Annotated in this window: 52 protein-coding genes and 1 pseudogene (2 of these 53 running past the window's edge); 21 read left to right on the forward strand and 32 right to left on the reverse strand. The window is 71.2% G+C overall.

Annotated features, from left to right (window positions below; genetic code table 11):
• On the forward strand, positions 1–362 hold the final stretch of the coding sequence (locus ACFWQG_RS01295; RefSeq protein ID WP_378505757.1) for a lipopolysaccharide biosynthesis protein. 973 nt of this gene lie to the left of the window's left edge; only the last 362 of its 1,335 coding nucleotides appear in the window; its start codon lies beyond the left edge, outside the window; its stop codon occupies positions 360–362.
• Here ACFWQG_RS01295 and ACFWQG_RS01300 read toward each other — a convergent pair.
• The 6 genes from ACFWQG_RS01300 to ACFWQG_RS01325 form a co-directional block, all read right to left on the reverse strand.
• On the reverse strand, positions 341–1,288 hold the full coding sequence (locus ACFWQG_RS01300; RefSeq protein ID WP_378505758.1) for a glycoside hydrolase family 16 protein: 948 nt from the start codon (positions 1,286–1,288) through the stop codon (positions 341–343). The genes ACFWQG_RS01295 and ACFWQG_RS01300 overlap by 22 nt on opposite strands.
• A complete protein-coding gene (locus tag ACFWQG_RS01305) occupies positions 1,285–1,482 on the reverse strand; it encodes a hypothetical protein (RefSeq protein WP_378505759.1) in 198 nt (65 codons plus the stop codon). Before ACFWQG_RS01305 ends, ACFWQG_RS01300 begins: the two co-directional genes overlap by 4 nt.
• Positions 1,479–3,719, reverse strand: a complete 2,241-nt coding sequence (locus tag ACFWQG_RS01310) for a hypothetical protein (RefSeq protein WP_378505760.1) — start codon at positions 3,717–3,719, stop codon at positions 1,479–1,481. Before ACFWQG_RS01310 ends, ACFWQG_RS01305 begins: the two co-directional genes overlap by 4 nt.
• Positions 3,716–5,713 (reverse strand): glycosyltransferase, encoded by a 1,998-nt coding sequence (locus tag ACFWQG_RS01315; protein WP_378505761.1) that lies wholly within the window; start codon positions 5,711–5,713, stop codon positions 3,716–3,718. Before ACFWQG_RS01315 ends, ACFWQG_RS01310 begins: the two co-directional genes overlap by 4 nt.
• Before the next feature lie 92 nt (positions 5,714–5,805).
• Complete coding sequence (locus ACFWQG_RS01320) at positions 5,806–7,053, reverse strand: hypothetical protein (RefSeq protein ID WP_378505762.1); 1,248 nt, start codon at positions 7,051–7,053, stop codon at positions 5,806–5,808.
• A gap of 7 nt (positions 7,054–7,060) precedes the next feature.
• Entirely contained in the window at positions 7,061–8,020 is a 960-nt protein-coding gene (locus tag ACFWQG_RS01325; protein WP_378505763.1) for an NAD-dependent epimerase/dehydratase family protein, read from the reverse strand.
• A 306-nt stretch (positions 8,021–8,326) separates the two neighbouring features.
• Here ACFWQG_RS01325 and ACFWQG_RS01330 point away from each other — a divergent pair, with 306 nt between their 5' ends.
• Positions 8,327–9,217 (forward strand): glycoside hydrolase family 16 protein, encoded by an 891-nt coding sequence (locus ACFWQG_RS01330; RefSeq protein WP_378505764.1) that lies wholly within the window; start codon positions 8,327–8,329, stop codon positions 9,215–9,217.
• Between the two features lie 25 nt (positions 9,218–9,242).
• Here the strand turns inward: ACFWQG_RS01330 and ACFWQG_RS01335 are convergent, their stop codons facing one another.
• The 3 genes from ACFWQG_RS01335 to ACFWQG_RS01345 form a co-directional block, all read right to left on the reverse strand.
• Positions 9,243–10,652, reverse strand: coding sequence for a class II fumarate hydratase (locus ACFWQG_RS01335; protein WP_378505765.1), 1,410 nt, complete (start codon positions 10,650–10,652; stop codon positions 9,243–9,245).
• A gap of 94 nt (positions 10,653–10,746) precedes the next feature.
• Positions 10,747–11,781, reverse strand: a complete 1,035-nt coding sequence (glpX, locus tag ACFWQG_RS01340) for a class II fructose-bisphosphatase (protein ID WP_378505766.1) — start codon at positions 11,779–11,781, stop codon at positions 10,747–10,749.
• Positions 11,782–11,895: 114 nt separating this feature from the next.
• Entirely contained in the window at positions 11,896–13,173 is a 1,278-nt protein-coding gene (locus ACFWQG_RS01345) for a hypothetical protein (protein ID WP_378505767.1), read from the reverse strand.
• Between the two features lie 97 nt (positions 13,174–13,270).
• Between ACFWQG_RS01345 and ACFWQG_RS01350 the strand changes: the two genes are divergently transcribed.
• Positions 13,271–13,840, forward strand: a complete 570-nt coding sequence (locus ACFWQG_RS01350; RefSeq protein WP_378505768.1) for a DUF4245 domain-containing protein — start codon at positions 13,271–13,273, stop codon at positions 13,838–13,840.
• Here ACFWQG_RS01350 and ACFWQG_RS01355 read toward each other — a convergent pair.
• Genes ACFWQG_RS01355 through ACFWQG_RS01365 form a run of 3 tightly spaced genes read right to left on the reverse strand, consistent with a single transcriptional unit; the run spans position 13,837 to position 15,916 of the window.
• A complete protein-coding gene (locus ACFWQG_RS01355; RefSeq protein WP_378505769.1) occupies positions 13,837–14,046 on the reverse strand; it encodes an exodeoxyribonuclease VII small subunit in 210 nt (69 codons plus the stop codon). The two genes, ACFWQG_RS01350 and ACFWQG_RS01355, sit on opposite strands and share 4 nt — an antisense overlap.
• Entirely contained in the window at positions 14,043–15,329 is a 1,287-nt protein-coding gene (xseA, locus tag ACFWQG_RS01360; protein WP_378505770.1) for an exodeoxyribonuclease VII large subunit, read from the reverse strand. Before xseA ends, ACFWQG_RS01355 begins: the two co-directional genes overlap by 4 nt.
• Complete coding sequence (locus tag ACFWQG_RS01365) at positions 15,326–15,916, reverse strand: lipid droplet-associated protein (RefSeq protein WP_378505771.1); 591 nt, start codon at positions 15,914–15,916, stop codon at positions 15,326–15,328. Before ACFWQG_RS01365 ends, xseA begins: the two co-directional genes overlap by 4 nt.
• 96 nt (positions 15,917–16,012) lie before the next feature.
• On the opposite strand from ACFWQG_RS01365, the gene ACFWQG_RS01370 reads away from it, so the two are divergent.
• Positions 16,013–17,017, forward strand: a complete 1,005-nt coding sequence (locus tag ACFWQG_RS01370; protein ID WP_378505772.1) for a 4-hydroxy-3-methylbut-2-enyl diphosphate reductase — start codon at positions 16,013–16,015, stop codon at positions 17,015–17,017.
• On the opposite strand, the gene ACFWQG_RS01375 is transcribed toward ACFWQG_RS01370, so the two are convergent.
• Positions 17,008–17,991 (reverse strand): DUF6542 domain-containing protein, encoded by a 984-nt coding sequence (locus ACFWQG_RS01375; protein WP_378505773.1) that lies wholly within the window; start codon positions 17,989–17,991, stop codon positions 17,008–17,010. The two genes, ACFWQG_RS01370 and ACFWQG_RS01375, sit on opposite strands and share 10 nt — an antisense overlap.
• A gap of 118 nt (positions 17,992–18,109) precedes the next feature.
• Between ACFWQG_RS01375 and ACFWQG_RS01380 the strand changes: the two genes are divergently transcribed.
• Together ACFWQG_RS01380 and ACFWQG_RS01385 are read left to right on the forward strand one after the other, a co-directional pair.
• Complete coding sequence (locus ACFWQG_RS01380) at positions 18,110–19,303, forward strand: exonuclease SbcCD subunit D (protein WP_378505774.1); 1,194 nt, start codon at positions 18,110–18,112, stop codon at positions 19,301–19,303.
• Entirely contained in the window at positions 19,300–22,278 is a 2,979-nt protein-coding gene (locus ACFWQG_RS01385; protein ID WP_378505775.1) for an AAA family ATPase, read from the forward strand. The genes ACFWQG_RS01380 and ACFWQG_RS01385 overlap by 4 nt, the downstream gene beginning before the upstream one ends.
• Positions 22,279–22,311: 33 nt before the next feature.
• Here ACFWQG_RS01385 and ACFWQG_RS01390 read toward each other — a convergent pair whose 3' ends face one another.
• The 6 genes from ACFWQG_RS01390 to ACFWQG_RS01415 all read right to left on the reverse strand — a co-directional run bounded on the left by ACFWQG_RS01390 (position 22,312) and on the right by ACFWQG_RS01415 (position 29,749).
• The gene (locus tag ACFWQG_RS01390; protein WP_378506037.1) at positions 22,312–23,511 is read right to left on the reverse strand and encodes an AI-2E family transporter; all 1,200 of its coding nucleotides are present in this window, start codon (positions 23,509–23,511) and stop codon (positions 22,312–22,314) included.
• 46 nt (positions 23,512–23,557) lie between these two features.
• Positions 23,558–24,061: a methylated-DNA--[protein]-cysteine S-methyltransferase gene (locus ACFWQG_RS01395; RefSeq protein ID WP_378505776.1), complete on the reverse strand. Its 504-nt coding sequence runs from the start codon at positions 24,059–24,061 to the stop codon at positions 23,558–23,560.
• Positions 24,058–25,536, reverse strand: a complete 1,479-nt coding sequence (locus ACFWQG_RS01400) for a DNA-3-methyladenine glycosylase 2 family protein (RefSeq protein ID WP_378505777.1) — start codon at positions 25,534–25,536, stop codon at positions 24,058–24,060. Before ACFWQG_RS01400 ends, ACFWQG_RS01395 begins: the two co-directional genes overlap by 4 nt.
• Before the next feature lie 62 nt (positions 25,537–25,598).
• On the reverse strand, positions 25,599–25,781 hold the full coding sequence (locus ACFWQG_RS01405) for a YbdD/YjiX family protein (RefSeq protein WP_378505778.1): 183 nt from the start codon (positions 25,779–25,781) through the stop codon (positions 25,599–25,601).
• Entirely contained in the window at positions 25,781–28,081 is a 2,301-nt protein-coding gene (locus ACFWQG_RS01410; RefSeq protein ID WP_378505779.1) for a carbon starvation CstA family protein, read from the reverse strand. Before ACFWQG_RS01410 ends, ACFWQG_RS01405 begins: the two co-directional genes overlap by 1 nt.
• Before the next feature lie 90 nt (positions 28,082–28,171).
• On the reverse strand, positions 28,172–29,749 hold the full coding sequence (locus ACFWQG_RS01415; protein WP_378505780.1) for an FMN-binding glutamate synthase family protein: 1,578 nt from the start codon (positions 29,747–29,749) through the stop codon (positions 28,172–28,174).
• Positions 29,750–29,864: 115 nt separating this feature from the next.
• Between ACFWQG_RS01415 and ACFWQG_RS01420 the strand changes: the two genes are divergently transcribed.
• Positions 29,865–30,440 carry a class I SAM-dependent methyltransferase gene (locus ACFWQG_RS01420; protein WP_378505781.1) on the forward strand — a complete coding sequence of 192 codons (576 nt, stop codon included), beginning with the start codon at positions 29,865–29,867 and terminating at the stop codon, positions 30,438–30,440.
• A gap of 1 nt (position 30,441) precedes the next feature.
• Here the strand turns inward: ACFWQG_RS01420 and ACFWQG_RS01425 are convergent, their stop codons facing one another.
• Positions 30,442–30,645 carry a hypothetical protein gene (locus tag ACFWQG_RS01425; RefSeq protein WP_378505782.1) on the reverse strand — a complete coding sequence of 68 codons (204 nt, stop codon included), beginning with the start codon at positions 30,643–30,645 and terminating at the stop codon, positions 30,442–30,444.
• Between the two features lie 170 nt (positions 30,646–30,815).
• Between ACFWQG_RS01425 and ychF the strand changes: the two genes are divergently transcribed.
• Positions 30,816–31,895 carry a redox-regulated ATPase YchF gene (ychF, locus tag ACFWQG_RS01430; RefSeq protein ID WP_378505783.1) on the forward strand — a complete coding sequence of 360 codons (1,080 nt, stop codon included), beginning with the start codon at positions 30,816–30,818 and terminating at the stop codon, positions 31,893–31,895.
• An 86-nt stretch (positions 31,896–31,981) separates the two neighbouring features.
• On the opposite strand, the gene ACFWQG_RS01435 is transcribed toward ychF, so the two are convergent.
• The 3 genes from ACFWQG_RS01435 to ACFWQG_RS01445 form a co-directional block, all read right to left on the reverse strand.
• On the reverse strand, positions 31,982–34,345 hold the full coding sequence (locus ACFWQG_RS01435) for a sulfatase-like hydrolase/transferase (RefSeq protein WP_378505784.1): 2,364 nt from the start codon (positions 34,343–34,345) through the stop codon (positions 31,982–31,984).
• Between the two features lie 48 nt (positions 34,346–34,393).
• The gene (locus ACFWQG_RS01440) at positions 34,394–34,750 is read right to left on the reverse strand and encodes a hypothetical protein (protein WP_378505785.1); all 357 of its coding nucleotides are present in this window, start codon (positions 34,748–34,750) and stop codon (positions 34,394–34,396) included.
• 109 nt (positions 34,751–34,859) lie between these two features.
• The gene (locus tag ACFWQG_RS01445) at positions 34,860–35,780 is read right to left on the reverse strand and encodes an EamA family transporter (protein ID WP_378505786.1); all 921 of its coding nucleotides are present in this window, start codon (positions 35,778–35,780) and stop codon (positions 34,860–34,862) included.
• A gap of 78 nt (positions 35,781–35,858) precedes the next feature.
• On the opposite strand from ACFWQG_RS01445, the gene ACFWQG_RS01450 reads away from it, so the two are divergent.
• Complete coding sequence (locus ACFWQG_RS01450) at positions 35,859–36,758, forward strand: LysR family transcriptional regulator (protein ID WP_378505787.1); 900 nt, start codon at positions 35,859–35,861, stop codon at positions 36,756–36,758.
• On the opposite strand, the gene ACFWQG_RS01455 is transcribed toward ACFWQG_RS01450, so the two are convergent.
• Together ACFWQG_RS01455 and ACFWQG_RS01460 are read right to left on the reverse strand one after the other, a co-directional pair.
• Positions 36,715–37,689, reverse strand: a complete 975-nt coding sequence (locus tag ACFWQG_RS01455; RefSeq protein WP_378505788.1) for a pseudouridine synthase — start codon at positions 37,687–37,689, stop codon at positions 36,715–36,717. The two genes, ACFWQG_RS01450 and ACFWQG_RS01455, sit on opposite strands and share 44 nt — an antisense overlap.
• A gap of 96 nt (positions 37,690–37,785) precedes the next feature.
• Entirely contained in the window at positions 37,786–38,202 is a 417-nt protein-coding gene (locus ACFWQG_RS01460; protein ID WP_378506038.1) for a hypothetical protein, read from the reverse strand.
• A gap of 183 nt (positions 38,203–38,385) precedes the next feature.
• Between ACFWQG_RS01460 and ACFWQG_RS01465 the strand changes: the two genes are divergently transcribed.
• From ACFWQG_RS01465 to ACFWQG_RS01480, 4 genes and pseudogenes are all read left to right on the forward strand, one after another.
• Positions 38,386–38,832, forward strand: a complete 447-nt coding sequence (locus ACFWQG_RS01465) for a hypothetical protein (protein ID WP_378505789.1) — start codon at positions 38,386–38,388, stop codon at positions 38,830–38,832.
• A gap of 23 nt (positions 38,833–38,855) precedes the next feature.
• Complete coding sequence (locus tag ACFWQG_RS01470) at positions 38,856–40,187, forward strand: MFS transporter (protein ID WP_378505790.1); 1,332 nt, start codon at positions 38,856–38,858, stop codon at positions 40,185–40,187.
• An 88-nt stretch (positions 40,188–40,275) separates the two neighbouring features.
• A pseudogene (locus ACFWQG_RS01475) lies at positions 40,276–41,118 on the forward strand (ADP-ribosylglycohydrolase family protein); the annotation flags it as partial.
• A 66-nt stretch (positions 41,119–41,184) separates the two neighbouring features.
• Positions 41,185–41,736 carry an O-acetyl-ADP-ribose deacetylase gene (locus ACFWQG_RS01480; RefSeq protein ID WP_378506039.1) on the forward strand — a complete coding sequence of 184 codons (552 nt, stop codon included), beginning with the start codon at positions 41,185–41,187 and terminating at the stop codon, positions 41,734–41,736.
• On the opposite strand, the gene ACFWQG_RS01485 is transcribed toward ACFWQG_RS01480, so the two are convergent.
• Positions 41,737–42,357 carry a hypothetical protein gene (locus ACFWQG_RS01485; RefSeq protein ID WP_378505791.1) on the reverse strand — a complete coding sequence of 207 codons (621 nt, stop codon included), beginning with the start codon at positions 42,355–42,357 and terminating at the stop codon, positions 41,737–41,739. It abuts the gene before it with no gap.
• Positions 42,358–42,584: 227 nt separating this feature from the next.
• Between ACFWQG_RS01485 and htpG the strand changes: the two genes are divergently transcribed.
• From htpG to ACFWQG_RS01510, 5 genes are all read left to right on the forward strand, one after another.
• On the forward strand, positions 42,585–44,519 hold the full coding sequence (htpG, locus tag ACFWQG_RS01490) for a molecular chaperone HtpG (protein WP_378505792.1): 1,935 nt from the start codon (positions 42,585–42,587) through the stop codon (positions 44,517–44,519).
• 73 nt (positions 44,520–44,592) lie between these two features.
• A complete protein-coding gene (locus tag ACFWQG_RS01495; RefSeq protein WP_378505793.1) occupies positions 44,593–45,930 on the forward strand; it encodes a WS/DGAT domain-containing protein in 1,338 nt (445 codons plus the stop codon).
• 419 nt (positions 45,931–46,349) lie between these two features.
• Entirely contained in the window at positions 46,350–47,243 is an 894-nt protein-coding gene (locus tag ACFWQG_RS01500) for an IS5 family transposase (protein ID WP_378506040.1), read from the forward strand.
• A 357-nt stretch (positions 47,244–47,600) separates the two neighbouring features.
• Positions 47,601–48,671 carry a NucA/NucB deoxyribonuclease domain-containing protein gene (locus ACFWQG_RS01505; RefSeq protein WP_378505794.1) on the forward strand — a complete coding sequence of 357 codons (1,071 nt, stop codon included), beginning with the start codon at positions 47,601–47,603 and terminating at the stop codon, positions 48,669–48,671.
• 42 nt (positions 48,672–48,713) lie between these two features.
• Positions 48,714–49,454 carry a hypothetical protein gene (locus ACFWQG_RS01510; RefSeq protein ID WP_378505795.1) on the forward strand — a complete coding sequence of 247 codons (741 nt, stop codon included), beginning with the start codon at positions 48,714–48,716 and terminating at the stop codon, positions 49,452–49,454.
• Between the two features lie 45 nt (positions 49,455–49,499).
• Here the strand turns inward: ACFWQG_RS01510 and ACFWQG_RS01515 are convergent, their stop codons facing one another.
• From ACFWQG_RS01515 to ACFWQG_RS01525, 3 genes are all read right to left on the reverse strand, one after another.
• Positions 49,500–50,303 carry a DUF6924 domain-containing protein gene (locus ACFWQG_RS01515; RefSeq protein ID WP_378505796.1) on the reverse strand — a complete coding sequence of 268 codons (804 nt, stop codon included), beginning with the start codon at positions 50,301–50,303 and terminating at the stop codon, positions 49,500–49,502.
• Between the two features lie 147 nt (positions 50,304–50,450).
• Positions 50,451–51,581: a winged helix DNA-binding domain-containing protein gene (locus ACFWQG_RS01520; protein ID WP_378505797.1), complete on the reverse strand. Its 1,131-nt coding sequence runs from the start codon at positions 51,579–51,581 to the stop codon at positions 50,451–50,453.
• A 52-nt stretch (positions 51,582–51,633) separates the two neighbouring features.
• Positions 51,634–52,527, reverse strand: a complete 894-nt coding sequence (locus ACFWQG_RS01525) for a sigma-70 family RNA polymerase sigma factor (protein WP_378505798.1) — start codon at positions 52,525–52,527, stop codon at positions 51,634–51,636.
• Positions 52,528–52,646: 119 nt separating this feature from the next.
• On the opposite strand from ACFWQG_RS01525, the gene ACFWQG_RS01530 reads away from it, so the two are divergent.
• The gene (locus ACFWQG_RS01530) at positions 52,647–53,102 is read left to right on the forward strand and encodes a carboxymuconolactone decarboxylase family protein (protein ID WP_378505799.1); all 456 of its coding nucleotides are present in this window, start codon (positions 52,647–52,649) and stop codon (positions 53,100–53,102) included.
• 68 nt (positions 53,103–53,170) lie between these two features.
• Here ACFWQG_RS01530 and ACFWQG_RS01535 read toward each other — a convergent pair whose 3' ends face one another.
• Positions 53,171–54,868: a fumarate hydratase gene (locus tag ACFWQG_RS01535; protein ID WP_378505800.1), complete on the reverse strand. Its 1,698-nt coding sequence runs from the start codon at positions 54,866–54,868 to the stop codon at positions 53,171–53,173.
• 120 nt (positions 54,869–54,988) lie between these two features.
• On the opposite strand from ACFWQG_RS01535, the gene ACFWQG_RS01540 reads away from it, so the two are divergent.
• Positions 54,989–55,744, forward strand: a complete 756-nt coding sequence (locus tag ACFWQG_RS01540) for a CPBP family intramembrane glutamic endopeptidase (RefSeq protein WP_378505801.1) — start codon at positions 54,989–54,991, stop codon at positions 55,742–55,744.
• Between the two features lie 9 nt (positions 55,745–55,753).
• On the opposite strand, the gene ACFWQG_RS01545 is transcribed toward ACFWQG_RS01540, so the two are convergent.
• Positions 55,754–56,113 carry a PLD nuclease N-terminal domain-containing protein gene (locus tag ACFWQG_RS01545; protein ID WP_378505802.1) on the reverse strand — a complete coding sequence of 120 codons (360 nt, stop codon included), beginning with the start codon at positions 56,111–56,113 and terminating at the stop codon, positions 55,754–55,756.
• A 163-nt stretch (positions 56,114–56,276) separates the two neighbouring features.
• Complete coding sequence (locus tag ACFWQG_RS01550) at positions 56,277–56,492, reverse strand: maltose regulon activator MalT (protein WP_378505803.1); 216 nt, start codon at positions 56,490–56,492, stop codon at positions 56,277–56,279.
• 209 nt (positions 56,493–56,701) lie between these two features.
• Between ACFWQG_RS01550 and ACFWQG_RS01555 the strand changes: the two genes are divergently transcribed.
• Positions 56,702–56,936: the start of a DUF1906 domain-containing protein gene (locus ACFWQG_RS01555; protein WP_378505804.1), read on the forward strand. Its footprint extends 491 nt past the window's final position; only the first 235 of its 726 coding nucleotides appear in the window; it begins with the start codon at positions 56,702–56,704; its stop codon lies beyond the right edge, outside the window.

Raw genomic sequence — 56,936 nt, forward strand, 5'->3', positions numbered from 1 at the left:
TGTTCGCGATCCTCGGCCCGGTCCTCCTCGACGTCGTCGGAGCCGAGTACGCCGAGACCGGAACACCGCTGCTGCGGCTCGCCGCCGTTGCGGTGCTGCCCGCGTCGATCGCGTTCGCGTACACCGCGATCGCCAGGGTCCGGCGCAGGCTGACCCTGGCCATCATGGTCCAGATTGGCAACGCGGCCCTGATCCTCGGGCTGAGCGTCGCGCTGATCGGCGACCACGGGCTTGCCGCGATGGGGCTGGCGTACCTCGTCGCCGAATCCGCGTCGGCCGCGGTACTCGCGGTGCCCCTGCTGCGGGCGCTGCGGTCACTGGACCGGGATGCCGTCGGTGCTCAGCCGTCCTCGGACATCTGAACCACGTCCGGGTCGGGATCGAACGCGCCGCGCTCCTGCATCCACTCCAGATCGGACATCACCGGCTCGTACACCGTCACCCAGTCCACCTGCACCGCAACCCGGTCCGGGCGAAGGGGATCGGTCTCCGAGCACGGTTCGATGCCCCAGTCGGCCCTCCGCTCGCAGGCGCCCGCCTCCGCCTGCAGCCCCAGCCACATCGGTTCGTCCGGCACCATCGTCTCCGAATGCGCCTCCGCCCAGACCTTTCCGTCGAGCAGGTAGCGGATGATGCCGGGCCCCCATTCCACACCGACCGTGTGCCACTCGGAGAAGTCGCCGGTGACGATCGCGTGGGACTTCCGGTTCCCGTCGTCGCCGACCCAGTGCAGGAAGGCGTCCAGCTGGGTCCGCTCGCCGCTGGCGGACTCGGCGAAATCGATCTCCGGGGGCCACTGCTCGCGCTGTGGCCACAACAGCATGTGGTACGAGATGTCGTCGCTGCGGTCGGCCCGCATCCGGATCTCCCAGCGGCCGTACTGCTGGGTCACCGGGAAGTTCGAGACGCCGCCGCTGACCCACCCGTCGCCGCTGCGCTCCGACAGCAGGTTCAGTGCACCGCCGTAGACCTGCACCATCTTTCCGTCCCACCAGCCGTGCGGATTGCCGCCGGGTTGGCCGCTGTAGGTGCTCCACTGCCTGCCGAGTTCGCAGCGGTCGAACTCGTCGGTGAAGATCTGCTTCCAGCCGGGCAGGTCGCCGACCGGGACCGGTGTGCCGCCGGGGATCTGGCCCTGCCCGCAGTCGACCTCGGCGACCGCGGCGCTCCCCGGGCCGTCCGGCGTCGGGGCTTGCACGGTCGTCGGGTCGTCGGTCGGGATCGTGCAGGCGGCGCAGGTGGCAACGGCCAGTGCCGCCGCGACCACCCGGAGGGGGCGACGGGTCATACGGCCATCGCGATCAGCCGGGCGAACGTCAGCACCGCCGCCGTCACCACGCAGGACGCGAGCAGCAGCGAGATCACCTGGGCGGGTGGGCGTCTGCCGATGCCACCGGTGTCCGGCACCTCACGTTCGCGCAGCAGCACCCCCGCCACCAGCAGGGCGGCGGCGAGCAGGAAGAACAGGACGGTCAGGTTCATGAGGTCTCGAATTCGATGACGGGGGAGTCGACGCGGCGCAGGATGGTGATGCTCTCGCGCTCGAGCATCGGCAGGTACCGACCCCCGGAGAGGATGGCCCGCACCTGGTCGTCGAGATACCGCTGCGACATGCCGTACTGCAACCGCAGCATGCCGGTGCCCTGAGTCGTGAGGTACAGGTATGACGGGTCCCGGGTCCTCGCGCAGTTGGCGAGGTCGTCGAGGCACGGGTAGCTGTCGATGAACATCATCCGCGGGCCACGCGGGTCCAGGGTGCGGCGGACACCGCTGCTGTGCGGGGCGTGCGACCACGACATGATCGTGGTGTCCGGGGGGACGGCGGCGATGAACTCGTCGGTGATCGCGACCTGTTCGGTCGTCGACGCTTCGAACGCCGTGTTCAGGCCGCGGTTGGTGGTCAGCAGCACGCCGAGCACCACGAGGATGACGGTTCCCGCGACCAGCGCCACCGGGCGGGCGCCCCTGGCGCGCACCGCCGATCGGCGGCGGATCAGGGTAATACCGCGGGCAACGGCGATTGCCGCGAACGGCGCGAGGACCGGCGACGCGTAGACGAAGCAGCGGATGATCATCTCGCCGCCGTAACTCTGCAGCAGCACCAGGGTGAACGGGGCAGCGCACAGCGCGCCCGCAACCAGCCAGGCCCGGCGGCCCCGGGCGAGCAGCCATCCGACGAACGCGACGCAGGCGAACAGGCCGGAGGCCGCCATCCGCAGGTACTGCATCTGCTGATAGTCGGGATCGCCGGAGATGCGGTCGCCGACACCGCGGTTCACGGAGTTACCGATCTGGCCGAGCTCGTCGAAGATCGACTGCAGGTGACCGGTCCAGAAGTCGGTGGCGCCGTAGCTGAACCAGGCGGCGAAGACGAGACCCGCGGCGAGCCACAGTGTCCGGTACCGGGTGAGGCCGAACAGCGAGAAGAAGGCGAGCGCGATGATCGCCAGGATCGGCGTGATCTGGTGGGTGACCGTGTTCGCCACGAGCACCAGCAGCAGCACGGCGCCGAGTGCCAGGGTGCGAACCGATCCGAAACCGGGGACCAGCCCCGGGGTGCGCCGCGGCGCGTCGATCAGGAACCGTCCGACCCCGGGACCGATGCCGGGAAGCGGGGCCCGGCGCAGCTGCCAGAGCAGGGTTGCGATGACGGTCGCGTAGAACACCATCGCGACCGCCTGCGGAGCGAAGTAGTCCTGCTGATACCAGTTGAACAGCTGGTAGAGGATCACCGCCAGCCAGGCCAGACGGGCCCGGCCGGTGATTGCGATCGCGATCGCGTACAGCGGGAAGGCGAGCAGGGCGCCCATGAACAGCGGCGCCCATGCCAGCAGCGCGGTCGCGTCGGGAAGGTCGGCGACCGTCACCAGATGCGCTCCGGCGGAGAAGAACCCGGCCCAGCTGAACCGGGCGTCGATCGCGTCGGGGAGCCGCTCACCCTGGGCAAGGGCCGCGATGAAGCCGCGGTGCACGAACGCGGTGGGCACCGTCGTCTGGCCGCTGGCGGCCGGGACGAGCATCGTCGTGTAGCCGATCAGCACCAGCGTCGCCGCGGACATCACGACCGGGTCGATACGCGGGCGGGTGAGCCCGGCCACGATGGTGCCGCACAGGACGACGAGCCCGAGCGCGTACACGACCCCGATCTGCGTGATGATCCCGTAGCGCCCGGCGTCGAGATAGTCCAGGGTCGCCGCCGCGACCGCGAACAGGACGATCGATGCGGTGAGCGCGACCAGGCTGGTCGTGCGGGCCCGACTCCAGGACCGCAGGTAGTGCAGTTCGCTGCGCGGGCAGGCGATGTCGGCGGGAACGGTGCGGCGCACCAGCACACAGGCAAGCAGGGATCCGGCCGCGAGCAGGGTCTGCACGGTCGCCGGATTCCACCACTGCGGGACCATCGTGAACTGGGCGGCGAGGATCGTCGTTGCCAGCGAGACCGACACGACCAGAGACGCGAACAGCGCCCGCCCGGGGATCCGCAGGGCCACCACCACGGGGAGGCCGGGGACCAGGGTGGCGCCGGCAAGCACGACCAGGATCCGGATCGGGGTGGGAACGAGGTCCGCGGACCCGGTGGCGACCAGCAGGTTCAACGCGAGCATGAGCGCCGCGACGACGGCGCCGAGGAGCAGCGCAGGCCGCGGCCGCCAGCCGTACCGGACCTCGGTTCGCCTGGCGGCGGTGAGGTGGTCGGTGGGCAGGTCCGTCGCGGTCATCGGGTCGCTCCGGTCCGCCGGGCCCCTAGGTGACTGCGGACGAACAGCACCGGTCCGGTCAGGTAGCCCCACGCCTCGAGGGCCCGCAGGTGCAGCGGCCAGTCGGACGGGACGTCGGCGTTCTTCGCGGAGGCGGGGGACAGCAGCATGTGGAGTCCCCGCGGGACACGCGACAGGATCGGCCACAGCTGCCCGGTGCCGACGAATTTCGTCAGCGACGCCGCCATCCCGGTGCCGTATCCGTAGCTCTGCGTGCGCAGGTCGGCCATGTTGTCGCGGTGGTAGTGCCGGACGACGGCGTCCGGGTTGTAGGCGATCGACCAGCCCCGCAGCAGGGTGGCGCGGAACGCGTCGAGGTCCTCGCCGCCGCGGGTGGGGGTTCCGGTGCCGAGGCGCTCATCGAATCCCCCGATGGACGTCAGCGCGCTCGACCGGAAGGCCATGTTGTTGCCCGACCCGCACTCGCCCGCGGTGTAGGGGAAGAAGGGCCCGTGGGCGCCGAAGTCGCCGAGCGCCGGGTCCGTTTCGTGGGTGCGTAGCGCCCACACGGTCGCGGACTCGCCCTTGTCGAAGACCTTCGCCTCCTCGAACCATTCCTGCATGCGGTTGGTTGCCTCGGTGCCGAGAACGCGCCCGGTCACCGCGCCGACCGCACCGCCGCGATCGGCCCGGAAGCTCGCGACGATGCCGGTGATCCAGCCGGGGTCGGGCAGGGCGTCGTCGTCGGTGAAGGCGACGATCCGGCCGCTCGCGTGGTGGTGCCCCAGGTTCCGGGCGGCCGACACCCCCGGCACCGGCTGGTCGACGATGCGCAGGCGCGGATCGTCGATCCCGTCCAGCGCGCGCGCAACGGCGCCGCGGTGTGGCCGGTTGTCGACGACGATCAGCTCGATGGTGTGGTGCTGCTGCGCGAGCACGGCCCGCACGGTGGTGCGCAGGGAGCCACGCCCGACGGTCGGGATCACGATCGTCACGAGTTCGTCCTCGTCGACCGCGGGATCCCCGGCGGCCAGGGGAAGCGCAGCGGCAGCGCGGTCGGACCCGGCAGTCCCCCGGCGCAGCATGCCCTCGGCGGTGCCGGCCACGGTCACGGCCAGGCCGAGGGTCAGCGTCAGGATGCGGGTCAGTGCGGACCGGTCCCGACCGGCCACCGTCCGCCGCAGGTACCGCAGCACCCCGGTGCCGAGGGTGCGCACCACGAAGCTGCGTTCCGCGGACAGTCCGGCGTCGGCCCCCACCATGCCGGTGAGCACCGCCTTCGAGCGGCCCTCGTGCCTGCAGCGGGAGACGAAGTAGCGCACCGTCGCCCGGTGGTCCGGCACGGCGTGGTCCACGGCGAAACCGGTGACCCGGACGATCCGGGTGCCCGGAAACTGCTGTCGCAGCTCGATTCCCATCAGGGTTTCCTCGCACCCTGCCGGCACGGCGCCGACCCGGCCGAGCCGGTCGGAGAAGCCGCCGATCTTCTGCAGTTCGGCGCGGCGGGCCGCCATTGCGGCACCGATCGGATTGCGGATCTCGGCGCCGTCCGCGGGCAGGCCGCGGTAGTCGCAGCCGACCACCCATCCGAACTCGTCGGGGAACCAGCCAGGCGGGTGGCCGGATTCCCAGTTCGCGTGCACCGCACCGCCGATCGCGACAACGGCGGGGTCGGTGAACGCGGTTCGCACGGCGTCGAGGGCGTGCGGACGGACCGAGGCGTCGTCGTCGAGGAAGACAACGATCTCGGCGGCGGCGAACTCCAGACCGGTGTTGCGTGCCCCGGACAGCCCGCGGCGGTGCCGGTTCGGGGTGAGGGTGACGTCGGACGGGCAGCGCTGCCGGAGGATCGAGAGCAATTCGGGGTTGTGGTCGACGACGACGATCACCTCGTCACCGTCCCGCAGTTGGGCGCGCGCCCGCTCGATGCCCGCGAGCAGCAGGTCGAGCCGGGCGGTGGTGAAGCAGCTGATGAGGATGGCGAGCCCGGGGTCGGGACGGGTTGTCGAGGCCAAGGCGAATCTCCGGGATCGTCATGGGGCGCGGCCACCCATCGTAGGGAAGGCTTGCCTATCTTACGGAACGGGGTTGCGGTCGCGGAATCGGGTCAGGTGAGCAGGGCGAGTGGATCGGTGACCGCCCGTGTCAGGCCTTCCTGGACCTGCGCGCGCGGGAAGACGTTGCCGTGGAACGAGGCCGACGCGATGACCGCGCCCTCGACGATCGCCCAGGTGACGGTGATGCCGTCGGGTCCGGTCGGATCGTTGTGCGCCGCGTAGAACGGCGCCGCGGTGTCCCGCCACGGAACGCGTCCGGTGCGGGGGACGACGCCAAGGCTGGAGAACAGCAGCCGGGCTCGGGGGTGGCGCGGGCGGTCCCACCGCGTGTCGGCCTGCCGTCCGGTGCGCAGGCCGACGCGGGTCCGGGCCGCGTTCAGTGCCAGGTTCGCCACCGGGCGACCCGACGCCGTCGCGCCCGCGCTGGCCCGGTGGATCCGGCGCGGGGTCGGTGCGCGGCCGAGGTCAAACTCCAGCCCGGACACGAAGTTGCCGAGCGGGACACGGCCCTTCGGTAGGTAGCGGCGGGCGTCGAGGGTCACGGTCACGACGTCGTCGATCTCGATGCCCGACGCGGCCAGCCCGCGGTGCAGCGCCGCCGCGATCACCGCGAACATCGACACGCTCGGGTCGTTGCCGTCCCGCCAGGCGCGCAGCCGCGCCACCGTCTCGGGCGGCATCGTCGCCGCGGCCCCCGAGCGGGCGGGGATCCACGGAATCGTCTCGGGCGGTGCCGATTCCGGGCGCCGGTGCAGTGCACTGCGCAACGCAAAGAGCCGTCGCGGGTCGGTCCCGTAGGTCCGCGCCGCTGCCGCCGCGATTCCGCTGCCGCGGCGACCCGACGGACGCCACACGTTCGGGTCGGTCGGGTCGATCGTCCCCAGGATCACGCCGTGCATCGCGAGCGCGAGGGCAACCTCGCCGAGGCCGTGACTGTGATCGGTGCGCAGGTAGTCGCCGGCGAGGATGATGCTCGTCGGACGCGGGCGATGGTCGTCGGGTTCGGGTGCGGGCGCGGCGGCGTCGGGCTCGGGGTCGTACAGGTCCATCGGTGAGCGCGGGGGCGCGACGCGCCGGACCGTGGGCCGGTGTGCGGCGGGGTCGAACGTCCACCGGTTCGACACCGGCGACGGGTGCAGACCCAGCCGGGCGTTGGGACCGACCGCGGCCATCGCGGCGAGGCGGTCGGCGACGACGTCGACCGGGGGCAGCTCGACGGGCCCGATGATCGCGGTGATCCGGGTGCGGCTGTGCATCACGTCCAGGTGGCCGACCCGGACGGTGGAACGGTCGGTCACGGACACCTCAGACGGCGACCGGTCGGCTCACGCCCAACTCGCGGAAATGGGCGACCGTGCGGGCGATGCCCTCGGCGAGCCCGACCGTGGGGTGCCAGCCGAGGATGCGGCACGCCTGGCCCGCGTCGAGCGCGGACCGCCGGACGTCGCCGGGACGCGCGGGTTTCCACAGGGGGTCCACCGTGGTGCCGGTGGCGCGGGCGACGAGGCGGTTGAGTTCCAGATCGCTCGTCTCCACGCCGGTGCCGATGTTGAACCGCAGACCCGACCCGGCGGACCCGGACGCGGCGACCATCGCCGAGACGACGTCGTCGACGTACACGTAGTCGCGGGTGTTGCCGCCATCGCCGAACAGGGTGGTCGGCCGGCCGGCGAGCATCTCGCGCGCGAAGATTGCCACCACTCCCGCCTCGCCGTACGGATCCTGACGCGGGCCGTAGACGTTGGCGGGGGCGATGTGGGAGCAGTCCAGGCCGTGCAGGACGCGGAAGCTGTCGAGGTAGTATTCGCCGCCGACCTTGCCCGCCGCGTACGGCGAGGCGGGCCGCACCGGAACCTGTTCGGAGACCGGGAGTGTCGCGGGGGCTCCGTAGATCGATCCGCCCGACGAGGTGAAGACGATCTTGCGGACCCCCGCGCGCACGGCCGCCGCGGCGACGCGGAGCGTGCCGATGACGTTGGTTTCGGCGTCCGCGACCGGGTCGGCGACGCTGCGCCGGACGTCGATCTGTGCGGCGAGGTGGAAGACCACCTCGGGCGCGAACGTCCCGAAGATGCGGTCGATGTCGTCGTGCCGGACGTCGAGGAGTTCGAGGTCGACGCCGTCGGCGGCGAGTGCGGCGGCGAGGTTGTGCTCCCGGCCGCGGCTCAGGTTGTCGACGACGAGTACCCGGTGGCCGTCACCGCGTAGCCGGTCGACCAGCGTCGACCCGATGAACCCGGCACCGCCGGTGACCACCACTCGCACAGGTTTGCCTTCCCTTACTTCTCCGATGTCGCTCGGGAGTCTAGGCGCACCGCGGCGACCGTGGGGGCGCCAGGGTCACCCGACTGCGCGGCCGCTCCCCGCATGTCTGGTCGCGCCTGCCCGGAAATTCGTAATGCACCGTGCTAGCGTCGGATTCGAGAACATTTCTCGGGCATCGCATGCGAACCACCCGCTCATCGCTCTTTGTCGTGAATGGGGAACCACATGGTTCGAAGTCGTGTGCGCGAAACCGGATCCATTCGAGAGGTCACCCGTACCCGTGCGCGGGCGTCGACATCGGGCCGGGTGACCCGGTGCCTGCTGTCCCTCGCCGTCGCCGCGGCGGCAGGCGCGGCCGTCGGCGTGCCGCAGGCGGGGGCCTTCCCCGGGTCCGTTGCCTCGCCGTCGCCCGGAACCGACGTCGCGACCCCCGCACCGACCGCGCCGTCGGGTGTTGCCGCACCCCGCGGTAATCGCCCTGGCTGGCGGCAGATTTTCGTCGACGACTTCACCAGGGACGCCGCGGTCGGAAGCTGGGCGAACGCCTGCGAGCCGGACCGCATCGTCTACACCGGGGCCGAGGGCCAGAAGTGGCGCACCTATCCCAGCTGCTATCTGGACACCTATCAGAAGCGGCCCTATCGACCGGACCAGGTGCTCAGCGTCGGGAACGGTGTGATGAATTTTCATCTGCGCCCGGTGAACGGGGTTCCGGCCGGTGCGAATCCGTCCCCGCTGATCGACGGGGCGAGCCAATATCAAACCTACGGCCGCTATTCCGCGCGATTCAAGGTCGATAATCCGAACCTGAACGAGTATTACGTCGCCTGGCTGCTGTGGCCGCAGTCCGAGCGGTGGCCGGCCGACGGCGAATTCGATTTCCCCGAGGGTGGCCTTGCCGGCACCGTCGGCGGCTTCCACCACTACTCCGGCGCCGGGTCGTGCGTCGGCGGGTGTCAGGACGTCGCCGCGGACATCGGCGCCCGGTTCACCGACTGGCACACGTACACGATCGAATGGTCGCCCGGCCGGATCCGCTACCTGCTCGACGACCGGGTGGTCCTCGACAGCACGGCCTGGGTGCCGTCGACGCCGATGCGCTGGCAGTTGCAGACCGAGACCAACGGCAACGGCACCAGCAACGGCAACCTGCTCGTCGACTGGGTGTCGGTGTGGGCGTACGACCCGGCCGCCTGACCGGAGCGGGTGGGCTGCCGGGGTGCTACCGCTGCGGCGGGACCTTCGCCATCGCGAGCACGTCGAGCCTGCGGTCCAGTTCCTCCTCGGACAGTCCGTCGCCGACCAGTCCGCGGTCGATGACCGTCTGCCGGATCGTCTTCCGCTCCCGCAGCGCCTCCTTCGCGACCGCGGCGGCCTCCTCATAGCCGATCGCCGAGTTCAGCGGCGTCACGATCGACGGGGACGACTCCGCGAGCCTACGCAGGTGCTCGGTGTTCGCGACCAGCCCCGCGACGCACCGGTCGGCGAACAGTCGGGACACGTTGGCCAGCAACCGGATCGACTCCAGAATGTTGCGGGCCATCACCGGGATGTACACGTTGAGCTCGAAGGCGCCGGCGGCGCCGCACCAGGCGACGGTCGCATCGTTGCCGACGACCTGCGCCGCGACCTGGGTGACCGCCTCCGGCAGAACCGGATTCACCTTGCCCGGCATGATCGAGCTGCCGGGCTGTAGATCCGGCAGGTGGAGTTCGCCGAGACCGGTCAGCGGACCCGAGCCCATCCAGCGGATGTCGTTGGCGATCTTCGTCAGCGACACCGCGATCGTGCGCAGCGCACCGGACGCCTCGACGAGGCCGTCCCGCGCCGCCTGCGCCTCGAAGCTGTTCCGGGCCGGGGACAGGGCGTCGATCCCGGTCGAGGTCACCAGCTGTGCAACGACCTTCGGGCCGAAGCCGTCCGGGGCATTGAGCCCGGTGCCGACGGCGGTGCCGCCGATCGGCAGCTCGCCGAGCCGGGGGAGAGCCGCAACGACCCGCTCGATGCCCGCCTCGACCTGGTGGGCATACCCGCCGAACTCCTGACCGAGGGTCACCGGGACCGCGTCCATCAGATGGGTGCGCCCCGACTTCACCACGGTCCGCCACTCGGTCGCCTTGTCCACCAGCGCCAGCCGGAGATGGTCGAGCGCCGGGATCAGCTCCCGGACCGCCGCCTCGGTCGCGGCAAGGTGGGTTGCGGTCGGGAAGGTGTCGTTCGATGACTGCGACATGTTGACGTGATCGTTCGGGTGGACGTCCACACCGTTCGCCAGGGCGATGGACGCGATCACCTCGTTCGCGTTCATGTTGGAGCTCGTCCCGGACCCGGTCTGGAACACGTCGATCGGGAACTGGTCGTCGTGGCGGCCGTCGGCGATCTCGGTCGCGGCGGCGACGATCGCGGCGGCCCGGCCGCCGTCGAGGAGCCCGAGGTCGTGGTTTACCTGCGCGCAGGCCGCCTTGAGCAGGCCGAGCGCCCGGATCTGCGCCCGCTCGAGACCGCGCCCCGAGATCGGGAAGTTCTCCACCGCGCGCTGGGTCTGGGCACGCCAGAGGGCGTCGACCGGAACCCGGACCTCGCCCATCGTGTCGTGCTCGATACGGAACCGCGGTTCGCTGTTCTCAGCCATGCCGCCAAGCTTGCCACCCAAGCGGCTCCGCCGCCTGTGAGTCCTTTTGGCCCCGGTAGGGGCCAAAAGGACTCACAGGCGCGCAGCGCCTACATCAGGGGAGGGGCGGGTTGGCGCCGTCGACGCCGTCGAAGTTGATCGACGAGAACTCGTGCAGCTTCTCGAGGCGGTGGTAGGCCTCGATCATCCGGACCGTGCCGGACTTCGACCGCATCACGATCGACTGCGTCGTCGCGCCGCCGCCGTAGTAGCGGACACCCTTGACCAGTTCGCCGTCGGTGACGCCGGTCGCGCAGAAGAAGATGTTCTCGCCGGTGACCAGTTCCTCGGTGCGCAGCACCCGGTCCAGGTCGTGGCCCGCGGCGATCGCCTTCGCGCGCTCCTCGTCGTCCTTCGGGGCCAGCCTGCCCTGCAGCGCGCCGCCCATGCAGCGCATTGCCGCTGCGGCGATGATGCCCTCGGGGGTGCCGCCGATGCCGAGCAGCATGTCGACCCCGGAATCCGGGCGGGCCGTTGCGATCGCGCCCGCGACGTCGCCGTCGGAGATCAGTCGGATCCGGGCACCGGTGTCCCGGATCTCGCGGATGATGTCGGCGTGCCGGGGACGGTCGAGGATCGTCACGGTGGTGTCGGAGACGGCGCGGTTCTTCGCCTTCGCGACCCGACGAATGTTCTCCGCGACGCCCGCCGCCAGGTCGATCACGTCGGCGGCCTCGGGGCCGACCGCGATCTTGTCCATGTAGAACACGGCCGACGGGTCGAACATGGCACCGCGCTCGGAGACCGCGAGCACCGCGATCGAGCCGGGCGCGCCCTTGCTCATCAGCGTGGTGCCGTCGATCGGGTCGACCGCGACGTCGCACAGCGGGCCGTCGCCGTTGCCGACCTCCTCGCCGTTGTACAGCATCGGGGCCTCGTCCTTCTCGCCCTCACCGATGACGACGACACCCTGCATCGAGACCGAGCTGACCATGTGGCGCATCGCGTCGACGGCGGCACCGTCGCCGCCCTCCTTGTCGCCCCGCCCGACCCAGCGGCCCGCGGCCATGGCCGCCGCCTCGGTCACCCGCACCAACTCGAGGGCGAGGTTGCGGTCCGGTGCCTCGCGGTGACTCGTGTTGGCCGTCATCGGCGGTGTCTCCTTGCTGGCGACGCGGGGGCCGCCCTGGTGTTCCGGCTGTGGCGCGAAGCAGATCGCGCCGCGCAATTATCTCATCCCGCGCCCGGATCGCCCCGCTCCGGTCTACGGCTCCCGGACCACCGACCATCCCGAGGTCAGGTCCCGAACCAGGGCGGGTGCGCGGGACACCATCCGCTGCCGGTCGGCGAACTCCGCGAACGGTTGCCCCAGCAGCGCGTCAACCTGCTCGGGTCGCTGCTCGGCCAGGCGCTGGTAGGCGGGCGCGGTGTCGTCGGCGATGTACCGCCACCGCGGGCCCCGGTCGGCCCAGTTGAAGTCGGGCAGCGGGGCCTGCACCCGGACGCCTGACCCGTCGGCCACCGTCGCGTGCGCGGTGAGCGGTGCGAAGACGCCCGGTGCTCGGGTGCCGGGAATCGACGGCTGCGCGGCGACGGTGGTCAGGTACGCGAGCACCCGGCCTGCGCCGTCCCGCCCGCGCGCGGTCGCGTCCCACTGGTCGGCGACGATCGTGTTCTGTTCACGGTCCGCCATCCGCAGCACCGCGTCCGCGCGCCCCGCGGGGGTGCCGGTCCGGATCGCGTCCCAGGCGGCCGCGGTGTTGTCGTCGAACAGCCCGGCCGCCCGCATCTCCTCGATCGCGGGGAATCCCCCGTTCAGGTACGCCTCGTGCATCGGCACCATGTCGAAGTAGATGTGCTTCTGCATCACCAGCAGCCGCCGCTGGTACCAGTCCAGGTCGTCGGCGGTGAGGGTGGGCGCGACGGTGGCGAGCGCCCGCACGTCCGCGGGCAGGCCGGCGGCGACGCCGACCGGCAGCGCGCCGACCGCAGCAGCGACCGCCTCGCCGATCCGGTGCACCGCCTCGACCGACAGCACGACCCGGCCCGTGTCGATGTCCAGGAAACCGGCGGTGAACGAGGCGCCTGCCATCCCGGCCATGCCCGCCCAGTTCAGTTCGTCGCGCTCCCGCTGGTACCTGCCGTAGTTCGCGTACACGCGGTTCACCAGGTCCGCGTTCGCCAGGAACCCGGTGCCGGGATCCCAGGCGCCGAGGTCGATGCCGGCGGCCTCGGCACCCCTGGCCAGCCAGTACTGGTGGAGCAGGGCCGCGTAGCGGGCGGGCGGAAGGCCGTCGGCTCGGGCCGCGTCGACCGCGGCATCGAGGGTTCGGGAGTCCGTGGGCAGTCTCGGATCCAGCCCGCCCGGCAACTCGGCGTCGGCGTTGGCCGGGACCAGATCGAGCAGGTCGTGGTAGCCGAGGTCGACCGCAGCGCGCGGGGCCGCGGCGGCGGGCAGCGCGGTCGCGGCGGCGGCGAGCGCCAGGCCGGCGCACGCCAGCACCAGACGATGCGGCCGGGGGAGTCGTCTGCGAAGGCTCATGGTCGGATAACCAATCACATGTATGTAACTTTGCGTAAGGGTTTCGTCGGTGGTCCCGATCGCCGCCACCGCGCGCTGTGCTGGGATACTCGACCACGTGGCTGGCAAGAAACCCCGGTATCTGCAGGACAATCGCGACATCATCTGGTCGCTGATTCCCCTCGCCCTGTTCGCGATCGTGATCGCGGCGGTCGCACAATCGTGTTCGTTCAGCCCTGGCGGCCCGACCGCCGGGCCGGTTCCGCAGTTCGACATCGACACCGCGTTGACGTTCGACGCCGCCGAACTGGGCTTCCCGGTCCGCAACCCCGCGGTGCCCGACTCCTGGCAGCCGAACTCCGGCAGCCGCGGCACGGTCAGCGGTGACGCGGGCGGCGACGTCAGCACCGTCGGCTACATCACCGACGCGGGCCGCTACGTGCAGCTCAGCCAGTCGAATGCCGCGGAGCAGGCCCTGGTGGAGTGGGTCGCGGGCGCACCACGGGCCGCGGCAGGCGCCGAGACCTTCGCGGGTACCTCCTGGGTGCAGTTCGCCGAGGAGGGCAGCGAACCGATCTGGGTGGCCGACCTCGCCGATGCCCGGGTCCTGATCACCGGCAGCGGCACCGCGGAGGAGTTCGGTGACCTGGCGACCGCGGTCGGCCAGGCCCAGCCGATCGATCCCTAGGAATCCTCGGTGTGCGCGAGGGCCTTCTCCACCCGGGCCCGCGCGCCCGCGAGGTGCTCCTCGCACCGGGTGGCGAGCGCCTCGCCGCGCTCCCACAGTGCCAGCGAGTGGTCGAGGTCGAGCCCACCCTGCTCGAGCAGCTTGACCACCTCCGCGAGCTGGTCGCGGGCGGCCTCATAGCCGAGTTCGGACACCGGTTCGTTCACTTCTGCTCTCCTGCCTTGTCCCTGCCCATCGTTGCCGCGATCACCGCGCCGTCCGCGACCCGCACCCGCAGCTGCGTCCCCGGCGGTGCGTCCTCGACCGACCTGAGCACCTCCGGATCCGATCCCGGCACCACCCGCTGCACCACCGCGTAGCCGCGGGCGAGGGTGGCGGCCGGGCCGAGGGTGGTCAACCGCGCCGCCATGTGCCCGAGGATGGTGCCCTGCCCGTCAACGAGCCACCGGATGTCCCGACGCGCCGCATCCCGGAGCCGGGTCACCTCCTCGGCCCGCCGATCCACGGCGGCCAGCGGGTCGGCCAGCACCGGCCTGCTGCGCAGGTCGGCGAGGGCGCGGGCCTCCCTCGCCACCCAGTTCCGCAGCGCGGCCGCGCCCCTGGCCCGGAACTCCGCGACCAGGGCCTGCTCGGCGGCCGCGTCGGGAACCACCCGCTTCGCCGCGTCGGTCGGTGTCGCCGCGCGCACGTCCGCGACCAGATCGCAGAGCGGGCTGTCCGGCTCGTGTCCGATCGCGCTGACCACCGGTGTGGTCGCTGCGGCGATCGCCCGGCACAGCGTTTCGTCGGAGAACGGCAGCAGGTCCTCGACGCTGCCGCCGCCGCGCGCGAGGACGATCACCTCGACGTCGGGGTCGGCGTCCAGTTCGGCGAGCGCGGCGACGATCTGCGCGGTCGCGGTCGGACCCTGGACGGCGGTGTTGCGGACGGCGAAGTTCACCGCGGGCCAGCGGGCCCCCGCGACGCTGAGCACATCCCGCTCGGCGGCGCTCGCCCGGCCGGTGATCAGCCCGATCGTGCGGGGCAGGAACGGCAGCGGGCGCTTGAGCCGCGGATCGAACAGGCCCTCCGCGGCGAGCAGGCCGCGGAGCCGTTCGATCCGGGCGAGCAGCTCCCCGATCCCGACGGGCCGGATCTCGGTCACCCGCAGCGAGACGGTGCCGCGCCCGGTGTAGAACGACAGTTTCCCGAACATCACCACGCGGGTGCCCTCGGTCAACGGGATCGGGCTGTCCCGGATCAGGTTCGGGGAGCAGGTCACCGACAGGGACATGTCCGCGGACGGGTCGCGGAGCACCAGGAACGCGGTCCTGGTGCCGGGCCGGACGTTGATCTGGGTGATCTGGCCCTCGACCCAGATGCTGCCGAGCCGGTCGATCCAGGCCGCGACCTTGGTCGACACCGATCGGACCGGCCATGGATTCTCCGCCGAGTTCGACGTCTGCGCGGACGGCCGGGCGGTCGACGGGGTGGGGCTGGCCGCGGTCACTTGGCGGTGGCGGAGGTGATCCGGTTGCCGAGCATCGTCTGGAACGGGGCCCGGCTCCGGGTGCCGTTCTCGTGGTCGAGCAGCGCGGTCAGTTCCTCCACGGACAGGGTCCGCAGCCGGGCCCGCAGCTGGGCGAGGGTGAGGTTGTCGTAGTCCAGGTAGTCGACGATCTCGGCGCGGTCGCCGTCCGCGGCCGCCGACGCGGCGCCGCCGGGCGCCGCATCGGCCGCTGGCGCGGGGGCCGGCTCCGCGGGCGACATCGAATACAGCTCGAACCGGCCCTGATTCGCAGGCGCGGACGGTGCGGGCCGCCCGGCGCCGTCGGACGCAGCGGCCGGTGCGGCGTCCTCGTCGAACGTCGCCCAGGTGGGCTGCTCCTCGGACTGCGGGAACAACCCGGCCAGCGCCTCGTCCCCCTTGATGGCGAGGGCGGTGACGGTCTGCTGCACCTGCATGCCCGTCTGCAGCATCGAGGAGATCGCGGTCATCGGCAGGGTGACCGCGGTGGTCGGAAGCTTCTGCACCTCTTCGACGAGGGTGACCGCGATGCCGGCAGCCACCCGGGCCGCGAATGGGGGACGGAACATGGTCCCAGGGTGCCCTACCGACGCGGCAATTGGTAGCCGGGCACGCCCCGCCCGGCTGGGCGGGTCGCGGCGGGCCGCCACCCGTACCCTGGAGGCATGTCATCTGCTGTCCCCCTGAATCTGGGAATCGCCGGCACCGGCACGTCGTCCACGGTGAGTGGCAAGCGGGTCCTGCTCGCCGAGCCGCGCGGCTACTGCGCGGGCGTCGATCGCGCGGTGGAAACGGTGGAGCGGTCGCTGGAGAAGCACGGCGCGCCGATCTACGTGCGCAAGGAGATCGTGCACAACCGGCACGTCGTCGACACCCTCTCCGAGCGCGGCGTGGTGTTCGTCGACGAGACCGACGAGGTGCCGGAGGGGTCGGTGCTGGTGTTCTCCGCGCACGGTGTCTCCCCGGCCGTGCACGAGGCGGCGGAGGCCCGCAGCCTGCACACCATCGACGCGACCTGCCCGCTGGTGACCAAGGTCCATCAGGAGGCGAAGCGGTTCGCCCGCGACGACTTCGACATCCTGCTGATCGGTCACGAGGGGCACGAGGAGGTCGAGGGCACCGCCGGTGAGGCGCCCGACCACGTGCAGTTGGTGGACGGCCCCGAGTCCGTGGACGCCGTCACGGTCCGGGACGAGAACAAGGTCATCTGGCTGTCCCAGACGACGCTGAGCGTCGACGAGACGATGGCGACGGTGGCCCGACTGCGGGAGAAGTTCCCGAAGCTGCAGGACCCGCCGAGCGACGACATCTGCTACGCCACCCAGAACCGGCAGGTCGCGGTCAAGGCGATGGCCCCGGAATGCGACCTCGTCATCGTCGTCGGGTCCCGGAACTCGTCGAACTCGGTGCGCCTCGTCGAGGTGGCGCTCGGTGCGGGGGCGACGGCGTCGTACCTGGTCGACTACGCCCGCGAGATCGACCCGACCTGGTTGGACGGGGTGCGCACGGTCGGCGTCACCTCCGGCGCGTCGGTGCCGGAAATCCTGGTCAGCGGCGTGCTCGACCTGCTCGCCGAGCACGGATTCGGTGACGTGCAGACGGTGACCACGGCGAACGAGACGCTGGTGTTCTCCCTGCCCCGCGAGCTGCGCAAGCCCGCTCAGCGGTAGCGGTACGGGGGGTCCTGCCTGGCGTCGTCCCGGTCCCGGTACCGCACCTGCGGGACCGGGTGCACGGGGACGTCCGGATCGGGTCGTTGGGCGCGGCGCTCGGCGTGCGGTGCCGGGCGCGGTCCCGGGAACGACGCGGTCGCCGGGGCGGTGTCGTGCCGGTATCCGGGTGCCCGGTCCGGCCTGACGTGCCGGTCCTGGTCGTGGGGTGGCACCCGGTCCCGGGGGCCCGCGTATGGCTGCGGGCGGTCGAAGGACTCGGTTCGTTCCTCCGAGGCCTCGTCGTGCCCGCCGCGGGCCGGGTAGCGGCCGGTCGGGAAGCTGCCCGTCGCATGGGCCGGGCGGACCGGATCCGCGGGCCGATCGGTGCCGCGACCCGGCCGTCGATCCCGTGTCGGGCGGGACCGCTGGTCCTCGGCGCGGTGCTCGTCGGGTTGACGGTCGTCGTCCACGTCGGCGGCGGGGCGGCGGTCCGGTGCCGTCCGCTTCGGCTCGGTCCGGCGCTCGCCGGTGCGTCGCGCAGGCCGGGCGACGACGCCGGCCGCCTGGTGCCGGATGTACATCCGGCCCGCCCCGACCGCGAGCACGACGAGCGTGGTCGTCAGCATCAGCGGGAACCGGTTGACCAGCGGGATCGCGACGTTGAACAGCAGATCCTTGATGCCGCCCCCGCCGGGGGTGAACTGCTGGTACGCGAGCGGCACCGCGACGACGAGGATCAGCGGGGGCTGGATCATCGCGGTGAACAGGCCGCGGTTGCGGACGGCGAGGACGGCGGCCAGGCAGCCGAGGAAGAAGAACACGGAGAAGGTCGCGGTCAGTTCGCTGCCGCGGACGGCGTCGATGACGATCCCGAGCAGGGCGGACGCGGCCGCGATCAGGACGGCGCCCCAGGCCGGCACGCCCGGGAGGGTGGGCAACGCCGATCGCTGCGCGAGCGGCACCCCGGATCGAGCGCGTTGGGTTGCAGACACGCCTAGACACTAGCGGCTCGTGGTCCGAACCCGGCGTCGGTGGGACCGCGTGTGGGAACGATCTCCGCCGCGACCCCGGCCGGGCGTCGATGTCGGTGCCCTCGTCTACGGTCGCCTCATGCGAATCCTGCACACCTCCGACTGGCACGTCGGCCGCACCTTCCACGGTGTGGACCTGCTGGCGGACCAGGCCGCGGCGCTCGCCGCGATCGCGGGGCTGGTTGCCGAGCACCGGGTGGAGGTGGTGGTGGTGCCCGGGGACGTCTATGACCGGGCCGTCCCCAGCGCGGACGCCGTCACGGTGTGCAACCGGGGATTCGAGGCAATCCGCGCCGCCGGTGCGGTGATCGTCGCGACGTCGGGGAACCACGACTCGCCCGCGCGGCTCGGTGCTGGCGCGGCGTTCGCGGCGGCCGGGGGTTTGCACCTGCTGACGCGGGTCGCCGACGTGGCGGCGCCGGTCCTGCTGAGCGACGAGCACGGGCCCGTCGCGTTCTACGGCATCCCCTACCTGGAACCGGAGACCACCCGCGCGGAGCTCGGGGTCCCGGCGGCGCGGACGCACGCCGACATCCTGGACGCGGCGATGGCCCGCGTCCGCGCGGATCTCGCTGCCCGCGCCGCGACCGGTGCCGCGGCCCGGTCGGTGGTGCTCGCGCACGCGTTCGTGGTCGGCGCGGAGGCGACGGGATCGGAGCGGTCGATCTCGGTCGGCGGGGTGGAGACGGTGTCCGCATCCGCGTTCGACGGGGTCGACTACGTCGCGTTGGGGCACCTGCACTCGCCGCAGACGTTGACGGACCGGGTGCGCTACTCCGGCTCGCCGCTGCCGTACTCGTTCGGGGAACGGTCGCACCGGAAGGCGGTGTGGATCGTCGACCTCGACGCCGACGGGCTCGCCGCGGTCGAGCGGCACGATCTTCCGGTGGTGCGCGGCCTGAGTCAGGTGACCGGCACCGTCGAGGACCTGCTCACCGACGACGCGTTCGCGGCGGCGACCGACGACTACGTCTCCGCCGTGCTCACCGACCGGGTGCGACCGGTCGATGCGATGCGGGTCCTGCGGGGACGGTTCCCGCACCTGGTCCACCTGGAATGGGTGAGACCGCAGGATGATTCGGACCTCAAGTACCGGGACAAGGTGCGCGGACGGACCGATCGGGAGATCGTTGCCAGCTTCCTGACCGACGTGCGCGCCGAGCCGACGCCCGGCGAGCTGCGCTGGGTGGAGCGGGCGCTCGGTGCCGCGGACCGGGAGGTCGACGGCCGGTCCTCCGGCGGCCACGACCGCGACGCGGAGTCCGTCGCGTGAGGCTGCACGACCTCGAGGTGACCGCATTCGGGCCGTTCGGGGACACCGTGACCGTCGACTTCGACGAACTCGGCGCGGACGGGCTGTTCCTGCTGCACGGGCAGACCGGCGCCGGCAAGACCACGATCCTCGACGCGGTCGCGTTCGCCCTGTACGGGCGGGTGCCCGGAGCCAGGCAGGAGGGCAAGCGACTGCTGTCCGATCACGCGGCACCGGGCACGCCGCCGCGGGTGGTGCTCGAGGCCACGATCGGCGGCAGGCGACTGCGGATCACCCGCAGCCCCGAATACCAGCGCCCGAAGCTGCGCGGCACCGGCACCACCAAGGAGAACGCCAAGGCCACCCTCGAGTGGCTCGACGGGCGCGGTGAGAACCTGACCCGTCTCGACGAGATCGGTGACGCGGTCGGCCGGCTGCTCGGGATGAGCGCGGACCAGTTCTTCCAGGTCGTCCTGCTCCCACAGGGCGACTTCGCGCGGTTCCTGCGGGCGGACACCGAGGAGCGGGGAGTGCTCCTGGAACGGCTGTTCGACACGGGCCGGTTCGCCACCGTCGAGGAGTGGTTCGCGGAGCGCAGACGCGAGGCGGAGGCGGCGGTGTCCGGCACCAAGACGACGGTCGACCGGATCGCGGCGCAGGTGTCGGCGGCGGCGGGCATCGAGGCGGGAGCCGACGCCGATCCGGTGGCGTGGGCGGGCAGGCTGGTCGACGAGTCGCGGGAGGCCGCGGACGCCGCCTCCACCGTGTTGGCGACCGCGCGGGCGACGGCGGAGCGAACCGAGCACGCCCTTGGCCGCGCCAGGGAGGTGCGGCAGTCGCAGGACCGCGCGGCCCGGGCCAAGGCCCGGCTCGCCGAGCTCGCTACCGGGCAGTCGGCGCGGGAGCTGCTCGCCGCGGAACGGGACCGGGCGGTCCGCGCGGTGCCGGTGGCGACCGCGGAGGAGCTCGCGGTGGCTGCCGCGGGCGTCGCGGGTCGGGAACGGGCCCGCACCGAGGACCTCGCCAGCGTCGTGCGGCGGGAGCCGGAGGGCGCGGCGCTGCTCGAGCGGGTCAGTTGGCCTGCGGCGCCGGACGACGCGCAGGTGTTGGCCGCGGCGGTGCGGGGCTGGAGTGCCGAGGTCGCACGGCTCGGTGAGCTGATCCGACGGGACGAACAGCGCCGATCGGCGCGGCGGGACCAGGACGCCGCACACGTCCGACGCGACGAACTGATCACGGCCACAGCCACTCTCGAGTCGAGGCGAGCCGAGATTCCCGCCGAGGTGGAGCGGGCCGACGCGGAGCTGATGCGGGCCCGTGCCGCCGCGGCGTCGCTGCCCGCCCTCACGACGCAGTGCGAGGCGACCCGGGAACGCCTCACCGCGGCACGGGAACTCGGCCGGGTGCGGGCCCGGCGCGCCGCGGCCGCCGACCGGCATCGGCGGGCCCGCGACACCCACCTGGATGCGCGTGAGGTGCTGGCGACGGTGCGCGAGCAGCGGATCGCGGGGATGGCCGCGGAACTGGCGGCCGGACTCGCGACCGCGGCGCCCTGCCCGGTGTGCGGCTCCGACGAGCATCCGACACCCGCCCGTCCGGCCGCGGATGCCGTGTCCAAGTCCGACGAGGACGACGCCCGCGTGGTCGAGCAGACCCGCGCCGGGGAACTCGAGGCCGCGACCGCCGCGCTGGCCGACCTGGATCGCACGGCGGGGGTGCTCGCCGACCGGGTCGGGGACGCCGACGCGGACGCGCTGGCCGCCGCAGCGACCGCGGCGGACGCGGCGCGGTCCGCGGCCGAGGCAACGGCGGCCACCCTGGCGACGGCGGAGGCGGCGGTGGCGCGGCTGCGCGCGGAGAGCGAGGACCTGGCGGCCCGGGCGCAGCGGCTGTCCGCCGATCTCGCGGCACTGGAACAGCGGATCGCGGACGGTGCGGCGCGGCTCGCCGAGCTGGACCGGGCCGTCGAGGACGCGATCGGCGGCGAGTCCGACCTGCAGGCCAGGCACGACCGCCTCGGGGCACTCGCCGACGCGGCCACCGCACTGCGAGACCAGCGTGCCGCCGCGGCGAGCGCCGCGGTCGCGGCGGCGGACGCGGCGGATCGGGCCGCACGGGCGTCCTCCGACGCGGGGTTCGTGGACCTGCCCGACGCCCGGTCGGCGGCGCGGACCGGGGAGCGGATCGCGGAGATCGACGCAATTCTCGCCGCCGCGGCCGAGGAACGGCTGCTGTCCGAGGCAGTCCTCGCCGATCCGGCGGTGGTTGAGGCGGTCCGCCTCGGTCCCGCGGATGTGCCCGCCGCGGAGGCCGCGGACGCGGCAGCCAGGGAGGGCAGGGACGCGGCAGCCGCGGCGGCGACCACCGCGGACGCCCGCGCCGCGAAGGTCGAACACTATGCGCTGGCCCTGACCGACGAGGTCGCCGCGCTCGGCCCCGCGCTGCGCCGGTACGAGGAACTGGCCGCGCTGGCCGAGGTCATCGCCGGCCGCGGGCAGAACGCGCGCAAGATGTCGCTGCGCTCGTACGTCCTCGCCGCCCGGCTCGAGGAGGTCGCGCTGTCGGCGTCGGTGCGACTGCGCCGAATGTCCGGTGGCCGTTACGAGTTCGTGCACGAGGACGGCGCGGGCCCGCGCGGCAAGCGGGGCGGTCTCGGCCTCGACATCCGGGACGACTACACCGGCGTGGTGCGCTCCGCGAAGACCCTCTCCGGCGGCGAGTCGTTCCTGGCGTCACTGGCATTGGCGCTCGGCCTGGCGGACGTCGTCGCCGCCGAATCCGGGGGCCTCGTCCTGGACACCATGTTCATCGACGAGGGGTTCGGCACCCTCGACGCGGACACCCTCGAGGCGGTGATGGGGGTGCTCGACGAACTGCGTGAGGGTGGCCGGGTCGTCGGGATCGTCAGCCACGTCGACGAGATGCGGCAGCGGATCCCGAGCCGGCTGCACGTGCTGCGCGGCCGGGCCGGATCCACCCTGGAGGTCGTCGCGTAGCGCGGCCCGCGCGCATCGCCGTCGGGATAGCCGCTACCGCGGATCCGCCACCACCGGGCGCGGGTCGCCCGCCGGACCCGGTTCGTCGCCCTCCGCATCCCGCGGCGCGGCGGGGCGATCGGGCGCGGGGTCACCGTCGTCGAGCTTCCGGTCGACCTGTTCACCGATGTAGCGGATCACCACCGCGACGCACGCGGCGACCGGGACCGCGAGGAACGCGCCGACGATGCCGTACAGGGAGCTGCCCCCGGTCACCGCGAGCAGCACGATCGCGGCGTGCAGGTTCATGCTGCGGGACTGCAGCACCGGTTGCAGGACGTTGCCCTCCAGCTGCTGCACCGCGAGCACGATGAGCAGGACGATCAGGGCGGTGGTCCAGCCCTTCGCGACCAGCGCGACGAGCACGGCCAGCGCGCCGGCGACGAACGCGCCGACGATCGGGATGAAGCCGCCGAGGAAGGTCAGCACCGCGAGCACCGGTGCCAGCGGGACCCCGAGGACCACCAACCCGAGGCCGATGAAGAACGCGTCGACGAAGCTGACCAGCGCCTGCGTCCGGATGAAGCCGCCGAGGGTGTCCCACACCCGCACCGCGACCGCCTCGAAGTGCCTGCCCGCGCGGCCGCCGCTCACCGAGTGCAGCCACGGCAGGAACCGGGGCCCGTCCTTGATGAAGAAGAACGTCAGCACCAGCACCAGGAACAGGGCGATCAGCATCGACGCGGTCGCGCTGACGCCGCTGAACACGCCGGTCGCGATGGACTGGGCGCTCTCCTGGATCTTCGTGATGACCGCCTGCACCGCGGAGTCGATCTGGTCGTCGCCCAGGTTGAACGGCGGGCCCTTGACCCACTCCTGCACCTGCCGCAGCCCGTCGCTGGCCTTGTTCGCCAGTTCCGGGGCCTGGTCGACGACGGACGGCACGATCAACGCGACGATGCCCGCGAAGACGGCGATGAACCCGGCGAGGGTGATCCCGGCCGCGGCGGCGGGCGGGATGCCGCGGCGCACCATCCCCCGGGTCGGGGGCCACAGCACCGTGGACACCACGATCGCCATCAGCACCGGCAGCACCACCACCCACAGCTGGCCGAGCACCGCCCACACCACCCACGCGCCCGCGGCGATCGCGACCAGGCACAGCGACCACTTGGCAAGCCACAGGCCGCCAGCGCCGATCACCTCACCGCGGTCGCGGAACCGGTGCCGCCGCGGCGTCGGGCCGGTGGTGATGGGCGTCTCGCTGACGGTCGGTTCGTCCTGGGGCACGCGGCCGAATCTACCCCGCGGTCCGCTCGTGGGAGAGGAGCCAGCGCTTCGTCGGCAATCCCCAGCGGAAGCCGCCGAGCCCGCCGCCGACCCGGATCACCCGGTGGCAGGGCACGAACAGGGCTGCGGCGTTGCGGGCGCACGCGGACGCCGCGCCGCGGACGGCGGCCGGTCGGCCTGCGAGCGCGGCGAACTCGGTGTAGGTCACCGGATCGCCGGCGGGCACCTTCCGCAGCACCCGCCACGCCGACTCGAGGAACTCGCCCGACCGCTGCGCGACGGGGATCGGGTCGATCGCGGTCAGGTCGCCCGCGTGGTAGTCGGCAACGGCTCGGGTGACCGGCCCGAGGTCGGGGCGGGCTGCGGTGCCGGGTGGGCGCAGCGCCGGGTGGATCAGGGCAAGGAGGGTGTCCGCGTCGTCGGTCCACCCGGAGGCGAGGACCGCGCCGTCCCCGTCGACGATGGCGGTGAACGGTCCGGCCGGGGTGGTCACGGTGCTGTGTGCGGCGGTCATCGGGGGTCCTTCGGGTCGAGGGTCGGGGTGGTCGGGATGCTGCCGCGGGCCGTGAGCGCGGTGCGCCACAGGTGCATCGACGCGTACGAGCGCCACGGCGCCCACCGGTCCGGCACGGTGAGCGGAATGCCGAGGGCCGCAGCGCCGCGGCGGACGACGAGGTCGGTGTCGAGCAGCACGTCGGGGTCGGCGAGGGTGCGCATGGTGACGTAGTCGGCGGTCCACGGCCCGATGCCCCGGTGGGAGAGCAGGTCCGCGCGCAGGTCGGCCGCGGTGCGACCGCCGTGCAATGACAGTGATCCGTCCGCGAGCGCGCCAGCCACCGCGACGATCGCGTCGACCCGGGAGGCGGGCCCGGTGAGTATCTCGCGTCCCCGTTCGGCGACCGCGGCCGCGGTGGGCCAGGCGTGCGTCAGGTGCGGGTCGGTGATCGGCTCGCCGAGTTCGGTCACCAGCCTTGCGGTGTGGGTCGCCGCGGCCGCGACCGAGATCTGCTGCCCGATCATGGTGCGCAGCAGCAGTTCTCCCGGGTCGATGCAGCCGGGCACCCGGATCCCCGGTGCGGCGGCGACCGCCCCGGCGAGCCCGGGGTCGCCGCCGAGGGCGTCGTCGACGGCCCGCGGGTCCGCGTCCAGGTCGAGCAGGTGCCGGAGCCGGGCGACGGCGGGGGCGAGGTCGCGCATGTCGCGCAGCGTCAGGTCGGCGCGGACGTGGCCGTCGCGGAACCGCACCGCGGCCACCCCCACGTCGTGCGGCAGTCGCAGCACCCGTCGGTACTTGCCGCCGGACCACGACTCCAGGCCCGCCGCCGCGTGCCCGGACAGGAACCAGGCCATCCAGTGTCGGTCGAGCGGCGGGCGGTACGGCAACCGCAGCGACACGCTGCCCGCCGGTGCCGGTGCCGATCCGCGGCGGGCGGCGTCCGCCCGCATCCTGGTCGGGGTCGCGGCGAATACCTCCCGGATGGTGTCGTTGAACTGCCGGATGCTGGCGAAGCCCGCCGCAAACGCGATGTCGGACATCGGGATCGCGGTGGTCTCGATCAGCAGGCGCGCGGTGTGGGCGCGGTGGGCCCGCGCCAGCGCGAGCGGGCCCGCGCCGAGTTCGGCGGTCAGGGTCCGGGTGAGCTGGCGGGACGAGTACCCGAGGGCGGCGGACAGTCCGGTGACGCCGTCCCGTTCGACGGCGCCGTCGCCGATCAGTCGCATCGCGCGGGCGGCGAGGTCGGAGCGGACGTTCCACTGCGGTGAGCCGGGGGCGGCGTCGGGCCTGCAGCGGCGGCACGCGCGGTACCCGGCCTGCTGGGCGGCTGCGGCGGTGGGCAGGAAGGTGACGTTCGCCCGCTTCGGGGTGATCGCCGGGCAGGACGGCCTGCAGTAGATCCCGGTGGTGCGGACGGCGGTGTAGAACTGTCCGTCGAAGCGCGGGTCCCGCGACGAGACGGCCCGGTAGCACCGGTCGAAGTCGAGGTTCATGGCTCCAGCGTGGCAGTCCGACCCGCCCCCGCGCTAGCGGAAATCGGCCGTCACGGCTGGCGTCAGCAGCAGCGGGCGCCCGGGTTCCGGTCGGCGGCGGCGTGCCGCTCGCGCCAGTACTCGCGCTCGGTGGGGACCGGTGCGCCCGGATGCGCGCGCCGCCGGTGCGCGACGAACCGCTGGTAGTCGTGGTCGCCCATCAGCGACGTGATCCACCACAGCACGCCGCGCCCCAGCCCGCGCATCAGTGGTGTCCCGTCGTGTGCGCCGCGCCGGGGGCTCGGACCTTGCCCTCCGCGATGAGCGTGTCCCACTCCTGCTGGATCTGCCGCTCGGCCCTGGTCGGGACGAAGCCGGCAGGACCGAAGATCGTCGACGGCACCGCGGGCGCCTCGGTGTCGGGCAGTCCGCCCGCCCGATACGCCCTGATGCACACGAGCAGTCCGACGACCGCGACGATCAGCACCAGCACCGCGAACACGATCGACAGCGTGCCCTGGATGAAGGTGTTGCGGATGACGGCGTCGATCGCCTCCGGGGACTTCGCGGTACCGAAGGAGGTCTGGCCCGCGTCCCGTGCCTCCCGGAACGCGTTGTACTGCGCCCAGTACCCGATCGCGGGGACGTCGGAGAAGATCTTCTGCCAGGACGCGGTCATCGTGACCACCAGGTCCCACACCAGCGGTATCGCCGGGATCCACGCCCACCGGAACAGGCCCTTCTTCATCACCACGACAAGGACGACGGTCAACGCGATCGCGGCGAGCAACTGGTTCGCGATGCCGAAGAGCGGGAACAGGGTGTTGATGCCGCCGAGCGGGTCGGTCACGCCCATCAGCAGCACCCCGCCCCACAGGCCGACGACGATCGCCGAGCACAGCCAGGCGCCGGGACGCCAGGACGGGTCCTTGAACCGCCGCGCCGCGCCGCCGAAGTTACCGAGCGAGTCGGAGAGCATGAACCGGGCGACGCGGGTGCCCGCGTCGACGGTGGTGAGGATGAACAGCGCCTCGAACATGATCGCGAAGTGGTACCAGAACGACTTCAACGATTCGCCGCCGATCACCTGGTGCATCACCTCGGACATGCCGAACGCGAGGGTGGGGGCGCCGCCGGTGCGGGAAACGATCGACTCCTCGCCGACGGCCTCGGCTGCCGCGTTCAGCTGCGCCGCGGTGATGTCGTTGCCGGGGAGCCCGAGGCCGTTGAGGTAGTCGGGTGCGGACTCGGCGGTGCCGCCGGTGAGGGCGGCGGGGGCGTTCAGCGCGAAGTACAGGTGCTGGTCGAGGATGCAGGCGGTGACCAGCGCCATGATCGCAACGAACGACTCGGTGAGCATGCCGCCGTACCCGATCATCCGGGTCTGCCGCTCCTTCTCCAGCAGCTTCGGGGTGGTGCCGGACGAGATCAGGGCATGGAACCCGGACAGTGCGCCGCAGGCGATCGTGATGAACAGGAACGGGAACAGCGATCCCGCGAACGCAGGCCCCTCGCCGTTCTTCGCGAACTCGGTCATCGCCGGCATCTGGATCGCGGGCTGCGCCACCAGGATTCCGGCGGCGAGCAGCGCGATGGTGCCGATCTTCATGAACGTCGACAGGTAGTCGCGGGGGGCGAGCAGCAGCCACACGGGCAGCACCGAGGCGGCGAAGCCGTAGGCGATCATCAACCAGGCGATGGTGACCTTGGACAGGGTGAACCAGTCCGTTCCCCACTCGGTGTCGGCGACCCAGCCGCCGCCGATGATGGCCAGCAGCAGCAGGACCACCCCGATCAGCGACACCTCGGACACCTTCCCCGGGCGCAGGTAGCGGAGGTAGACGCCCATGAACAGGGCGATCGGGATGGTCATCGCGATCGAGAACACGCCCCACGGGCTCTCGGCGAGCGCATTGACCACCACCAGTGCCAGCACCGCGATGATGATGATCATGATGACGAAGACGCCGATCAGGGCGGCGACGCCGCCGACCACGCCGAGTTCCTCGCGGGCCATCTGACCGAGGCTGCGGCCGCGGCGGCGCGACGAGATCCACAGCACGAGGAAGTCCTGCACCGCGCCAGCGAAAACGACACCGATGATGATCCACATGGTGCCGGGCAGGTACCCCATCTGCGCGGCAAGCACCGGACCGACGAGCGGACCCGCCCCGGCGATCGCGGCGAAGTGGTGGCCGAACAGCACCCGACGGTCCGTCGGCATGTAGTCCTTGCCGTTCTCGAGCACCTCCGCCGTCGTCGCGCGGTCGTCGCGGGGCTTGACGATCCGGTTCTCGATCAGCCGGGCATAGAACCGGTACGCGATCAGGTACGTGCACACCGCGGCGATCACGAACCACACCGAGTTCACCGACTCGCCGCGGACGATCGCGATCATCGACCAGGCGACCGCGCCGAGCACGCCGATCGCGGCGAAGATCAGCTTCTTCGCCGGGGTGATCGGGGTCCGGTCGACGACGCCGACCGGCGGAAGCGCCGGGTCGGTGTACAGGTACTCGACGTTCGGGTCGGCGCTCGGGGTGCCGGGACTCGTTGCCGTCGTCATGGCGGGCCTCCCTCCGGGAGCGGATGTGTCCCGCCTCACATTAGGGGTCGGGTGCCGCCGCCGCCCGGTGGAGAAACCGACCGCGGGACCTCAGAATCGGTCGGGGCCCGCGTCGATCCAGTCGGTGCGCCAGCTCTGCGGGGGATCGTCGAGCAGCTCCCCGTCCTGCAGCCATTCGTACAGTTCGGCGTACGTCTTCGTGGTGTGCGCGTCGACCCGCCGGTTCAGCATCGACGGCCGCAGCTCGTGGAACCCGTCCAGGCCCATCGACGCCACCATCTGCGCCGCGCTGGCCACCGTCGACCGCTGGAAGTTGCGCACCCGGGTCGCCTTGTCCGCCACCACCAACGCCCGGACCCGCGCCGGATCCTGCGTGGTGACACCGACCGGGCAGTGGTTGGTGTGGCAGGCCTGTGCCTGGATGCAGCCGACCGCGAACATCATCGCGCGGGCCGCCATCGTGAAGTCGGCGCCCTGGATGATCCGCTTGACGATGTCGCTGCCGCTGGCGACCTTCCCGGACGCGCCGATCCGGATGCGGTCCCGCAGCCCGGTGCCGACCAGCGCGTTGTGCACCAGCATCAGGCCCTCGGTCAGCGGCATGCCCATGTGGTCCTCGAATTCGACCGGCGCCGCGCCCGTTCCGCCCTCCGACCCGTCCACGATGATGAAGTCCGGGGCGATGTCGCGGTCGAGCATCGCCTTGCAGATCGACAGGAACTCGGTGCGGGCCCCGACGCACAGCTTGAACCCGACCGGTTTGCCGCCGGACAGGGTGCGCAGGGTGGTGATGAAGTCGACCAGTTCGGTCGGGGTGCCGAACGCGGTGTGCGCGGGCGGCGAGACGACCGTGCGGCCGATCGGGACACCGCGGGCCTCCGCGATCTCCGCGGACACCTTCGCGCCGGGAAGGACGCCGCCGAGGCCGGGTTTCGCGCCCTGCGACAACTTGATCGAGATCGCCTTGACCTGCGGGTCGACCGCCTTCGCGGCGAACGCCTCCGGGTCGAAGTCGCCGTCGGGGGTGCGGCAGCCGAAGTAGCCGGACCCGATCTCCCAGATCAGGTCGCCGCCGTGCTTGCGGTGGTGGGTGCTGATCCCGCCCTCCCCGGTGTCGTGCGCGAAGCCGCCGCGGGCCGCGCCCGCATTCATCGCCTCGACCGCGTTCCCGGACAGCGACCCAAAGCTCATCGCCGAAACATTCAGCAGCGCAATGTCGTAGGGCCGGGTGCAGTGCGGCCCGCCGATCCGGACCGTCGGCGCGAGTTCGGTGGCGTGCCGGGCGCGCAGCGAATGGGTCATGAACTCGTAGCCCGGTGCGTGCACGTCCCGTTCGGTGCCGAACGGTTCGTCGTCCTTGGTTCCCTTCGCCCGCTCGTACACCAGGTCCCTGGTCTCCCGGTCGAACGGCTTGCCGTCCGTGGCGGATTCGATGAAGTACTGCTGGATCTCCGGGCGGATCTTCTCCATCAGGAAGCGGGCATGCCCAAGCACCGGATAGTTCCGCAGAATGCTGTGCCGCGGTTGCAGCAGGTCCCACGTCCCGACCAGCGCGAGGGCAAGCAGGACGGCCGCCGGGATCCACCACCCCCACCCGGCGGCGACGGCGGCCGCCGCCAGCGCGATCCCGGCCACCCACAGTCCGGCGACGATCAGGCTCCTCGTCATCCACGTTCCTCCCACGCGTGCACGTCATTGGTGACACCGATGGTGGCACCGTCCGGCCGGTCCGGGCGTCGACGCCACGCCGCGGGTGTCGGGAGAACCGTCCTAGGGTGTGCGCATGACCAGATGGCAGGACGAACGAGGCCCGGACGGCTCCCGCGACTACGTGCGCCGCTTCGAGGAGCTGGCCGAATCGGGCGCCGACCTGCACGGCGAGGCGCGGGCCGTGGACGCGATGGTCGGCCGCGGGTCGCGGATCCTCGACGCGGGCTGCGGGACCGGACGGGTCGGCGCCGAACTCGCGCGCCGCGGCCACGCCGTCACCGCGGTCGACCTCGACCCGGTGCTGCTCGCCGCTGCCCGCGGCACCGGCCTGCTCGAGGTGGTGCAGGCCGATCTGGCGGAGCTGGACCTGCCGGGGGAGCCGTTCGACGCGGTCGTCGTCGCGGGCAACGTGATGATCTTCCTTGCGCCGGGCAGTGAGGCGCAGGTATGCCGCAGGCTCGCCGCGCACCTGACGCCGGGCGGGCTGCTGGTCGCCGGGTTCGCCACCGACCACCGGTACACGGTGGACGCCTTCGACGCCGACCTGGCCGCGGCAGGCCTGGCCCGCGAGCACCGCTTCTCGACCTGGGATCTGCGTCCGTGGCACCCGGACGCCGGCTGGGCGGTGACGGTGGCGCGCAGGCCCTAGCTCAGGCCCAGCAGATGTCGAACGCGATGCCGCCGAAGAACGGGATGAGCAGGTTCGGCGCGCAGGTGACCGCGGCCGTGAGCGGGCCCTGCTGCGGGTTGTAGACGACGGGCACCGGGGTAGCCGCCGCGGCGGCGGGGGCGACGACGATCGCCGCGCCTGCGGCCGCGGCGGCGACCGCCGCGCGGAGCGAGGTCCTGGACATGGGGTTCCTCCTGCCCGAAGGGTGGTGACGCACCGCGGGGAGCGTCCGGTCGGCGCGCTCGGATCGTGCCCTCCCATGGTGAGCGCAGCGGCCAGCGCCTGTCGAGGGGCGGCCGAGTTGTGGGCGGTGGGTGTCGGAACCGGGGGCGACCACCGTAGACTGTGGAATCCGTGAGCCTTACCCTCGGAATCGTCGGCCTCCCGAACGTCGGCAAGTCGACCCTTTTCAACGCCCTGACCAAGAACGACGTGCTCGCGGCGAACTACCCGTTCGCGACGATCGAGCCGAACGTCGGCCTGGTCGAGCTGCCCGATGAGCGGCTGGTGACGCTCGCCGAGATCTTCGGCTCCGAGCGCATCCTCCCGGCGACGGTGTCGTTCGTGGACATCGCGGGCATCGTCAAGGGCGCCTCCGAGGGCGCGGGCCTCGGCAACAAGTTCCTCGCCAATATCCGCGAGGCCGACGCCATCTGCCAGGTGGTCCGGGTGTTCGCCGACGACGACGTCGTGCACGTCGACGGCCGCGTCGACCCGGCGTCGGACATCGAGATCATCGAGACCGAACTCGTCCTCGCCGACATGCAGACCCTCGAGAAGGCGGTGCCGCGCCTCGAGAAGGAAGCGAAGAAGAACAAGGAGCTCAAGCCGCAGCACGAGGAGGCCGTCAAGGCGCAGGCCGTCCTCGAGGAGGGCAAGACCCTATTCTCCGTCAAGGACACCCTCGACTTCGGCCTGCTGCGCGAGCTGCACCTGCTCACCACCAAGCCGTTCCTGTACGTCTTCAACGCCGACGAGGCGATCCTCACCGACGACGCGAAGGTCGCCGAGCTGCGCGCCTCCGTCGCGCCCGCCGACGCGGTGTTCCTCGACGCGAAGGTCGAGCAGGAACTTCTCGAACTGGACGAGGAGGACCGGCAGGAGATGCTCGAGTCCATCGGCCAGACCGAGCCCGGCCTGCACGCCCTCGCCCGCACCGGCTTCCATACCCTCGGCCTGCAGACCTACCTGACGGCGGGGCCGAAGGAGTCGCGCGCCTGGACGATTCGCAAGGGCGACACCGCCCCGCAGGCCGCCGGCGTCATCCACACCGACTTCGAGCGCGGCTTCATCAAGGCCGAGATCGTCTCCTTCGAGGACCTCGCCGCGGCGGGTTCGATGAACGCGGCCAAGGCCGCGGGCAAGGTGCGGATGGAGGGCAAGGACTACGTCATGCAGGACGGCGACGTCGTCGAGTTCCGCTTCAACGTGTAGCACCCACCGAACGGGCGGTTGCCGGGACGAACGCCAAGTGGGTGTCCCGGTAACCGCCCGTTCGACGGTGCCCGGACGGTGCGCTGTCACTCCCTGCGCTGTGCGGCCTTGATCTCGGTGTGGTGCACCCGGTGCTGATCCTCTGGGCTCAGGTCCAGCGGGCCCAGGTCGATCCGGACCCGGTCGATGCTGCCGGTGAACCGGAACGGTGGACGGTAGTCGGCGGTGACGGGCTGGCCGGTGTCCTCGCCGATACCGAAGGTGTCGACACCGAAGCGGGCGAACACGGTGGCCTCCAGTCGGCCGTCGCAGACCCGGGTGCCGTCGACGGTCAGGATGAGATTCGCGCCCTTGCCGATACCGCCACCGTCGTAGTCGAACTCGATACCGATCACGGCATCGCCCGCGGTCAGCGTTCCTGCGGCCCGGACCGTGCAGTGGTCGCCATAGTAGTTGTAGTCGAAGGTCGGCACCCCGTCCTTCAGGTACAGCGACATGCCGCCGGCGACACCACCGATGGCGATGACGACGCCGTTCGTCGCCGCGCCATCGGTGCGGATGTGTGCAGCGAGTGTCCAGCTGCGGTTCTTCATCGACGGCGCCGCGCTCTCCGGGAGCCGGGTCGCACCCTCGTAGAACGTGAACGAGGTCGCCTTCGGGTCCGAGCCGGGCGGCGTCGGCTTCGGCAGGATCGCCCGCGCGACGCCGCGGTCGTCGAGCGGGTACACGTGGTACTTCTCGGCGGCCTCATCGAACGCGGCCTTCATCTGTTCGAGCTTGTCGGGCATTGTGTCGGCCAAGTCGCGGGCCTCGGAGAAGTCATCGTCGAGGTGGTAGAGCTCCCACCTGTCGTTCTCCCAGTCGCCGGGGGCGAGGTCCTGCCGCCACGGCAGGGTGTGCTGCGCGTTCGCCTTCCAGCCGTCCTCGTAGATTGAGCGGTTGCTGATGATCTCGAAGTACTGCTCTGTTCGGCCCTGGAACGTCGGGTCGGTGAAGCTGTCCAGGAACGACTTCCCGGCCAGCGGCAGCTGCTCGATCCCGTTGACGGTGTCGGGCATCGTCACTCCCGCGGCCGCGTAGATCGTCGGGGCGATGTCGACGAGGTGCAGGAACGGATCGCGGGGGGCGTCGTCGTGCGTGATCCTCCCGGGCCAGCTGACCACCATCGGGTTGCGGGACCCGCCGAGGTGCGAGGCCACGGCCTTGACCCACTGGAACGGGGTGTTGCCGGCCCACGCCCAGCCCAGCGGGTAGTGCGGTTCGGTCTCCGGGCCACCCAGCTTGTCGAGGTCGGCAATGATCTCCTCGATCGTGGGCATGATCCCGCCGAGGTTCTTGATCTCGTCGAGGGTGCCGTCGGGGCCGCCCTCGGAGGAAGCGCCGTTATCACCGACGATGTACAGGACCAGGGTGTTCTCGGCGTCAGGGAGATCCTTGATCGCATCGAGCAGGCGGCCGACCTCGTGGTCGGTGAACGCGAAATATCCGGCGTAGTTCTCGAACAGAGCGCAGTACACCTGCTTCTGCTGATCGCTGAGCGTGTCCCATTCCTGCACCCACTCCGGGCGCGGGGTCAGTTCGGTGTCCGGCGGGATGATGCCCATCTTCTTCTGGTTCTCGAACACGATCTCTCGGTACTTCTCCCAGCCCATGTCGAAGGCGCCCGCGAATCGGTCGCGCCATTCCTTGGTGACGTGGTGCGGGGCGTGCATCGCGCCGGGAGCGAAGTACATGAAGAACGGCTTGTCCGGTGCGACCGACTTGGCGTACCGCATCCGCGTGATTGCCCGGTCGGTCATGTCCGTCATCAGGTGGTAGCCGTCCTCGGGACCCTTGTCCGGTTCGACCGGGGTCGTGTTCTCGAACAGGACCGGGTAGAACTGGTGCGTCTCACCGGCGTTGAAACCGTAGAAGTAGTCAAACCCCATCCCGGTCGGCCACCGGTCGAACGGTCCTGCGACGCTGGTCTCCCAGTCGGGGGTGTTGTGGTTCTTGCCGTACCACCAGGTGGAGTAGCCGTTGCCGCGCAGCACCTCCGCGACCGTGGCCGTGGTGCGCGGGATCATCGTGGTGTAGCTCGGGAATCCGGTCGACCACTCCATGAGGTAGCCGTTGCCCGCGTCATGGTGGTTGCGTCCGGTCAATAGGGCAGCGCGCGACGGCCCGCACACCGCGGTCGTGTGGAAGCGGTTGTACCGCAGCCCCTCGGAGGCGAGTTTGTCGAGGTTCGGTGTCGGGATCAGCCCGCCGAACGTGGAAGTCTGACCGAACCCGACGTCGTCGAGCATGATCACGACGATGTTCGGTGCGCCCTCCGCCGGTGTCGGGATTTGCGGCCACGCGGCTGTCGACTCCTTGTAGGTCGTGCCGACGGTGCCCTCGAACGGTGGGAACGGCTCGGGTATCGCCGATCGGCCCGCGGCTGACGCAGCGGTGGTGTGCTCGCTCATGTGGGCATTGCATCACCAGGCGATGAGCCTGGCTGGTAACGACACAGCTCAGCTCGTCTCCGACCGGGCGGTTGCCGGGGCGAACGCCGAGTGGGTGTCCCGGTAACCGCCCGTTCGGCGGGCATCCATCGCCCGCCACGCCGAGTCGTAGCGCTTGGCGGTCACCTCGTCGGCCTCGGCAATGAGGGCGTCGAGGAGCGAGCGCGGGTCGTACCGCCACGCGTGCGCGGCGTTCGCGACGACCAGGTTGGCGAACAGGCCCGACCGGGCCAACGCGTGTACCCAGTCACCGACCTCGCCGCGGTGGATTCGTTCGACGGCGTCCGCGTCGACGCCGTCCGCGACGAAGTCGTGGGAGAGGGTCGCGGCCAGGTAGTCGTTGCACGTGCGCAGGTGGGGGTTCATCGGGGTGCGGCGCCTTTCTCGAGGCCGTTCGGGGAGGGTCCGCACGATCCGGATGTGCGGTCCGTCACATCCTCGGGTCCGGCGACGCCGGTGTCATGCGTCGAACTACCTACGCGACTACCTGTTTTCCGGACCGGGTGGCGCGGGACACCTGGCCGGCGAGCATCGCGGTCAACGCGACGGCGAAGCCGAGCAGCTGCACGGGGCGGAGTGACTCGTCCGCGACGACGGCGCCGAGGAGCGCCGCGACGAGCGGCGAGAGCAACCCGAGCAGCGCGGTCGCGGTGACGGGAAGTCGGCGGATGCCCGCGAACCACAGGCTGTAGGCGGCGAGCGCGCCGACCAGCCCGAGCCACAGGTAGCCCGCGACGGCCGGACCGTCGATGCCCTCGGGGATGCCGTCGATCGCCAGGGCCGGAACGAGCAGGACCAGGCCTGCCGCGGTCAACTGCCAGCCGGCGAGCCCGACCGCGGAGACGCCGTCGGGGCGGCCCCACTTCTTGGTGAGCACGACACCGGTGCCCATGGAGACGGCGCCGCCGAGACCGGCGAGGATGCCGATCAGGTCGAGGCCCGCCGCGGGGCCGAGGACCACGAGGGCGACGCCGACCATGCCCATCACGCCCCAGGCCACCCGCCACCCGGACAGCCGTTCGTGCAGGACCGCAACGGCGAGCAGGGCGACGACGATCGGCTGCGCGGCGGCCAGGGTCGCGGCGACGCCGCCGGGGAGGCGCTGCGCGGCGAGGAAGAGCAGCGGGAAGAACGCGCCCATGTTCAGGGTGCCCAGCACCAGGCTCTTCCACCACCACGATCCGTGCGGCAGGCGGCGGGCAATCAGCAGCGCGATCACCCCCGCGGGCAGCGAGCGCATCAACGCCGCGAACAGCGGGTGGCCGGCGGGCAGCAGGTGCGTGGTGACGATGTAGGTCGTGCCCCACAGGACCGGCGCGAGGGCGGTCAGCAGGGTCAGGGACACCGGGAACGGTGCGGTGGTCCGCGGGGCGGGTGCTGTGATCGTCGTGGTCATGGAGTCATCGTCTGCCCGTCCGAACCATGAATCCAACACATTGTTGTCATAGGAACAATGAACGGTCATCATGTTGCGGTGGAGCTTCAGCAGATGCGGTACGTCCTCGCGGTCGCGGAGGAGCGCAGCTTCACCCGCGCCGCCGCCCGCTGTCACGTCGTGCAGTCCGCGCTCAGTCACCAGATCAAGGCCCTCGAGCGCGAGCTCGGCGTCGCGCTGTTCGCCAGGAACAGCCGCCGGGTCGAGACGACCGACGCGGGCGAGGCGTTCCTTGCCGCGGCCCGTGCGTGCCTGCGATCCGCGGAGCGCGCGGCCGCCGACGCCGCCGCGGCCGCCGGGCAGCTCCGGGGCACGCTGACCATCGGCCTCATCCCCACCGTCACCGCCGTCGACATCCCGGCCGCGCTCGGCGAGTTTCGCCGCGCACATCCGGGGGTGCGGGTCACCGTGCGGGAAGGGGCCAGCGACGTGTTCGTCGAGGCGATCGCGGACGGCTCGATGGACGTGGCGGTGCTCGGCCTGCCCGGTGCGCTGGCACGGACGGGTGTCGGCGCGAGGGTGCTCGCGAGTGCCCGGCACGTGGCGGTCGTTCCGGTCGGGCATCCGCTCGCCGACCGCCGCAGCGTGCGGCTCGCGGACCTTGCGGACGAGGTTTTCGTGGACTTTCCCGAGGGGTCGGGCGGGCGGGCGCAGAGCGATCTCGCCTTCCGTGAGGCGGGGCTCGGTCGCGACATCGCCTTCGAGGTGATGAGCACCGGCCTGATGCTCGGGCTGGTCCGCAACGGTCTCGCCGTCGCACTGCTGCCGCCGGGGGTGATGCCCGAGGGCGATGACCTGCGCGCGGTCACCGTGCGGGACGGGCCGCGTCGCGTCGAATACCTGGCGTGGAGCGACTTCAACCCGTCGCGGGCCGCGCGGGCGTTCGTCGAGGTGGTCAGCCGTCCGTCACCGGCGCCTCGGCCAGCGTCCGGCGGGTGACGAACCGCCGCGGCGCCCCCGACAGCGGATCGGTGAACATCAACTCCCGCGCGAGCAGTTGCAGCGGCAGGCGGTGATCGTCCGGCGCCTCCGGCAGCAGGTCGGGATACCACCTGTCACCCAGGATCGGGACGCCGAGCGCCGCGAGATGCGCCCGCAGCTGGTGCATCCGCCCGGTGCGCGGGCGCAGCACCGTGTGCAGCACGTCCAGCCCGGACCGGCTCACACCGCGGCCGCGCACCTCCACCACCGTCTCGGCGTTGGGCTCGCGGTCGTCGTCGACGACGACCCGCAACTCGCCGCGGCGCACGGTCAGGTGATTCCGGTAGACGACCGGAAGCGGGCGCCCCGCCAGGGTAGGAGCGGCAGGGTCCCAGCCGGCCGGTTGCCGCGACACCGCCTCGTACACCTTCCCGACCTGCCGCTGCTCGAACAGCGACTGGTAGGCGCCGCGGGTCGCGGGCCGGGCCGAGAACATCACCAGTCCCGCGGTCGCGCGGTCCAGACGATGGATCGGCGTCAGGTCCGGATTGTCGAGTCGGGTCCGCAGCCGGACCAGCGCCGACTCCCGCAGATAGCGCCCACCCGGCGTGGTCGGCAGGAAATGGGGTTTGTCGATCACCACGAGATCGTCGTCGTGGTGCAGGATCTCCTCGCGGAACGGAATCGGATCCTCGGCGGGCAGGTCGCGGTAGTACCAGACGAAGCGGTGCGCACCCAGCTCCGTGCCGCGTCCGATCGGGTCGCCGCAGGCCCCGACAATCTCGCCGGCGTCGACGCGTCGGTACAGGTCGTCCGCGTCGAGGTGGTCGAATCGGGTGACGATGTACTCGGCGATCGTCGCCCACGGCCCGGCCGCCGGGACCCGCAGTCGGGTCGGCCCGACCCCGTTCCGGACGGGCAGCGGTGGGGGCATCGGCACGCCCGCCATCCTCTCATCGGCGGAACCTCGTCGAACGGGTGGTTACCGGACCATCCGCCGAGTGCGCGGCCCGGTAACCGCCCGTTCGGTGGCGGCGCCCACGGTTCACGGCACGGCGACCGCGGCGACGCCCGGAGTGACCGAGCCGGGGAGCGGGATCAGGACGACGGCGACCTGCCCGGCGCCGGTGTGCACGGTCGCCTCCGGCGGATACCCGTGCAGCCCGTCCGAGAGTCGGGCCGTGCCGGACGCCCCGGTCGACAGGTTCAGCCAGCGCGCCTCGGCGTTGATCAGGCAGCCCCACCGGCCGGGCATCGAACCGGTGATCGTCAGGTCGCCGGGCCGCTCGCCGACCACCGTCGCGCAGCGGATCGCCGGGACATCGAAGCTGCCGTTCGGGTTGCCGAACGGCGCGGGTGCGACCTGGAAGGGAACGGCAGCCGCGGCCGATGCCACCCCCGTCGTGGTCAGGAATGCGGCGGCAACGGCCGCGCACATGGCCAGTCCGCGAACGGGATTCATCACGATGACCTCCTCGGTGGCGGGGCGAACCGGCCGGGCGTCATCCCATCCTCTCCCGCATACCGCGCCGGGTCCACTCCGGCGCAGATTGTCGGGCGGCCCGCCCGGCGAGTTGCTACCCTGCGGGCGCGGCAGCGAACCAGCCGCCGCGAACGAGCCGGGGGGATCGTGGGGGATTTCGTGATGCCGACATCGTCGGCCGCGGACGGGCATTCGGCCGAGTCCGCCGAGGAGTGTCCGGCTGAGCAGGACCTCGCCGAGCTGGCCGTCACCGCGCGCAGGCTGCAGCTGGACCTGGACCGGGTGCGCGGCCGCGCACAGACCCCGGACGGCCGGGTCCGGATCGAGGTCGGGGTGGACGGCCGGATGACGGTGCTGGACCTGCACCCCGACGCGCTGCGGCTCGGCGCGGACCGGCTGGCAAGGACGATCACCGATCTGCACGCCGCCGCGCGGGAGGACGCCGAGGCCAGCGCCGACCCGCTGCGGGCCGGGCTACTCACCGACCCGCGCGTCGCCCGCGCGCTCGGCCGGATCGCCGCGGCGCCGCCCGCGAAACCGGAGGCGGACCCCGACCGGTACTACACGACCTTCTCGGTGTTCGGAACGGACCCGGACCGCCGCGGGTAGCCCGCGATCGTACGCTGACGGGCATGGTCGAACGCCCGATGACCCGCAGCGAACGGCTCGACGAGCTGCCATTCACTCGTCGTCACGGCCGGCTGCTGGTCGGGTCCGGGATCGGGTGGGCGCTCGACGCGATGGACGTCGGCCTGATCTCCTTCGTGATGGCGGCCCTCGCCGTGCAGTGGGGCCTGACCACCACGCAGCTGTCGTGGATCGGCTCGATCGGTTTCGTCGGCATGGCGATCGGGGCGAGCATCGGCGGACTCCTCGCCGACCGCCTCGGACGGCGGCAGGTGTTCGCGGCGACCCTGCTCGTCTACGGCCTGGCCACCGGCGCGGCCGCGCTGGCCGGTTCGGTTGCGGTGCTGATGCTGTTGCGGTTCGTCGTCGGCCTCGGTCTCGGCGCCGAACTCCCCGTCGCGTCCACCCTGGTCAGCGAGTACGCGCCGCGAACCCTGCGGGGCCGCATGGTGGTCGCCCTCGAGGCGTTCTGGGCGGTCGGCTGGGTGCTGGCCGCGCTGATCGGCTACCTCGTGGTGCCGCTCGGCGACGACGGCTGGCGGTGGGCGCTGGCCGTCGGGCTGGTGCCGACGGTGTACGCGGCGGTGATCCGCTTCGGTCTGCCCGAATCGGTCCGGTTCCTCGAGAGCCGCGGCAGGGACGCCGAGGCGGAGGTCGCGGTCCGGCAGTTCGAGGCGGCAGCCGGGGTCGCACCACCGGCGTGGGGCGGTGGCCGGGAACGGGTCCGGCCGGCAGCGGAAACACCGGTGCGGGAATCGATCTGGTCGACCCGGCTGCGGCGCCGCACCGGCGCCCTGTGGGTGGTCTGGTTCTGCGTCAACCTGTCCTACTACGGCGCGTTCATCTGGTTGCCGAGCCTGCTCGTCCGCCAGGGATTCGACCTGGTCACCTCGTTTCAGTACACGCTCGTCATCACGCTCGCGCAGCTGCCCGGGTATGCCGTCGCCGCATGGTCGATTGAGGTGTGGGGCAGGCGCAGCACCCTGGCGACGTTCCTCGCCGGGTCCGCGGTGTCCGCTGGCCTGTTCGGACTCGCGGACACCCCGGCGCAGATCATCGCCGCGGGGATGGCGTTGTCGTTCTTCAACCTCGGCGCCTGGGGTGCCCTGTACGCGATCGGGCCGGAGCTGTATCCGACGGTGGTGCGCGGGTCGGGGACCGGCGCCGCCGCCGCGTTCGGCCGGATCGCGTCGATCGCGTCCCCGTTGATGGTGCCGGTGTTGCTGGACGGCGGCGGCAACGGGCTGGTCTTCGCGGTCTTCGCTGCGGCATTCGTGCTTGCGGCCGCCGCGGCACTGACGCTGCCGGAACGCCGCGGGCTCGCCCTTGAGCACTGACCACCGGCGATCGGTGGGTGGTGCCGTCGGGTGTCGGTGCGGGGTGCGACAGTGGGGACCGCAGTCGGCGTCGACGACGGGAGTGAAGGTGGAACTGAGCACAGCGCAGGCGGACCGGGCGGCCGGGGTCCTGCTCGGAACGGCCGCGGGTGACGCGCTCGGCGCCGGATACGAGTTCACGCATCCGGGCGCCGACGTGCCGATCGACATGATCGGTGGCGGCACCTTCGACTGGGCGCCGGGGGAGTGGACGGACGACACCTCGATGGCGGTGGCGATCGCCGAGGTCGTCGCGACCGGCGCGGACGTGCGTGCGGGCGCGGGACTCGACGCGGTGGCCGCGCGGTTCGTCGGATGGTACGACTCCTCCCCGCCGGACATCGGCAACCAGACCCGCGCGGTGCTCTCCGCCCGCCCCGCCACCGCTGCGGCGATGCTCGCCAGGGCAGGCGCCATTCCCGGCCGTAAGGCGGGCAACGGTTCGCTGATGCGCACCGCACCGGTGGCGCTCGGCTACCTCGACGACGAGCGCGCCTGCGCCGACGCGGCGGCGGCGGTCGGGGCGCTCACCCACGACGACCCGCAGGCGACCGCGGCGTGCCGGATGTGGACGCACGCGATCCGGCACGCCGTCCTGCACGGCAGCTTCGACGGTGTCCGCGGCTACCTCGCCACCGCCGACGCCGAGGTCGCCGGGTATTGGACGCCGCTGCTCGACGAGGCCGAAACCGGTTCGCCCGCAGACTTTTCCAACAACGGCTGGGTGGTGCACGCGCTGCAGACCGCCTGGTGGGCGATCCGCAGCACCGACGCCTCCGACCCCGGTCACCTGCCGCGCGCACTGGAGGCGGCGGTGCGGGCCGGCGGTGACACCGACACCACCGCCGCGATCGCGGGCGGCCTGCTCGGGGCGCGCTGGGGTGCGTCGGCGATCCCGGACCGGTGGCGCCGGATCCTGCACGGCTGGCCCGGTCACACCGCGGCCGACCTGGTCCGGATGGCCGCGGGCGCGACCGCCAGCGGCCGCTCCGGCGGCGATCGGCGGCCGGTGATTGAGGTGCGGCAGGGCGACATCACCGCGGTCCGGGTGGACGCGATCGTCAACGCCGCGAACTCGTCGCTGCTCGGTGGGGGCGGCGTGGACGGCGCGATCCACCGGGCCGGGGGCCCGCGGATCCTGGACGCCTGCCGGCACCTGCGGGCGACCACGCTGCCCGACGGGTTGGCCGCAGGCGCGGCCGTCGCGACGACGGCGGGCGACCTGCCCGCCGAGCACGTGATCCACACGGTCGGGCCCGTGTACTCCGGGAGTGAGGACCGCTCGGCGGTGCTGCGATCCGCCTACACCCGGAGCCTCGCCGTCGCGGACGGCCTCGGCGCACGCAGCGTCGCGTTTCCGCTGATCTCCGCTGGCGCGTACGGGTGGCCGCGCGAGGACGCCGTCCGCCAGGCGATCGCCGCGGTCACCGCCGCCGGGACGGCGGTCGAACGGATCGTCCTCGTCGCCTATGACCGGGACACCGCCGACCTGATGCGGCGGGCGCTCTGATCAGACCATCTCGGGAACATGCAGGTGCGCGATCGCGAGGTCGAACATGCACGTGTCGAGCACCGTGGCACCCATCTCCCGGGTCACGGCGGCGCGCATCTCGTCCGCGGTCTCCTGATTGCGCTCGAACGTTGCGCGGCTGTCCCAGGTCACCGACACCACCGCGCGGCCTGCGGCGTGGTCGACCATCATGCTGGCGCTGCAGAACCCGTCGAGTTCCTCCATGCGCGGCAGGGCGGTCAGCCGGAACACGTCGACGGCCCGCGACATGTGCCCCGGCTCCAGCTTGAGCCAGGTCACGCGGACGCAGGATCCGCGGTCCGAGTGGTGGTCGCGGTGCAGTGCCGCGATGTCCCAGCGCTCGACGGTCGCGGTGCCGTGGAACATCTCGGTCGCGCGGTCCCGCAGCTCCCGGACCGGACCTTCACTGCCGCGGAGGGCGTCCTCGTCCATCCAGGAGCTGGTCGCGATGCACCGGCCGGACTCGCGGTCGACGAGCAGGGACAGGCCCGCGCACCCCTCGTAGTCCGCGAGAGCGGGCATGACCGTGTCACTCATGTGTTTGATGCCCGCGTCGATGAACGACGGGTGCGCCTGAATCGTGGTGGAACGTGCGTACACGGCCTACCCCTTCCGGTCGAGGCGGCACCCCGGCGGCGCCACCGGCTCCCCTGATTCCCCACCCCCCCGGGACTGCTCGTGTCTCCGTTCTTCACCTTCCTCCGTGGCCCGGCGCGAGGCAATGGCCCCGCCGCGCCGATTGCACTACCGGCCGGTAGGTCTGCCGCGCTGGTCGCAGGCGTAAAATTCGGTCGACTTGTGCCCGTCCGCTGTCGAAGGGAATCGGATTGAACGCGCACACCGGGGAACGTGAACAACTGGAGTTTCAGGCGGAGACCCGCCAGCTGCTGGACCTGATGGTCCACTCCATCTACTCGAACAAGGACTCCTTCCTGCGGGAGCTCGTGTCCAACGCGTCGGATGCGTTGGACAAGCTGCGGCTGGCGGCGTTCCAGGACAAGGACCTGGACGCCGACACCGCCGACCTGCACATCGAGATCGCCGTCGACACGGATGCGCGCATCCTGACGATCCGGGACAACGGCATCGGCATGTCCCGCGACGAGGTGGTCGACCTGATCGGCACCCTCGCCCGCTCCGGCACCGCCGAGCTGCGGCGGAAGCTGAAGGAGGCGAAGGACGCGGCCGCCAGCGAAGAGCTGATCGGCCAGTTCGGCATCGGCTTCTACTCGACGTTCATGGTCGCCGACCGGGTGGCCCTGCTGACCCGCAAGGCGGGCGAGGCGACGGGCACCCGCTGGGAGTCGAGCGGCGAGGCGACCTACACGATCGAGGCCGTCGACGACGCGCAGCAGGGAACCTCGGTGATCCTGCACCTCAAGCCCGCCGATACCGAGGATCAGCTCCACGACTACACCGCGGAGTGGAAGATCAAGGAACTGGTCAAGCGGTACTCCGACTTCATCGCCTGGCCGATCCGGATGGACGTCGAACGCCGCACCCCCGCCGAGGGTGGTGAGCCGGAGCGGGTCGAGATCGAGACCCAGACGCTGAACTCGCAGAAGGCGCTGTGGGCGAAGTCGAAGGACGAGGTGTCCGACGAGGAGTACACCGAGTTCTACCGGCACATCGCGCACGCCTGGGACGACCCGCTCGAGACGATTCCGATGAAGGCGGAGGGCACCTTCGAGTACCAGGCGCTGCTGTTCATCCCGAAGCACGCGCCGTTCGACCTGTTCATGCGGGACGGCAAGACCGGCGTGCAGCTGTACGTCAAGCGGGTGTTCATCATGGACGACGCCGACGAACTGCTTCCCGAGTATCTGCGATTCGTCAAGGGTGTCGTCGACGCGCAGGATCTCTCGCTCAACGTCTCGCGGGAGATCCTGCAGCAGGACAGGCAGATTCGGGCGATCCGACGGCGCCTCACCAAGAAGGTACTCACCACGATCCGGGAGATCCAGGCAACCCGGCCCGACGACTACCGCACCCTGTGGTCGGAGTTCGGCAGGGCGCTGAAGGAGGGCCTGGTCGCCGACGCGGACAATCGTGATGTGCTGCTGCAGATCTCGTCGTTCGCGTCGACCGCGTGCGAGGACGCGCAGACCACGCTCGCGGAGTACGTCGGGCGGATGAAGGACGGGCAGAAGCAGATCTACTTCGCGGCAGGCGAGTCGCGTCAGCTGCTGGAGAACTCGCCGCACCTGGAGGCCTTCAAGGCGAAGGGCCTCGAGGTGCTGCTGCTCACCGATCCGGTGGACGAGGTGTGGGCCTCGCAGGTGCCGGAGTTCGAGGGCCTGACCTTCCAGTCCGTCGCCAAGGGCGAGGTCGATCTCGACGCCGAGGCTGATGGTGCGGACGACTCCGCGCGGGAGGAGCGCGAGAAGGACTTCGCGGACCTGCTGACCTGGCTCACCGACACCCTCGGCGACCACGTCAAGTCGGTGCGGTTGTCGACTCGCCTGACCACCTCCCCGGCCTGCATCGTCGGCGACGACTTCTCCATGTCCCCAGCGCTGGAGCGGATGTACCGGGCGTCCGGCCAGCCCGTCCCGGCGACCAAGCGGATCCTCGAGCTCAACCCGGATCATCCGCTGGTGCAGGCGCTGCGGACCGCCCGCGCCGAGCGGCCCGAAGATTCCGCGGCAGCGGAGACCGCGGAACTGCTCTACGGCATGGCGCTGCTGGCCGAGGGCGGCGAACTCGCCGACCCGGCCCGGTTCACCACCCTGCTCGCGAACCGGTTGGCCGCCACGGTCTGACGCCGGTTTCCGCGCCGCGGCGGTCGGTCCGATTCGGGCCGGCCGCCGCTGCTATCGTCGGCCGGTGCCGCGGATGAGCGCCCAGGATGCGCAGTCGTATTGGATTTCCCGGCGGATACCCACCGATCAGTTCCTGCTCTACTGCTTCGCCGCGACCCCGCACCCGCTCGCGGTGATCGGCGAGCAGCTGCGGGTCCGCGCGTGCGCGGTCGCGGACCTGCGGATCCGGGTGCGGGAGGTGCCGGGCGGGATGGACCTGCCGCACTGGGTGCCGATGGACCCCGCCGCCGCCCCGATCCGGCTGCACGCCGGACCGATGTCGTGGGGCGGCTGCCGGGAGGCCGTCGCGGCGCTGCTCACCGACCGGCTCGACGCGACCCAATCGCCTTGGCGGCTCCACCTTTTCGGCCCCGTGGCGGGGGCGCCGGAATGCGGCTCCGGGGACGCGGTGGTCGCGGTGCTGCAGGTCGCGCACGCACTCGGGGACGGGCGCCGGGCCTCGGCGATCGCCCGCGACCTGTTCGCGCCCGTCCCGCCCGCCCCACCCGCCGCCGCCGCGCCCTGGCGACCCGCGCAGGCCGTCGCCGCCGCCGCGGTCCGGCTCCCGATCCAGGTCGGGCAGATGCTGGTGCGGGCCCGCCCCGCCTATCTCGGGCATCAGCGGCTGGTCCGGGACACCGCGGCGGGGGTGATCCCCGCGGCCCCGCCGAGCCTGCCGAAGCTGCTCACGAACGCCGCGCCGGACGGCCGCCGCGCCATCGCGACGGTGGTCGTCGATGCGGACACCCTGCGCGGCGCGGGGAGCACCGTCACGGTCGGCGCGATGACCGCGATCTCGATGGCACTGACCCGGTACCTGCGCGGGCGGGGCGCCGACCCGGCCGCCTGCCTCGCCGCCGAGGTCACCGTCGCGAAGCCGGGGCGGCCGGTGTCCCGCAACCACTTCCGCAACGTGGCGGTGGACCTGCACCCACGGATCGAGGATCCGGCGGAGCGGGCGGCCGCGATCGCCGAGTCGCTCCGGCGCAGGCGGCTGCGCGCCGACCACCCGTCCGGTGCGGCGGAGGACCGGGTGCTGGCCGCCGTGCCCGCGCCGCTGCTGCGCCACGGCGTCGAGCATTTCGACTTCACCGCGGTGCCGGACGAGGTCACCGGCAACACCGTGGTCTCCAGCGTGGACCGCGGCCCCGACGACCTCACCCTCGGCGGCGGCCGGGTGCGGTTCACCGCGGGATTCCCTGCGCTGTCGCAGTTCATGGGCCTCACGCACGGCGTGCACGGGATGGGGGGTCGGGTCACGATCTCGGTCGTCACCTCACCCGCGGTACTGCCCGACCTCGACGGGTACGTCGATCTGCTCAGGTACGCGGTGCGCCGCCTCGGCGCGGGTCGGGACCGGGATACGCCCTGATCGGGGGTGAGTCGTGGCGAACTCGTCGCCGGCCCGCTACTGTGACCGGTGCCGGACGGAACCGGCGTCTGCACCAAACGAACGGAGTCCCGACATGTCGACCCTTATTTTCGATGCGCTCGTGCCCTACGTCGGTGAGAAGCCCGCGACCGACCTGGCGAACCTGCTTGCCGTCGGACCGTAATCGTTCGGGCACACCCGAAACCTGCCGGGGCCCGGCGGAACCCAGTGTTCCGCCGGGCCTCGCGTTGTCCGCGGGGTGCGTCCGGCCGCCCTAGGCAGTGTTTCGAAAGTGGGTGCACCGGCGGGAATCACACTCAGGCAGGCGTGTCGTGGCAACTGAATGAGCGAGGTCTCCGGTAGAGGGTTGTTCGACCAAGAAGAACCTGAATACCGGAGACCTCGTGCCCAGCGTAGCGGTGCCGGGGCGAGCGGACCTGACCGACGCACAGTGGGCGTTGCTGGGTCCGATGCTGCCTCGAGGGAAGAAGGCGGGCCGACCGCCGAAGTGGACGAAACGCCAGCTCATCGACGGGATCCGGTGGCGGATCCGCACCGGTGCCCCGTGGCGGGACGTCCCGGCCCAGTACGGGCCGTGGCAGACGATCTACGGACTGTTCCGCCGCTGGCAACGCGCCGGGGTGTGGGCGTCGATCCTCACCCGGTTGCAGGCCCTCGCCGACGCCGCCGGCCAGATCGTGTGGGATGTCAGCGTCGACTCGACCATCGCCCGAGCGCACCAGCACGCGGCCGGTGCCCGCAAGGACGGCGGCGGGCAGGTCGAGCCGCCCGGCGGCGTAGAGACTGAACCCGTCGACCACGTGTTGGGGCGCTCCCGCGGTGGCTGGACCACGAAGACCCATCTGGCGTGCGAGCAGGGCCGTAAACCGCTGTCGATCGTCGTTACCGCAGGCCAGTGCGGTGACAGTCCGCAGTTCGTCACCGTGCTCGAGGGGATTCGGGTGCCGCGGATCGGGCCGGGCAGGCCGCGGTGCCGCCCGCGGTCGGTGTTGGCGGACAAGGCGTACAGCAGTGTCGCCAATCGCGAGTATCTCCGCAAGCGGGGTATCCGGGCGACGATCCCGGTCAAGTCGGATCAGGCCGCGAACCGAAAGCGCAAGGGTTCGGCTGGTGGCCGGCCCCCGGTGTTCGACACCGAGCACTACAAGCAGCGTCATGCGGTCGAGTGCGGTATCAATCTGCTCAAGCAGAACCGTGGTGTGGCAACGAGATACGACAAGCTCGCCGTCCGTTACACCGCCACGATCTGTATCGCGGCGATCAACCTGTGGCTCGGCATCCCGGGCCTGTGAAACATGGCTGAGGGTGCAGGTTCGGTTACCGGCGGGATTTCACCGTTGGTTGATCCGCGGGACCGCCGCCGTCCACCACTACCAAATGGCGTCACCCGCCGCCGAGGCCTTGTATGCAGTCGACGCCGACCACCGGGTTCCTTACTGAGAGGTACAAACCGCAACCGGAACGTGACCATGACACGTATGTCCAGTTCGAGAAGATCGGGCGGTTTTCGGTGAAGCTCAGGCCGGTCACAGCTTGTGACCGGTGACCTCACAGAGGGCGCGAGCCGGTGGAACCGAGAACGTCTCGCTCTCACTGTCGTTCCAGCTTCCTTGGTGAGGTATGTCCGGATTCAGGCGGGGAGGATGCACTTGAGCACGCGACGAATCGGCGGCGGCTGGTGGATGCGGTGGGGCTCTGCTTTTGCGCTTACCGCCGCGATGGTGGCCGGCGGTGGGATCGCCGTCGCGCAGCCGACCACCACAGCACCGGATGCTCCGACACTCTACGAGCGGCATGTTCCCGGTCCCCCGGTCGACGAGCAGGCGCGCGCGCAGATCCAGAGCATCTTGCCGCCCTGCGACCGTCACCGCTACACCTCGTGCGAGACGTACACGGAACGGGTCGAGCAGTTCACCAAGGCCAATCCCAGTGCGCCCGAGGTGATCACCGGCGTGTGGAGTGTCTACATCCAGCTGAACATCAATTCCCAGTACGGCCTCCAACGGTCGATGGTGGTCGCGGAAGTCTCGACGCTCGCTACGTGGGGAACGCCGGTACCGGGAACCCTGGATTTCAGCGTCGCCGCGCACCCGTCCGGCGCCGTCTCCGAGGAGATCCTGAACTTCAGCATGCCGCTGACCGATCAGAGCAACGACATCGTGCAGGAACCGTACTTCGCCCCCCTGGCGACGATCAACACCGATCGGACCGAATTCACGTACGCGTACCAGTCGCACACACCCGCGCAGCCGGTCACTCCGGGCCCGACCTACAAGGCCGCATCGCAAACTCTGCGGTGCGACAAGGCACAAGAGGTCAACGGCGGAACCGGATGCGTGAACCCGGACTACACCCCCAACGTCGCCTACTACAGCTCGGCCTACCCCTACATCGCAGCGAACATCTCCGCAGATCAGTCCGCGACAGGACGGGGACAGCTGGGTAGCCCGCTGCACCGCACCGATTCGGGTACCCGAGACGCGAACCGAGCAGCCGCATGCAGTACGGCGCGGACGTCAGCGCTGGGCCCGCCAGACCCCACCATGGTCAATCCTGAGTGCGACGAGTACCCCTTCGCATCGACAGCTGAAGGCGGCGCCACATCGAGTATCGCCTGGGTACCCAAGACTGAAAACTCCGCCCAGGGAGATCTCATGGCCTCGTTCTACCGGCTCAACCGAATCATGACCGGCGATGCATTCACCGTCAGCACGACGTAGCCGGCTCCACCGGACCCACCACAACCCATGAAGGAGTTCAACATGACTCGACGCAATCTGAAATCTGCACTGGCTGCTGGCGCGGTCGCCGGAGCAGCGTTGCTCGCTGCTCCCGGCATTGCGGGGGCGGACACCCTCAGCGGCTGGGTCGGAGCAACGCTTCCGGTCAACGGGAACCTGCTGTTGCACCAGTCGACGATCATCAACGACCCCAACCTGGTCGCCCAATCCAAGGTGTGGACGGTCGCCGGTAACGACGTCGCTCCCGCCGGACTCGGCGCCCGAGCGCGGCTGTTCAAGAGCGGCGCCCTCTGCCAGGCCATCGACTACCGCTACAACGTCCGCCCCGCCCCCCAGATGATGGTGGGCACCACCGCGGTGTGCGGAACCGGGTGGTACAACAGCCACGGATTCGTCGCCGCGTGGGACGGTGTCAGTACCTACAAGGAGTACGTCACCTTCCCGACCGACCCGCTGTACTTCGACGTTCCTGCACCGCTCAGTGCCCGCGCCCAGGTCGCCGAGACCATCGACATCGAAACCGGAACCAACAATCGGGGGCAGTCGTTCGGATCCGGCGAAGGAATCGATGCCGACGCAGACCTTCCCGACCTGATCGCCGCGATCGGCTCGAACGGCGAGATCGGGTACATCCATAAGGATGCACTCGGCGGACCCGCGGCAACCCCCGAGCAGGCCCTGGCCACCGATCCCGGTGCGCGAACGGTCCCGCTCTACGACACGGACGGTACGACTGTCATCGGTGAGTTCGCCGTCTCCTGACCGACACGACCGGTGGTTGGGCGAGACCCGCCCAACCACCGGCGCTCACTCGGAATCAACCGTCCTGACCATCTTGTACGCAGCGACCGGCTCCAGCGTGGCCGGAGCGGCGACGACGTCCCAGATGAAGCGTCCGTACGCCGTCAGCCGAAAGGTCGACGCACGTGGCACCTCGCTGATCGCCTGAAGAAACTCTTCCTTCCCCTCGGCTCGCCACACGTCGACATCGATTGGCTTGCGCGTATTCTCCCGATACTTGTCCATATCGAAATCCAGAGTGACAGGGATTGTCGTCCCGCTGATTTCACCGGAGTCGATATCGTGCAGAAGGCGCGCGAAGAGCGGATCGCCGCTCTGGCGGGCAACAGCATCCCGCACTACCGAGAGCGCAACGCTCTGCACCTCGGGCTGTTTCGTCCGGAGATCCGCGCCGCGGTACACGCCGTCGGCTTCCGCGGCCTGAACGAAGTCGACGAAGTCCATGTTCGCGATGGACAGGTTCGACTCCACAGCCTCGATCACCGGCTGCGTCACCCGCACACTCTGACCCCGAACGTGCCCCGTCGACTCCCTGCCCGTGTCCACCACCAGCAGCGGATGCTCTGGATCGGTCATCGTTCGACTGTCCGCCACAAAAACATAGGACTGGTCAGGCCGCGCCACTTTCAACAGCCCGCCGATGGTCAACCCCTCGAACTGCGGATCATCGACCACGGTGAATTGCGGGTAGTACTCGTCCTCGTCCTCATCCTCGTTGACGGTCGATCGCAACACCTCCCGCCACAGGGCATCATCCGAAAAGTCGGTACGGACAAGCAAGGACAATCCCTCGGGCAACTGACGATCCATCACTGCACGATACGACGCACACTGCCGAGACCGGACGATGGTGCGACACGAATGGGTCTCTGAACACCGACGTCTATGCGATCATCTCCGACCACGACACGCCGACCAGTAGCGATTCCCTCGGCGGAACCACTTCTGAAACACGGCCTAGCCCCGCCAGGTGACGCCAGCGAACTCGACCCCGCGGAACGCGGCGAGCGCGGCGGCCTGCTCCTCGACCGCCTCCGCCGCGGCGGACGGCCCGCCCTCCGTCGGCCACCGCGTCACCTCCACCGCCAGCCGCCGCCCCGTCGTCCGCGGCCGCCACTCGCCGATCACCTCGCCGCCGACGGCGACGGCCCCCGGCCGACCCAGCGTCGGCCACAACGCCTTCCGTCGGGTCTCGTCGCGGACGAGCAGGCCCCGGTCCTTCAGCTGCAGGTACGGGTCGAACGGGCCGAGCAGCCGCACCGACCCGTCGGCCGGTGCGACGAACAGTGCATCGGCATCGTCGGCCAGGATCGACCGGGACACACCGTCCACCGCAACGGTGACGATGTCGGTGGGCCAGTTCCGCTTCACCTCCGCGACCGGCGCATCGAGGTAGGAGGCGACGGTCTTCGGGTCGGTCGGGCCGAAGAAACGCAGGTATCCGCGGATCACGTCGACCCGGGGGTCGGCGTCGGTCGCGAGCCGGTCGTACGGGGCCGGCCGCCAGCCGGGGATGCGTTCGAGGATCGGCGGTGAGGTTCCCCGGCGCAGTTCCAGGCCCGCGTGCAGCGCGGCGAGCCGGAACGGCATCTCGTACAGGTGCGTGGCGTTGCACGGCCGACAGAACCGCAGGTACGGCTCGCTCATCCGCTCGGACAACGCACCCGACATGTCGCCCTTGACGGTCGGTTCCCGGACGATATCGCGCATCGCGGCCGCGACGGCACGCAGCGCGTCGAGCGCGGGGATCCCGGCTGCCTTCAGCGGCCGGTTCGCATCGAAGATGCGCTTGCCCGCGTCCGACTCCGACAGCGGTGCGGTCGCCACCGCAACCGCGGGCAGGTCGGCTCGGCGATAGCAGTGCGGTGCGCCGCGGATGGTCCAGGCGAGGGCGAGGTCGCCCGCCGTGTCCGGCGGGGTGCCGCGCAGGTGCAGCGCAAGGGCCGCGCCGTCCGGTCCGGTGTTCTGGACGCCGATGTCGAGGACGTCGCAGTCGGTGGGCCCGGCCGCGTCGCCGACGGCCCTGCCGAGTTGGTGGACCCGCCACCGGTACGAGAGAACCTGTGCGCGAGACACGTTCATCGTCATGGCGCGAGTGTAGGGCCGGGCGCCGACCCTCCCGGCGCAGCGACGCGACCCGTCACACCAGCTGCGGGTCGAGCGCCGCGATCGCGCTCCGGTCGGCGATCACGTCGAGCCCAACGATCCGATCCCCGACGACCGTGAAGGTGAACACCGACCGCGGCGTGCCCCCGGGCGCCCATGCCGCACCGAGGTCGCCGCCGATGGTGGCGAGCCGGGCGCCGGTGGCGCGGCCACGGAACGCCTCCGCCACCGCGGGGGCGCCGTGCATCCGCGCCGCCAGCGCGGGCGCACCGAAGGCGAGCGCCGCGGTCGCCGAGGAGACCGCGGCACCGTCGGCGCGCAGCACCACGTCGGGGTCGAGCACCGTGAGCAGGTCCTCGAAGCGGCCCTCGCGGGCGGCGACGAGGAAGGCGTCGACCACCCGGCGCCGGTGGTGCCGGGCGTGGTCGGGGACCGACGCACCGCGGACCCGGCGACGGGCCCGGCTGGCCAGCTGTCGGGTCGCGGTGGGGGACCGGTCGACGATCGGCGCGATCTCGTCGAACGGGACCGCGAACATGTCGTGCAGCACGAACGTCAACCGTTCCGCTGGGGCAAGGGTGTCGAGCACCACCATCATCGCGATGCCGATCTCGTCGACGAGGACGGCCTCGTCCTCCGGTGCCGGATCCGGCCGTGGATCGGACACCGCCCGAGGGGACGGCTCGTCCAGCGGCACCTCGGGACGGGATCCGCGGGACCGCAGCATGTCCAGGCAGACCCGGCTCAGCACCGTCGTCAGCCAGCCCCCGAGATTCTGCACGGCAGCGGCGTCGGAGCGGCTCAGCCGCAGCCACGTCTCCTGCACCGCGTCGTCGGCCTCGCTGGTCGATCCGAGCATCCGGTAGCCGACCGCGCGCAAATGGTCGCGGTGCTCCTCGAACTGCCGTGCCAGAAGTTCGTCGTTCACGCTGTCACATTCTTCCCGCCCGATCCGTCAACGAGATGACGAACACGAGCATCGAACGACCGGAACACCGATCAGTCCGAAGCACCGATCAGTCCGAAGCACCGATGAAGGAGCACACCATGAAGGCTCGCATGAACAACCCGGCGATGGTCCTGCCCGGCGCGGTCGCCGCGCTGCAAGCGGTGAGTGCCAGCACCGCGGGCAGCGGCCTGCCCCCGAGCATCGTGCACCTGGTGCACATCCGGGCCAGCCAGATCAACGGCTGCAGCGTGTGCCTCGAGATGCACTCGAAGGAGGCGCTGCGCGACGGGGACAGCACCGACCGGCTGCTCGCGGTCGCCGCATGGCGGGAGTCGTCGCACTTCAGCGATCCCGAGCGGGCGGCGCTCGCCCTCACCGAGGCCGTCACCCGGATCGCGGATCGGCCGGACGCCGTCCCGGACCCGGTGTGGGACGACGCCGCCGACCACTTCGACGAGCAGCAGCTGGCCGCGCTGACGCTGGAGATCGCGACGATCAACCTGTGGAACCGGCTCAACGTCACCGTCCGGCAGCCCGCGGGGCAGTCCTGGTGACGATGCAACGGTGACACGACGAGGGCCCGGCGGGATCGCTCCCACCGGGCCCTGAGTCATCACCGCCCTTACAGGCCGGGACGCTTCCCGACCGTGAGGGTGACCTCGCCGGTGTGCGCGAAGAAGTCGTTGCCCTTGTCGTCGACGACGATGAACGCCGGGAAGTCCACGACGTCGATCTTCCAGACCGCCTCCATGCCGAGCTCCTCGTACTCGATGACCTCGACGTTTTTGATGCAGTCCAGTGCCAGCCGCGCCGCGGGACCGCCGATCGAGCCGAGGTAGAAGCCGCCGTGCGCGTCGCACGCGTCGGTGACCTGCTTGGAGCGGTTGCCCTTCGCCAGCATCACCATCGAGCCGCCCGCCGCCTGGAACTGCTCGACGTAGGAATCCATCCGGCCCGCGGTGGTCGGTCCGAACGAACCCGACGCCATGCCCTCCGGGGTCTTCGCCGGGCCGGCGTAGTACACCGGGTGGTCCTTGAGGTACTGCGGCATGTCCTCGCCTGCGTCGAGGCGTTCCTTGATCTTCGCGTGCGCGATGTCGCGGGCCACGACCAGCGGACCGGTCAGCGACAGCCGGGTCTTGACCGGGTGCTTGGACAGTTCGGCGAGGATCTCCGGCATCGGGCGGGTCAGGTCGATCTTCACCGCGGCACCCTTGCCGGTGCCCGAGACGCCGGACGTCTCGGCGTCCAGCTCGGAGTCGGTGACCTCGGGCAGGAACCGGCCCGGGTTGAACTCGAGCTGCTCGAGGAACACGCCCTCCGGGGTGATCTTCGCCTTCGCCTGCCGGTCCGCGGAGCAGGACACCGCGATCGCGACGGGCAGCGAGGCGCCGTGCCGCGGCAGGCGGACGACGCGGACGTCGTGGCAGAAGTACTTGCCGCCGAACTGCGCGCCGATGCCGATCTTCTGCGTCAGCTCGAAGACCTTCTTCTCCAGCTCGTGGTCGCGGAAGCCGCGGCCGGTCATCGCGCCTTCGGTGGGCAGCTCGTCCAGGTAGTGCGCGGACGCGTACTTCGCGGTCTTGAGCGCGAACTCGGCCGAGGTGCCGCCGACCACGATCGCCAGGTGGTACGGCGGGCACGCGGCGGTGCCGAGCGAGCGGATCTTGGCCTCGAGGAACTGCATCATCGAGTCCGGGTTCAGGATGGCCTTGGTCTCCTGGTACAGGTACGACTTGTTGGCCGATCCGCCGCCCTTGGCCATGAACAGGAACTTGTAGGAGTTCTCGTGGCCCTTGGCGGTGTCCGCGTACAGCTCGATCTGCGCGGGCAGGTTGTTGCCGGTGTTCTTCTCGTCCCACATGGTGAGGGGAGCGTTCTGCGAGTAGCGCAGGTTCAGCCGGGTGAAGGCGTCGTACACGCCGCGGGCGATCGCCTCGTCGTCGTCGCCCGGCGTCAGCACGTGCTGGCCGCGCTTGCCCATCACGATCGCGGTGCCGGTGTCCTGGCACATCGGCAGCACCCCGGCCGCGGCGATGTTCGCGTTCTTCAGCAGGTCGAGCGCGACGAACTTGTCGTTGTTCGACGCCTCGGGGTCGTCGAGGATGCTTGCGACCTGCGTGAGGTGGTCGGTGCGCAGGTAGTGGGAGATGTCGTGCAGCGCGGTCTCGGTGAGCAGCCGCAGCGCCTCGGGCTCGACCTGCAGGAAGGTGCGGCCGTCCGGTCCTTCGACCGTGGACACCCCCTCGGTGGTCAGCAGCCGGTACTCGGTGGGATCTTCCCCGATCGGCAGCAGGTCCTCGTAGAGGAAGTCGGCCATCATCTCTCCTGGGAATGGGCGTGTGAAGTCGAGAACCAGGCTAAACCTGCCGTCCGGCGCCGACGACGGCGGGGATCATACGGCCCAGGCACCCGTCGTGGGGTCCGTACACTCGGTGCGGTGTCGGATACAGCTGCCGCGGCAGGGCCTGGCCTCCCCGCGATCACGCGACCGAGGTTCCATGCGTATCTCGACGTGGCCATCGTCGTGGTGGTGTTGGTCGCCACGAACCTGATCGCGCACTTCACCACGGTGTGGGCGTCGATCGCCGCCGTCCCGATCTCGGCCGCGGTGCTGCTCGGCCTCGGGCGTGGACGCGGCCTCGGCTGGGCCGAGCTCGGTCTGTCGCCGCGGCACTGGCGCAAGGGCAGCCTCTACGCGGTGGGAGCGGTCGCACTGGTCCTCGGCGTCGTCGCGGTCGCGATCGCGGTGCCGCTCACGCGGCAGTTCTTCCTGAGTAATCGGTACGCGACGGTGTCCGGCGCGTTGATCGCATCGATGATCATCATTCCGCTGCAGACGGTGATTCCCGAGGAGCTCGCGTTCCGCGGTGTCCTGCACGGGACCCTGGACCGGCTGTGGGGTGCCCGCGGGGTGTTCGCCGCGGGCTCACTGCTCTTCGGGCTCTGGCACATCGCGTCGTCGCTCGGGTTGACCAGTGGCAACGCGGGGCTGTCCGGGGTGCTCGGTGGCGGACTGGTCGGTCAGGTGCTCGGCATCGCGGGGGCGGTCGCCGCGACGGCGCTGGCCGGTGTCGCGTTCACCTGGCTGCGGCGGCGCAGCGGCAGCCTGCTCGCACCGATCGCGCTGCACTGGTCGCTGAACGGGGTCGGCGCCCTTGCCGCGGCCCTCGTCTGGCATGTGACGACGAGCTGACCGCGCGGTTCAGGCGTCGTCGAGTTCGAGGCGGTGCGCGTGACCGGCCTGACGTTGGTCGGCGACCCGCTCGCGGAAGCGACGGCGGAACTCGTCCTCCTCGTCGAGCAGCGCCTGCTCCCTGGCCCGTTCGCGTTCGCGGGCGAAGTGGACGGCCGGGTGGACGTGCTGCTCGGGAAGCGGCATCGGACGACGCGGCCTGCCGACGAGCAGCCACAATGCGCCGCCGATACCCGGTAGCAGGAGCGTCACCGCGAGCCACGCGGTGCGCGGCAACACCCTGACCTGCCACGGCGCCCTGGTATGGACATCCACGACGGGCCAGACCCAGACCAGTGCGGTGATCCCTGCCAACACGATGAGTGTCATGGTGAAGTCGTTCCTCCCCTTCCGGGCGTGTGTGACGCCTGTCGCCGGGGGATCGACCGGGTCGGCCGTTCCCCTGACCCCCGCAGGGAGGCTACGGGGTGGGTCCGGCGTTCCGCCGGGGTTGTGAGCAGTACTTAGGGATTGCTCAGAAACGCGGAACTTGCTAGTCGAGCCGCACCCAGCGTCCGAACGGCGGCGGGCCCTCGCCGTGCACCTTGATTCGTTGCGGGTCGTCGGGGGTGATGTGCATCCATTCGTACCCGTGCAGCACGTGCTCCTCGGCGCCGTCGCGGTTCGCGACGACGAGGTCGCCGTTGGGGCGCTGCTCGAACGTGAAGGGGCTTTCGGGGGCGATCGCCCACCAGGTCTCTTTCGACATGACGCCTCGCGCTCCTCGGGGAGGTCGGATGGGAGGTCGTGTGATCGACGGGTGCCGCCGACCGGCGGTGATGTCCCGAGCGTACCGCCGACGCCGGGCAGGGCAGCGCCGGTCGTGGTGCGGGTGAGACCGGAAGGGGTTTGTGCGACTGGCAGGCACCACTGTGGTGTGGTGCAATTCTGCAAACGTCCCCGGCGAAATGAGGCACCGTGCAGGTAACCCGACGTGAACTGTTCCGGTACGCCGCGGTCGGGTCGGCCGCGCTCGGTGCCGCGGCACTCGGGGCGGGCAGCTTCGCGGCGTCCGCGGCGCCGGTCGGTGGCACGCTGATCGACTACTCCGGCGGGGTTCCCGACGCCGCCGCGATCTCCGCGGCCGGGCACGCGGGTGCGATCCGGTACGTCTCCGACCGCAGGCCGGAGGCGCAGTGGATGCTCGGGAAGC

Source organism: Rhodococcus sp. NPDC058532, assembly GCF_042719255.1.
Taxonomy (GTDB): domain Bacteria; phylum Actinomycetota; class Actinomycetes; order Mycobacteriales; family Mycobacteriaceae; genus Rhodococcus_G.

Coding starts and splice junctions, on each gene's coding strand:
- ACFWQG_RS01425 (WP_378505782.1), bottom strand. CDS start 30,645: ATGTCCAGGACCTCGCTCCGCGCGGCGGTCGCCGCCGCGGCCGCAGGC.
- ACFWQG_RS01420 (WP_378505781.1), top strand. CDS start 29,865: ATGACCAGATGGCAGGACGAACGAGGCCCGGACGGCTCCCGCGACTAC.
- ACFWQG_RS01370 (WP_378505772.1), top strand. CDS start 16,013: ATGTCATCTGCTGTCCCCCTGAATCTGGGAATCGCCGGCACCGGCACG.
- ACFWQG_RS01415 (WP_378505780.1), bottom strand. CDS start 29,749: ATGACGAGGAGCCTGATCGTCGCCGGACTGTGGGTGGCCGGGATCGCG.
- ACFWQG_RS01460 (WP_378506038.1), bottom strand. CDS start 38,202: ATGAATCCCGTTCGCGGACTGGCCATGTGCGCGGCCGTTGCCGCCGCA.
- ACFWQG_RS01410 (WP_378505779.1), bottom strand. CDS start 28,081: ATGACGACGGCAACGAGTCCCGGCACCCCGAGCGCCGACCCGAACGTC.
- ACFWQG_RS01345 (WP_378505767.1), bottom strand. CDS start 13,173: ATGAGCCTTCGCAGACGACTCCCCCGGCCGCATCGTCTGGTGCTGGCG.
- ACFWQG_RS01535 (WP_378505800.1), bottom strand. CDS start 54,868: ATGGCCGACTTCCTCTACGAGGACCTGCTGCCGATCGGGGAAGATCCC.
- ACFWQG_RS01405 (WP_378505778.1), bottom strand. CDS start 25,781: ATGCGCGGGCTGGGGCGCGGCGTGCTGTGGTGGATCACGTCGCTGATG.
- ACFWQG_RS01545 (WP_378505802.1), bottom strand. CDS start 56,113: ATGACACTCATCGTGTTGGCAGGGATCACCGCACTGGTCTGGGTCTGG.
- ACFWQG_RS01335 (WP_378505765.1), bottom strand. CDS start 10,652: ATGGCTGAGAACAGCGAACCGCGGTTCCGTATCGAGCACGACACGATG.
- ACFWQG_RS01515 (WP_378505796.1), bottom strand. CDS start 50,303: ATGGATCGTCAGTTGCCCGAGGGATTGTCCTTGCTTGTCCGTACCGAC.
- ACFWQG_RS01455 (WP_378505788.1), bottom strand. CDS start 37,689: ATGGCGGGCGTGCCGATGCCCCCACCGCTGCCCGTCCGGAACGGGGTC.
- ACFWQG_RS01445 (WP_378505786.1), bottom strand. CDS start 35,780: ATGACCACGACGATCACAGCACCCGCCCCGCGGACCACCGCACCGTTC.
- ACFWQG_RS01480 (WP_378506039.1), top strand. CDS start 41,185: ATGGCCGCGGGCGCGACCGCCAGCGGCCGCTCCGGCGGCGATCGGCGG.
- ACFWQG_RS01550 (WP_378505803.1), bottom strand. CDS start 56,492: ATGTCGAAAGAGACCTGGTGGGCGATCGCCCCCGAAAGCCCCTTCACG.
- ACFWQG_RS01300 (WP_378505758.1), bottom strand. CDS start 1,288: ATGACCCGTCGCCCCCTCCGGGTGGTCGCGGCGGCACTGGCCGTTGCC.
- ACFWQG_RS01510 (WP_378505795.1), top strand. CDS start 48,714: ATGACTCGACGCAATCTGAAATCTGCACTGGCTGCTGGCGCGGTCGCC.
- ACFWQG_RS01470 (WP_378505790.1), top strand. CDS start 38,856: ATGGTCGAACGCCCGATGACCCGCAGCGAACGGCTCGACGAGCTGCCA.
- ACFWQG_RS01530 (WP_378505799.1), top strand. CDS start 52,647: ATGAAGGCTCGCATGAACAACCCGGCGATGGTCCTGCCCGGCGCGGTC.
- ACFWQG_RS01310 (WP_378505760.1), bottom strand. CDS start 3,719: ATGACCGCGACGGACCTGCCCACCGACCACCTCACCGCCGCCAGGCGA.
- ACFWQG_RS01400 (WP_378505777.1), bottom strand. CDS start 25,536: ATGAACCTCGACTTCGACCGGTGCTACCGGGCCGTCTCGTCGCGGGAC.
- ACFWQG_RS01380 (WP_378505774.1), top strand. CDS start 18,110: ATGCGAATCCTGCACACCTCCGACTGGCACGTCGGCCGCACCTTCCAC.
- ACFWQG_RS01305 (WP_378505759.1), bottom strand. CDS start 1,482: ATGAACCTGACCGTCCTGTTCTTCCTGCTCGCCGCCGCCCTGCTGGTG.
- ACFWQG_RS01495 (WP_378505793.1), top strand. CDS start 44,593: ATGAGCGCCCAGGATGCGCAGTCGTATTGGATTTCCCGGCGGATACCC.
- ACFWQG_RS01465 (WP_378505789.1), top strand. CDS start 38,386: ATGCCGACATCGTCGGCCGCGGACGGGCATTCGGCCGAGTCCGCCGAG.
- ACFWQG_RS01435 (WP_378505784.1), bottom strand. CDS start 34,345: ATGAGCGAGCACACCACCGCTGCGTCAGCCGCGGGCCGATCGGCGATA.
- ACFWQG_RS01365 (WP_378505771.1), bottom strand. CDS start 15,916: ATGTTCCGTCCCCCATTCGCGGCCCGGGTGGCTGCCGGCATCGCGGTC.
- glpX (WP_378505766.1), bottom strand. CDS start 11,781: ATGACGGCCAACACGAGTCACCGCGAGGCACCGGACCGCAACCTCGCC.
- ACFWQG_RS01520 (WP_378505797.1), bottom strand. CDS start 51,581: ATGACGATGAACGTGTCTCGCGCACAGGTTCTCTCGTACCGGTGGCGG.
- ACFWQG_RS01440 (WP_378505785.1), bottom strand. CDS start 34,750: ATGAACCCCCACCTGCGCACGTGCAACGACTACCTGGCCGCGACCCTC.
- ACFWQG_RS01395 (WP_378505776.1), bottom strand. CDS start 24,061: ATGACCGCCGCACACAGCACCGTGACCACCCCGGCCGGACCGTTCACC.